Origin of the sequence: Pseudomonas sp. SJZ074 (genome assembly GCF_007828215.1) — a bacterium.
Classification (GTDB): domain Bacteria; phylum Pseudomonadota; class Gammaproteobacteria; order Pseudomonadales; family Pseudomonadaceae; genus Aquipseudomonas.
The window spans coordinates 1-56119 of the sequence record NZ_VIUE01000028.1 but is presented as its reverse complement, the minus strand read 5'-3'; the positions used below and the strand labels follow the sequence as shown (position 1 = coordinate 56119).

Genomic DNA, 56119 nt, shown 5'->3' with positions numbered 1-56119 from the left:
GGACTATCCGCTGCCACAGCGGCGTGCATCTGCTCCCAGCCCCTGGCCGTCAAGGCATCGTCGAGGCTGCCACGCAATCCGCCGCCCAGCTCGGTTTCGCCATGGCGCAGCAGGTCCAGGCGCAAGGTCATGCCGAGCGATCCGCCACGGCCGCTTCGGCAAACGTCGCCATTTGCCCGTGCAGGTCACAGGCCAGGCGCAACAGCGGCACCGCCAGCGCAGCGCCACTGCCCTCGCCCAGGCGCAGACCCAGGTCGAGCAGCGGTTCGGCACCGAGGGTTTCCAGGACGTGGCGATGCCCCGGTTCGGCACCACGATGGCCGAACAGCAGCCATGGCCGGCATTCGGGATTAAGGCGCACCGCCACCAGTGCCGCGACGCTGCAGATAAAACCGTCCACCAGCACCGCAATGCCTTGCTGCGCACAGGCCAGGTATGCACCGACCAGCGCAGCGATTTCAAACCCGCCCAGGTTGAACAGCGTCTGCAACGGATCGCTGCTCTGGGCTCGATGTAGCGTCAGGGCACGTTCAATCACTTGGGCTTTGTGACTGACACCCGCCGCGTCCAACCCCGTGCCTGGCCCGACCAGGTGAGCCACCGGGCAATCGAGCAAAGCGCAGGCCAGGGCACTGGCCGCCGTGGTGTTGCCGATCCCCATCTCGCCGCCGATAAACAACTGCGTGCCACTGGCAATCGCGCGGGCGACACTGTCGCGCCCGGCTTGCAGGGCCTGCTCGCCTTGGTCCACGGTCATCGCCGGGCCCTGGACAAAATTCGCCGTGCCGGGCCCGACACGCAGATGCCGCACACCGGGCAGATCCAGCGACGGCGTCACAGTCCCCAGGTCCACGACCTCCAACCCCGCCCCCAATTGCCGCGCCAGAACGCTGATGGCCGCGCCACCACTGACGAAGTTGAGCAGCATCTGTCCGGTGACTTCCTGGGGATAGGCCGACACGCCCTCCGCCACCACCCCATGATCGCCGGCAAAAATCGCGATCCACAGTCGGTCCAGGCTTGGCTTGACCCGCCCTTGCAGGCCCGCCAGTTGCACCGCCACCGATTCGAGCCGCCCCAGAGAGCCGGCCGGCTTGGTCAGTTGTTGCTGACGGGCCGCGGCCTGTTCCAGGGCCTGGGTATCGAGGGGCTTGCAGGGGTCCAGCCACCAGCGGTGATTCATAACACGGTACCTTTGAGGGTCAGGGGCAGGCCGGCAACGGTCAGTACAACACGCTGACAGCGCTCGGCCAGGGCTTGATGCAGCCAACCGGCTTCATCGACATAACGGCGGGTCAGCTCGCCCAGCGGCACGACACCCATTCCGGTCTCGTTGCTGACAAAAATGATTTCACCGGGCAACGCGGTCACGCAGTCCAGCAAGGCGTCGCGCTCCACACCCAGTTGTCGGGCGTCATCGAGCATCAGCAGGTTGGTCAGCCACAGGGTCAGGCAATCCACCAGCAGGCAGCGCCCGGGCGCGGCGTTGGCCCGCAATACCCGGGCCAGGGCCAGCGGCTCTTCCACCAGTGCCCACTCGGCCGGACGACGCGCGCGATGCAAGGCGACCCGCTGGTTCATCTCGCCGTCCAGGGGTTGGCTGGTGGCGATGTAAGTCACCGGTAACCGAGTGTCCGCCGCGAGTTTTTCAGCCAGGCGACTCTTGCCGGAGCGGGCGCCGCCGAGGATCAGTTGGAGCATGGTGTAATACCTTCAAATAGGCGGTGTTGCTGCCGGCCCCATCGCGAGCAGGCTCGCTCCCACATGGGCCCAGTGTTCACAATCCCCTGTGGGAGCGAGCCTGCTCGCGATAGGGCCACCCTAGATCCCACAGAGTTCACGCAACAAACCGGTATCCAGATGTTTTTCCACCAGGTCCGCCAGCCGCTCGATATCCCGCTCGCGCAAGCCGTGGTAATCCACTGCTCGCACATCCGCCAACCCGGCCCAACGCAACAAGGCGCTGCTGGACTCGGACGACTCGAACAGGCCGTGCAGGTAGGTGCCGAGAATCTGCCCGTCGAGGCTCCGGGCCCCGTCGCAGCGGCCGTCATCCAATTGCACCAAGGGCTGTTCCAGGGCCGGGCCGACAGTCACGCCGGCATGGATCTCATAGCCACTGACCTCGGCATTCTCCAGGGTCAATCGGCCTCGGACATTGCGCAACTGCTTCTCGTGCTCCAGAGTCGTTTCGAACGCCAGGAGCCCCAGCCCGGCGCTGGAGCCCGGCGTGCCTTCCAACCCCAGCGGATCGTGGACCTGTTGCCCGAGCATCTGCAACCCGCCGCAGATCCCCAGCAGCTTGCCGCCATAGCGCAGATGCCGCTGAATGGCCGCTTCCCAGCCGTGGGCCCGCAGATGGGCCAGGTCGCTGCGCACGCTTTTCGAGCCCGGCAGGATGATCAGGTCGGCTGGCGCAATGGCCTGGCCCGGACCGATGAATTGCAGGTCAACCTGCGGGTGGAGGCGCAACGGATCGAAATCGGTGTGATTGCTGATGCGTGGCAGCACCGGCACCAACACTTTGAGCACCTGCTCGGCCTTGTCGGTTTGGCGCCGATCCAGGCCGTCCTCCGCCTCCAGATGCAGGTCCGTCACGTAGGGCAACACCCCCACTACCGGCTTGCCGGTGCGGGCTTCCAGCCAGTCCAACCCCGGTTGCAGCAAGGCAATGTCGCCGCGAAAACGGTTGATGATGAAGCCCTTGACCCGCGCCTGCTCGCTGGGCGAAAGCAGCTCCAGGGTGCCCACCAGATGGGCGAATACCCCACCGCGATTGATATCGGCGATCAGCAGCACGGGGCAGTCCACCGCTTCGGCAAATCCCATGTTGGCGATGTCACCGGCCCGCAGGTTGATCTCGGCCGGCGACCCCGCGCCCTCCACCATCACCACCGGATACGCCGCGCTCAAACGCTCGTGGGAAGCCAGCACGGCCCGCATCGCGATGGCCTTGTAATCGTGATAGGCCACAGCATTCATGGTGGTGACCGCACGGCCATGGATGATGACCTGGGCCCCCGTGTCGCTGTTAGGCTTGAGCAGTACCGGGTTCATGTCGGTGTGCGGCTCGAGGCCGGCGGCCTGGGCCTGTACGGCCTGGGCGCGACCGATTTCGCCACCGTCGGTGGTCACCGCGCTGTTGAGGGCCATGTTCTGCGGCTTGAACGGCACCACACTCACGCCATGGCGCCTGACCCAGCGGCACAGCGCCGTGACCAGGGTGCTTTTACCGGCATCGGACGTGGTGCCTTGCACCATCACTGTGGTCATTGGAAGTCCTCGGCGTAGGCCACGAAAGCCTGTTCCAGGCGCAGGAATTCGGCATCGTCGGCCGGTAACCCGAAGCGCAGGCTGCTGGTGTTCGTGAATAGCCGCAGGAGAATGCCGCGATGGGCCATGAAGTCGTGAAGCATCTGAGCGTGTTCGGTGACCAGCCACTGGAACAACGCGCAACCACCCTGGGGCTTGAAGCCGTGACGGGCAAGCAGCAATGACAGGCGTTGGCTGGCAGCTTCACAGCGCTGTCGCTGACGGGTGTGGGCGGCGGTGTCGAGTAAACAGGTTTGGCCCAGGACCCGGGTCGGCCCGCTGACCGCCCACGGCCCGACCTGCTCGGCGAGCAACCTGAGCAAATGTTGCTCGGCCAGGACAAACCCCAGGCGAACCCCGGCCAGGCCAAAGAACTTGCCGAAGGAACGCAGCACGATCAGCCCGACCTGATGGGCATGGGCAGCCAGGCTCAGTTGCGGGGTGACATCCATGAAAGCCTCGTCCACCACCAGCCAGCCGCCGCGCTGGGCCAGTCGCGCGTGCCAGTCCAGCAAACGTTCGGGGCTCAGGTTCAGCCCCGTGGGATTGTTCGGGTTGACCACCACCAGCACGTCGAGGCTATCGAGGAAGAAATCCACTTCCGATTCCAGCACCTCACGCACGATGTAACCGTTGCGGCGCCAGGCTTCGGCGTGCTCGGCATAACAAGGCGACAAGACACCGACCTTGCCACTGCGACGCAGGCGCGGCAACAGCTGGATCGCCATCTGCGAACCGGCCACCGGCAGTACATGGGCCGCCCCGTAATAAGTGCAGGCTGCCTGCTCCAGTCCGTCATCGGTTTCAGGCAGGCGTGCCCAGGCCCGCAAAGGAATCGCCGGGACGTCGAACGGCCATGGCGCCAGGCCGCTGGACAGGTCGAGCCAATCCACCTCGGCAATGCCATATTGCCGGACCGCTTTGCGCAGGCGTCCGCCGTGCTCAAGCATAGAACTCAGCTCCCAGACAGAGAATCAGCAACCACAACCATACGCCGCGCTGCACCAGCTGCCAGCCGCGATCAATGGAATCGGCGCTCGCCGGCACACCCTCGCCCAGCGCTGGCCGCTGGTGCAGTTCGCCGTGATACACCGCCGCCCCCCCCAGCTCGACACCCAGCGCACCGGCACCGGCGGCCATGACCGGCCCGGCATTCGGGCTGTCCCAGGTCGGGCCCTGGCTGCGCCAGCACTTGAGCGCCAGACGGGTTTTACCGAGCAGCGCGTAGGTCAACGCCACCAGCCGCGCCGGAATGTAGTTGAGCACGTCATCGATTTTCGCCGCTGCCCAGCCAAAGCGCTCGAAGCGCTCGTTGCGATAGCCCCACATGGCGTCGAGGGTATTGCTCAAGCGATACAACACCACACCGGGCGCCCCCGCCACGGCGAACCAGAACAACGCGGCGAATACCGCGTCGCTGCCGTTCTCCAGCACCGACTCGGTGGCCGCGCGGGCGACGGCGGTTTCGTCCAGCTCACGGGTTTCGCGGCTGACCAGATAGCCGACACGCTTGCGCGCTTCGTCCAGATCGCCGCTACGCAGCGCCCGGGCCACCGGCTCGACATGTTCGCCGAGGCTGCGCAGGCCGAGGGCGCAGTACAGCGCCAGGATATCCACCAGCCATCCCACCAGTGGCGCCCAGGACAGGGCCGTGGCGAGCAGGGTCAGCGGCACTACCGCAATCACCCACGCCGTGACCCCGTGGCTGCGCCAACCGCGCCCGCCGGAATTGAAGCGTTGTTCGATGCGATCGGCAAAACGGCCGAACGCCACCAGCGGATGCCAGCGCCGCGGCTCCCCCAGCAATGCATCCAGCGCTACGGCGGCGGCACTGAGCAACGCGACACTCATGGGTTCACTCCCCAACGGTTTTCATAGAGCAGTTCATTGAGTGAACGCGGTTGTGCCCAGCCCTCCAGGGCGAGCATTGGTGCTGGATAGAACTCCTCCACCGGGCCGAGACAGAGTATCGCCAGGGGCTTGGCGCCCGCAGGCAGGCCCAGCAGATCGGCCAGGGCCTGGGGCTCGAACAGCGAAACCCAGCCCATCCCCAGCCCTTCGGCGCGGGAAGCCAGCCACAGATTCTGGATCGCACAGGACAGCGAGGCGAGGTCCATTTCCGGCAAGGTCCGGCGGCCGAAGATGTGCCGCTCGCGGTCATCCATCAACGCCGCCACCAGGACTTCGGCGCAGTCATTGATGCCCTCCACCTTGAGCTTCATGAATTCATCGCTGCGTTCGCCCAGGGCCTCGGCGGTGCGAATGCGCTCCTGTTCCACCAATTGCTGGATATCTGCGCGCAATGCGCGGTCGCTGATGCGGATGAACCGCCACGGTTGCATCAGGCCCACACTGGGCGCCTGGTGGGCGGCTTCCAGCAGGCGCCGCAGCAACTGGGGTTCAACCGTGCCGCCGATGAAATGCCGCATGTCGCGGCGCTCAGCGATGGCGCGGTAGATGGCGTCGCGTTCGGCCTTGGGAAATGCGTTGTCAGTCATGGCCTCTTCGCGAGCAAGCCCGCTCCCACAGAGAATTGTGAACACCCATCCAATGTGGGAGCGGGCTTGCTCGCCAAAGCAGCCTCAAGGTCCGGCGCCAACAACGCGGCAATCGCCCGCGGATTCGACGGAAAATAGAAATGCACATAGGAGGCCGTCATCCGCCCCTGCCGGAACACCGCCTCCGCACCACGCCCACCGTTAGGGCTATGGCCACGGGCGATCGGTTCCAGGTCAGTACTGGTCAGCGAGTGATGGTAGGTGTGTCCGCGCAGAGTGCCTTCCGGCAGCTCCACCGATTGCAGCGCCAGGGCGGCGAGGCGCTTCTGCATCTGCGCGTCACCGGCGAGCAACCCGAGCAGCTCGGCGCGATTGCCCTCGACATCGGTCAGCGAATCCAGCAGATACAACATGCCGCCGCACTCCGCCAGCAACGGCTTGCCGGCGTGGTGATGTGCCCGGATTGCCGCCAGCATCGGCGCATTCCGGGCCAAGGCCAGGTGATGCAATTCAGGATAACCGCCAGGCAGGTACAGGCTGTCCGCCTCGGGCAGTTCGTGGTCATGGATCGGTGAAAAAAAGCGCAACTGCGCGCCCATGGCGCGCAGCAGATCGAGGCTCGCGCCATAGGTGAAGGCAAACGCTTCGTCCCGGGCCACGGCGATGCGGACCCCGTCGAGCCACGGCTGCGCGGCAATCACCGCGGGGGCGGCGAATGTCACCGCCGGCGGAAGCGTCACTTCGCAACTGCCGGCCAGGGCCTCGGCCGCAGCGTCGAGGCGCAGGTCCAGGTCGTTCAGCTCGCTGGCCTGGACCAGTCCGAGATGACGACTTGGCAGCTCGATTCCGGTTTCCCGGGACAGCGCGCCGTACCAGCGCAGGCCTTCGGTGAGGCTGCCTTCAAGCAATTGCGCATGGCGCACGGTGCCGACCCGGTTGGCCAGGACGCCGGCGAAGGGCAGATCCGGCTGATAGCGCGCCAGCCCGAGGGCCAGGGCGCCGAAGGTCTGAGCCATGGCCGTGCCGTCGATCACCGCCAGCACCGGCACACCGAAATGTCGCGCCAGATCGGCGCTGGACGGCGTGCCGTCGAACAACCCCATCACCCCTTCGATCAGGATCAGGTCCGCTTCGGCTGCAGCTTCCCACAACAACCGTCGGCTTTCCTGCTCGCCGACCATCCACATGTCCAATTGATAGACCGGCGCGCCGCTGGCGCGCTCCAGGATCATCGGGTCGAGGAAATCAGGGCCGCATTTGAAAACGCGCACCTTGCGCCCCTGGTTGCGATGCAGCCGGGCCAGGGCAGCGGTGACCGTGGTCTTGCCTTGCCCCGACGCCGGGGCGGCAATCAGTACCGCCGGGCATTGGCGGTCTGGAAACGAAGGGTCACTCACAGTTCGACGCCCTTCTGTGCCTTGATACCGGCCTGGAAGGCATGCTTGATCATGCCCATTTCGGTGACGGTGTCTGCCAGCTCGATCATTTCCGGCTTGGCGCCGCGGCCGGTCACCACGACATGCTGCATGGGCGGACGCGCCTGCAGGTCGCTCAGGACCTGGTCGAGATCGAGGTAACCGTGCTTGAGCGCAATGTTCAGTTCATCGAGCACCACCAGGCCAATGGACGGATCGTTCAGCAGTTGGCGCGACACGGCCCAGGCCGTTTCGGCGGCCGCGATGTCGCGCTGTCGATCCTGGGTTTCCCAGGTAAACCCTTCGCCCATGACGTGAAAGCGCACCTGATCCGGGAAACGCCGGAAAAACAATTCCTCACCGGTGCTGTTGCGGCCCTTGATGAACTGCACCACGCCACACTGCATCCCATGCCCCATGGCTCGGGCCAGCATGCCGAACGCCGAACTGCTCTTGCCCTTGCCGTTGCCGGTCAGCACCAACAGCAAGCCGCATTCGTTCGGTGAATTGGCGATGCGCTCGTCGATCACGGCTTTCTTGCGCTGCATACGCGCCAGGTGACGCTCGTCGCGGTCGGACGCATCTGTATCAGGGGAGCCGGTCATGGGGAAGCCTCCGTTGAGAACTGGATAACGGCAGGCGGGCACGGGAAAAGACGGCAACAAGCCTGGCATCGCCCACCGTGATGCCGTTGGATGGATCAGGCCGGTCTCCGGGCTCATGAGCGGCGTAACGCCGGGCTGCGCGCCTTCCCGTGCCGACAGACACAGTGACTAGGGTTAACAACCCTGATGGCAGCTTTGACTCATTTACCGTTGCGGGGGCAGCGCCGGGTTCTCACCGGCTTCCCTGTTTCACTCTGTCGACCGGGTCACAGAGCACCTGAAACAAGTCGCGAAGGTTAGAGGGTTGGTGGTGGAGCGTCAATTAAAGCCGCCGCGGGCCCGGCAATGATTATGGGCCTGGATCAATAAAGTGACGCCAATCTTGTGTCACGCTGTGGCAAGTGATATCAAATAGGCATTACGACCCGATATCACAAAAACAAGAGGGCAGAAACATGCAAGGCATGATCATCAGCAATCCAAAGCTGGAATTCCTGCGCCCGGTGCTGGAACGCTGGTTTGACTGTATCGACCGCTACAACGCCGTGCGCGGCGATAACGATACGCCCTACTGGTTCGATGAAAAGGCCAACCTCGGCCTGCTCTCTGCCGCCGCCTGGATGGCCGAGATGGTCACGCTGCAGCACACCGCGACCCGCAAACAGAATGAAGAAGGCGAACGCAACGTCAGCGCCGATCTGTTCATTGCCGGTGCCGAGGATCGCGCTTTCATCCAGGCCACCCAACGCTGGCCGAAGGTCAAGAACCTGAACCTGACCCAACCCCTGCAAGATGTCACCAGCGATGCCAAGCGCATCAGCTATGCCACCGACCTGAAGCTGGGCTGCCTGTTCGTCGCCCCGCAGAAAGCCCAGCAAAGTGCTACCCCTGAAGAACTGCAGGACATGATCGATGACCTGCAAAAGGAAAACACCTGCGCCGTGGCCTGGTATTTCCCTTACAACTACCGCAAGTTGCGCAACGAGGCCGGTCATTACCACCCGGGCATCGCCGTGCTGTTCAAACAGGCCCACGGCTGACCGGTTGAACCATCGCCGGTATATGCTTCTCTATGAATAACTACATGCATTCATAGGGAAGCCAGCATGCTCAAGCCACCGCACCTCCTGATCGTTGCCCTCGCCGCAGGGCTTGTCGCTTGTGGCGAGTCTTCCACGCTGCAAGTCTCCGATGGCACCGGCCCATCGCCAAAACTGCCCGAACCGAACAAGACCCTGGTCCCCACCGTCAACATCGCCGAAGCCGTCGGCTGGCCCCAGGGCGCCAAGCCAACCGCGGCCGAAGGCCTGCAAGTGGTGGCGTTTGCCGAGGGGCTGGACCATCCGCGCTGGCTCTACGTGCTGCCCAATGGCGACGTGCTGGTGGCGGAAACCAACGCCCCGCCCAAGCCGGACGATGCCAAGGGCATCCGTGGCTGGGTAATGAAGAAAGTCATGGGCCGCGCGGGTGCCGGCGTCCCCAGCCCCAATCGCATCACGTTGTTGCGCGACGCCAATCACGATGGCATCGCAGAAACCCGCACGGTCTTCCTGGAAAACCTCAACTCGCCGTTCGGCATGACATTGGTGGGCAATGACCTGTACGTGGCCGACACCGATCGACTGATCCGCTTCCCCTACAAGGACGGCGATACGCAAATCAAGGCGCAGCCGACCAAGGTCGTCGACCTGCCGGGCGGCACCATCAACCACCACTGGACCAAAAACGTGATTGCCAGCCGTGACGGCAGCAAGCTCTACGTCACCACCGGTTCGAACAGCAACGTCGCGGAAAACGGCATGGAAGCAGAGGAAGGCCGCGCGGCGATCTGGGAAGTGGACCGCGCCACCGGCAATCATCGCATTTTCGCTTCGGGCCTGCGCAATCCTAACGGCCTGGCCTGGGAACCGCACAGTGGTGCGTTGTGGACAGCGGTGAACGAGCGGGATGAGATCGGCAGCGACCTGGTGCCGGACTACATCACCTCGGTCAAGGACGGCGCTTTCTATGGCTGGCCCTACAGCTACTACGGGCAGCACGTTGACGTGCGGGTCGAGCCACAGAACCCGGCGCTGGTGGCCAAGGCCATCGCACCGGACTACGCCGTCGGCCCTCACACGGCCTCATTGGGTCTGACCTTCACCGAAGGCAGCGCCCTGCCAGCGCCCTTCACCGAAGGCGCGTTCATTGGCCAGCATGGTTCCTGGAACCGTAAGCCCCACAGTGGCTACAAAGTGATTTTCGTACCGTTCAACGGCGGCAAGCCGGCGGGGAAACCGGTGGATGTATTGACCGGGTTCCTGAATGCAGATGAAAAAGCCCAGGGCCGGCCGGTGGGCGTGGTGATCGACAAGCAGGGTGGGTTGCTGGTAGCCGATGACGTGGGAAACAAAATATGGCGGGTGTCGGGTAAATAAATCTGCCGATGGCCTGCGGACAACTCTGTGGCGAGGGGATTTATCCCCTCGCCACAACATCATCCAACCAGGAACCGTATTTAAAGCTTACGACACAAGGTCAACCCATCCCCCAATGGCAGCAGCGACAAATCCACCCGCCGATCTTCCTTCAATGCGCGGTTCAATGCCTGGATGGCACGGGTGTCCTCGCTCTGGGGCTGGGCTTCCAGCACCCGGCCGCTCCACAACGTGTTGTCGAATATCACCAGCCCACCGCCACGCAGCAACCGTAGCGCGCGCTCCAGGTAAGCCGGGTAGTTGGCCTTGTCCGCATCGATGAAGATCAGGTCGAACGTGCCGCCCTGCCCTTGGCGCTCCAAAGCGTCGAGGGTTTCCAGGGCCGGTGCCAGGCGCAGGTCGATTCGCTCGGCCATCCCGGCTTCGCGCCAATACCGCAGCGCCACGGCGTTGTAGTCACCTGGAATATCGCAACAGATCAACGAACCGTCCTGCGGCAGGGCGCAGGCCATGCACAAAGCGCTGTAACCGGTGAAGGTACCGACTTCCAGCAAGCGCCGGGCGCCGGTGAGTTTTACCAGCAATGCCAGGAATTGCCCCTGCTCGGGCGCGATCTGCCAGCGCGCCATGGGCAGCGCCTGGGTCTCGTCCCGCAGACGTCGCTGCAAGGGCGTCTCCCGCAGGGAAACGTCCAGCAGGTACTGGTAAAGGGCATCATCGAGGTTGAGAGTGCGAGCGGTCATGACAACCTCCGCGGATCAGGGATAACGGGCCAAGTGCTCCGGTTGCAGCACCCGCTTGGCGCTCAGGTAGGCTTTCTGCCAATAGGCCTTGGACAAACTGTCGAGCTTGACCGTACCACCGGTGGCCGGCGCATGAACGAAGCGCCCCTCACCGACATAGATCCCGGCATGGCTGACCTGGGAGCCACCGTTGGTGGCGAAGAAAATCAGGTCACCGCTTTGCAGCGCGTCCTTGCCGACATCCGGGGCGCGCATGCCGATCATCTCGCGGGTCGAACGTGGCAGGGAAATACCGGCGGCATCACGGTACACGTAACCGATCAGGCCGCTGCAATCGAAGCCCGAATCCGGTGTATTGCCGCCCCAGCGGTAGGGTGTCCCGACCAGGCCCAACGCCCGGAAGAGCACATCTTCAGCGGCAGGCGACAAAGGTTGCGCGGGGGCAAAGACCACGGGAGCCCGCACTGGTGCGGGCGGTGGCGTACGGCTTGCGCACGCGCTGAGCAGTGCGACAAGGCAGATGAGGGCGAGGCGGGCCGACGTCGACATATGCAGAACAATCCTGATCTGGATGCGGCTTTTCTGCCGTGGACATGAAAACAATCCGCCTGCGGAATACGCAGGCGGATTGCCATCAATCAATGATCAAGGATTCTAGCGGCTATGAGGCAAACTTCAAGTAAGACTTTAAGTTTGCCTTACAAACTGTGCGCTTACTTGCGAGCGGTGACGACGGTCGGTGCCATGGCGAGGGCGCGCTTGGCTTCGATGAAGGTCTTGTTCCAGTAGCTGTCGCCCAGGCTGTCGATCCGCACGCCACCGCTGCGGCGGCTGCTGGAATGGATGAACTGGTTGTCGCCCAGGTAGATACCGGCGTGACTGACGCGACCACGACGCCCACTGGTGCTGAAGAACAGCAGGTCGCCAGGCTCCAGCTGGTTGCGAGCTACCAGCGGCGCATTCACGTTGATCATTTCACGTGTGGAGCGCGGCAGGTTCATGCCGGCCTCTTCACGGAACAGGTAGCCGATGAAACCGCTGCAATCGAAGCCGGCTTCAGAAGTGCCGCCGAAACGGTAGCGGGTACCAATCAGCGACATGCCGCGTTCCAGGATGCTGTCGGCCAGCACCGGGAGCTGATAAGGCTTGCTGCCGGCGAAGGCTGCGAGTTCTTTGTCGTCTGCCATTTCTTCCTGGAACGTCATGGAAGAAGATTGGGCGGTAACGGAGTTCTTGACCTGTGGTTGTTGCGCTTGCTGCGACACTGGAGAGTGGGCAGCGCAACCGAACAGCAGGGTAACGAGTGCGAGAGGCACGAGGGGTGCGAAGCGATTGAGCATGGGCACGACCGTGGCTGAAGTAGTAAAGATGGCGAGACTATGCCTTCTATCGACTTCATTTGCAAATTCAATCGATGAAAATGTGACTTCCCACTTTTCCGTCTACATCTAAGCGCTTAAGCCCATTTTGAAAGTCATGTGGCCTGCTGCCCAGCAGGACCGCAGGTTTTTCCATGCCTTAGAGGTTGCTGGTTACAAAGCTGTACACCCCTGTGGCGAGGGTCGCTGTGTTTACCAGCCCAAGGTTTCTTTCAGGAAAGGAATAGTCAGCTTGCGCTGGGCCTGAAGGGAAGCCTGATCGAGGCGTTCGAGCAATTCGAACAGCGCGCTCATGCTGCGGGTACCACGGGTGAGGATGAAATGCCCGACTTCGTCGGTCAGGTGCAGGCCACGGCGGGAAGCGCGCAGCTGCAAGGCACGGAGTTTGTCTTCATCGGAGAGCGGACGCATCTGGAAAATCAGCGCCAGGGTGAGACGGGACTTGAGATCCGCCAGTTTCACCGGCAGCTCCCGTGGCGACGTCGAGGCAGCGATCAGCAAGCGCCGACCGCTGTCGCGCAGCCGGTTGAACAGATGGAACAGCGCCTCTTCCCAGTCAGCCTTGCCGGCAACGGCCTGGAGATCGTCCAGGCAGACCAGTTCGTACTGTTCAAGGTTGTCGAGGATTTCCACGCCACGATCCAGCAACTCGGCCAGCGGCAGATATACCGCCGGCTCGCCCAATTGTTCGAACCGCAGGCAAGCGGCCTGCAACAGGTGCGTGCGCCCTACCCCGTCCTTGCCCCATAGATAGATCAGACTCTCGGTCCAGCCGGCGTCGGCTTCGCAAAGCCGCTCGACATAGCCGAGTGCAGCGGCATTGGCGCCTGGGTAGTAGTTGATGAAGGTGGCATCGTCACGCAGACGCACACCTAGGGGCAGCTGAATCGGTTTCATGCTGGCTGGACAGCTCCAAAGGAACCGTGAGTGGCCTCTGTGTAAAGTTGGCAAAGTCTATACCCGTGGCGCGGACCGCACAATGCGCCGCACCACGAGCAAAATCAAAGGTTTGCAGCGCCAGGACAGTGGGACGAGCATTTCCCTGGCGCCAGGACATGTCTCACACTGGCGTCGGCCTACAGCTCGGGGTCTTCAACGCCGCTGTAGATATCCGAATCCTTGTACAGATCATGTACATGACGCACCAGCACCATGATCACCGCTGCCACCGGCAGCGCCAGCAGGATCCCGGTAAAGCCGAACAACTCGCCGCCCGCCAGGATCGCGAAGATCACCGCCACCGGATGCAGGCCGATGCGATCCCCCACCAGCAACGGTGTCAGCACCATGCCCTCCAGGGCCTGGCCAACCATGAACACCGCCACGATGCCGATCATGGGGTAGAGATCGCCGCCAAACTGGAACAGCCCGGCAATCAATGCCGCGCCAATACCGATCACGAACCCCATGTACGGAACGATGGCGGCCAACCCGGCGATCATGCCGATCAAGAGCCCGAGCTCCAGCCCCACCAGCATCAACCCCGCCGCATAGATGAAGCCCAACGCCACCATCACCAGCAACTGCCCGCGCACGAAGGCACCCAGCACTTCGTGGCATTCACCAGCCAGGGTCATGATGCGCTCTTCGCGGTGCCGGGGCAGCAGGCTGCGGATCTTGGCCATCATCACGTCCCAGTCCCGCAGCAGGTAGAAGCTCACGACCGGGATCAATACCAGGTTGGCCAGCCAGCCGATCAGCGCCAGGCCCGAGGCGGTGGCCTGGCTGAGCACGACGCCAACGATGTCGGTGGTCTGGCCCATGTGGGCGCTGATGGCTGCCTTGACCTTGTCGAACTTCCAGAAGCCATCCGCCAAGCCCAGCTTCGACTGCACCCACGGCACCGCCGTGTGCTGCAACCAGTCGAGCATCTGCGGCGCCAGCTCGTACAGACGCACCAATTGCTTGGCGAGCATCGGTATCAGCACCAGCAACAGGGCGCTGACAATCAAGGTGAACAGCGCAAATACCGCCACCACACCCCAGGTTCTCGACAAACCGAGCTTTTCCAGGCGGTCCACCACCGGGTCAAACAGATAAGCCAACAGTAACGCTACCAGGAACGGCGTCAGAATCGGATGCAGCAGATAGATAAACGCGAACAGCAGGGCAACCCCGCCCAACCAGAACCAACGCCGCGTATCGCCCATGAACCACTCCCCGCTATATAAAGAAAGAAAACCTACCAGCGGAACCGCAGACTGGCCGTCGGCGCGGGCGCCGGTGCTGCTGCCGGTGCCGTTCCATCGGCAGCCGGCGGAACCACAGGCGCCGGGGTAACCGCTTCACCGGCGGGTATTTCCTGCAGCTTCGCCAGGGCCAACTGCGCCTTCAGTTGCTCCGCGCTGCCGTTGACCCGATAAATGATCCGATCACCCTCGACCCGCTGCACCTGCCCACCGAACGGCTCGAGCAAACGCCCAAGGGCGGCATAACGCTCAAGGTTCATGCCCTGCACTTCCAGCGACTGCTCGGTGGCCACACCCGGCTTGGCCACGAAGCGCGGCGCCAGGCGCTGACTCACCGCCAGCATCACCGCATCGGCCAGCGCAGCCTGGTCGGCGCCCTGGACAGTGCCCTGCTCACGCTGGTCGCCCAGCCACAGGCGCCAGGTTCCGCGCCACTGACCGCCCTCTTCCTTGGCGTGGACCGCCAGCAAGGCATCCGCCGCGTATCGCTCCGAGGCATCGTGCAACGGCGCCGGATCGCTGCCTTCCAGGTTCGGCGCGGTGGCAACGATCTGCTCGCTCAAGTCCGCCAGTGGCAAGTGCAGCGCCAGGCCCCGGTGCTGGGCGGCACGGCGCAACAGCGTGGCGCTCGCCTGACCATCGCCTACCAGGCTGGAGCCTTCGGCCGAGTCGTTGAGCCACCAGCCCAGGATCGATGGCCGGTTCACACCCCACAGCGACAGCCCGGCCGAACGCAAGGCCCGGTCGGTGCTCGTCGGATCGAAGTCAACCTTGAGGCTTTCCGGCGGGCCGGCGTCGTAGCCATATTGCAGAATGATCTGCTGCGGATCCTTGCGGATCGCCGCCAGCCCTGGGCTCTGGGGGGCCTTGGCGTCGCCGGTCAGGCGCAGCACGAGCGTATCGAGTGCGCGCAGGGTCGCCTGGTTGCGCTCATCCGGTGTCTGGCTGCTCACCGGTTCGAGCACTTGATAGAGGCCATTGAGGGTTTCAGCATGGCTCGCCAGGCTGATCAGCGACAAGCAGCCCACGGACAAGAATTTGAACAAACGCATGGAAGATTCCCGGACATAGACGACTGGAACAAGCCGTGTGAAGAAAAATCGAGCATGGCTGTGACCACAGCATCTGGCAAAACATTCACAACCCGATGGAAGTTTCGCACCGCGTAACCATAGCCGGTTACCGCTACACCTTATACAGGCGCACCGCGCAGCACCAACAGAAGAAATATCGGTTTTTTTCCTCGGATATGTCCCTGCCCGTCGGCGCGAGGATGGCCGCTGCTTCACAAGCCTGATAAAATCGCGCGCCTTCGCAGACCGGCAATGGCCGGGCACCCGGAATAACTCGTACAACGGTTATTCAATGGCCCCGGCGATCGGTCGTTACCCAGAAATCCCCCCTAAAGGCCTGGATCATGAGCAAGCAACCCTCCCTGAGCTACAAGGACGCCGGTGTAGACATCGACGCCGGTGAAGCATTGGTCGAACGCATCAAGAGCGTCGCCAAGCGCACTGCGCGCCCGGAAGTCATGGGCGGGCTGGGCGGTTTCGGCGCCCTCTGCGAGATCCCGGCCGGCTACAAGCAACCGGTGCTAGTCTCGGGCACCGACGGCGTGGGCACCAAGCTGCGCCTGGCACTGAACCTGAACAAGCACGACAGCATCGGCATCGACCTGGTGGCCATGTGCGTGAACGACCTGGTGGTCTGCGGCGCCGAGCCGCTGTTCTTCCTCGACTACTACGCCACCGGCAAGCTGAACGTCGACACCGCTGCCCAGGTCGTGACCGGCATCGGTGCCGGTTGCGAACTGTCCGGCTGCTCCCTGGTCGGCGGCGAAACCGCTGAGATGCCAGGCATGTACGAAGGTGAAGACTACGACCTGGCCGGCTTCTGCGTCGGCGTCGTGGAAAAAGCCGAAATCATCGACGGCTCGAAAGTCGCCACCGGCGATGCCCTGCTCGCCCTGCCATCCTCCGGCCCGCACTCCAACGGCTATTCGCTGATCCGCAAGATCATCGAAGTGTCCGGCGCCGACATCGAGAACATCCAGCTCGACGGCAAGCCACTGACCGACCTGCTGATGGCCCCGACCCGCATCTACGTCAAGCCGCTGCTCAAGCTGATCAAGGACACCGGCGCCGTCAAGGCCATGGCCCACATCACCGGCGGCGGCCTGCTGGACAACATCCCGCGCGTCTTGCCAAAAGGCGCCCAGGCGGTGGTCGACGTGGCGAGCTGGACCCGTCCGGCGGTGTTCGACTGGCTGCAAGAGAAAGGCAACGTCGACGAAACCGAAATGCACCGCGTGCTGAACTGCGGCGTGGGCATGGTGATCTGCGTGGCCCAGGAGCACGTCGAAACGGCCCTGAACGTACTGCGTGAAGCCGGCGAACAGCCTTGGGTCATCGGCCAGATCGCAACCGCGGCCGAAGGCGCTGCCCAGGTCGAGCTGAAAAACCTCAAGGCTCACTGATGCAGGAAAACATGCCTGCAACCTGTAACGTCGTGGTGCTGCTGTCCGGCACCGGCAGTAACTTGCAGGCGCTGATCGACAGCACGCGGACCGGTGACAGCCCGGTCCGTATCCGCGCGGTGATTTCCAATCGCGCTGATGCCTACGGCCTGCAACGTGCCAAGGACGCGGGTATCGACACCCGCGTCCTGGATCACAAGGCGTTCGAGGGCCGCGAAACCTTCGACGCCGCGCTGATCGAACAGATCGACGCCTTCAATCCCCACCTGGTGGTCCTGGCCGGTTTCATGCGCATCCTCAGCGCCGGCTTCGTACGCCACTACCAGGGCCGCCTGTTCAACATCCACCCCTCGCTGCTGCCCAAATACAAAGGGTTACACACTCACCAGCGCGTGCTGGAAGCCGGAGATACTGAGCACGGCTGCTCGGTGCACTTTGTCACCGAGGAACTCGATGGCGGACCACTGGTCGTACAGGCAGTAATACCGGTAGAGTTGCACGACACGCCGCAAAGCCTGGCACAACGGGTTCACGCCCGGGAACACCAGATCTACCCGATGGCCGTGCGTTGGTTTGCCGAAGGACGGCTCACCCTCGACGATCGTGGTGCCTCACTGGACGGCCAGTTACTCGCCGCCAGCGGCCATTTGATTCGACACTAGGAGATTTTATGCGTCGCGCCCTGCTCTTCGCCTGCGCTCTGCTTGCCCTGCCCCTGGCACAGGCTTCAGACCTTCAACCGTTCTCCGCCAGCTACACCGCCGACTGGAAACAGCTGCCCATGAGCGGCACCGCCGAGCGCAGCCTGACCAAGGAGGCCAACGGCACCTGGAAGCTGAGCTTCAAGGCGTCGATGATGATTGCCAGCCTGACGGAAGAAAGCACCCTGACCCTGGACAAGGACACGCTGCTGCCGCAGTCCTACCACTTCGAGCGCGGTGGCCTGGGCAAGGCCAAGAAGGCCGACCTGGACTTCGACTGGAGCACGAAGATGGTCACCGGCACCGATCGCGGCGACGCGGTGAAGCTGCCGCTGAACCGTGGCATGGTCGATAAATCCACTTATCAGTTGGCCCTGCAGCACGACGTCGCGGCCGGCAAGAAGAGCATGAGCTACCAGGTCGTCGATGACGGCGAAGTCGATACCTATGACTTCCGCGTGCTGGGCTCGGAAAAGGTCGATACCAAGGCCGGCCAGATCGACGCGATCAAGGTCGAGCGTGTACGCGATCCGACACAGAGCAAACGCACCACCGTACTCTGGTTCGCCAAGGACTGGGACTACCTGCTGGTTCGCCTGCAACAGGTCGAGACTGACGGCAAGGAGTACAACATCATGCTCCTGGACGGCACGGTCAACGGCAAGCCGGTGAAAGGCAGCTGATCGACGCGAACACCAAGAAGCCCCGCCAATGCGGGGCTTCTTTTTGCCCGTGATTTCATGCACAACACCAACCCCTGTGGGAGCGAGCCTGCTCGCGATAGCGGTATACCTTTCAGCGAGATGTTGGCTGACACACCGCAATCGCGAGCAGGCTCGCTCCCACAGGGTTCTGCTACTACCGGAGGATTGCTGCCACCCATGAAATTTTCTTCATGAAACAGCCCTGCGACCGAATGCCGCGCACTGCCTGATCTGCAGGGCAGCTGCACTTTTCATGAAAACTTCTTAACCGGCCAGGACATTTACTTAGCAGGCTATCCAAATCTATAACAAAGCCCTGCACACGCCTTGCTGCAGATGACAGAGATTGGAGTTTGCAAGATGACTGTGAAAGTAAATGAACGCGACGATGCCCACATGTCCCACGAAGCCATTGCCGCTGGTATCCGGATCTGGGATGTACATCAACAGGATCTGCTGGTGGGAATGTTCCACTCCGAGACGGAGGCCAACCGCTATAGAGACGAGCTGGAGTGCCAGGAACGGCAGCGCTCGGGTGAAACGGTAGAATCCTGAAGAAGAAACACTTGTGGGAGCGGGCTTGCTCGCGAAAGCGGATGATCAGTCAACATTGAGTCGGCTAACACACCGTTTTCGCGAGCAAGCCCGCTCCCACAGGATTTGCGTTTACCTTACCGTCCTGCCTACCACATCAAATCATCAGGAATCTGATACGCCGCGTACGGATCGTCGGCATCCACTTCTTCGGTCTGGGTGTTGAGCTGGACGATGCGCTTGGGGTCGCGTTCCTGGATCTTCAGCGCGGCCTCGCGCGGGATCACTTCGTAGCCGCCGGCATGGTGGACGATCGCCAGGGAGCCGCTGCTCAGCTTATTGCGCATCAAGGTGTTCACCGAGATGCGCTTGACCTTCTTGTCGTCGACGAAGTTGTAGTAATCCTCGGTAGTCAGCTTCGGCAGGCGCGACACTTCGATCAATTGCTTGATCTGCGCGGCACGGGCTTTCTGCTCGGCCTTCTCCTGCTGCTGACGGTTGAGCTCCTGGTCGCGTCGGGCCTTCTCGGCCATGGCCTCCTGGGCGGCGCGCTGCTGGGAGTCATCCAGCTCGATCTGGCCTTTGTGGGCCAGGCGCTGCTGCTTCTGCTTGTCCTTGCCGACCTGCTTGACCTGCTTTTGGTTGACCAGCCCTGCTTTGAGCAACTGGTCGCGAAGGGAAAGGCTCATGGTGCTTACTCACTTAGGCAACGGCCTCAGCCGCAGCTGGGCAAATTCTTTTCCTGACGTTTGGCTTCGCCCCACAAGGCGTCCAACTCTTCAAGGGTGCAATCTTCCATGGGACGGTGGGTGTCGCGCAATGCCTGTTCGATAAATCGGAAACGTCGCTCGAACTTGGCGTTGGCGGCGCGCAGCGCGCCTTCCGGATCGACCTTGAGGTGCCGGGCCAGGTTGACGACTGAAAACAACAGGTCACCGATCTCGTCGGTGACTGCCGCCTGATCGTTTTCCGACATGGCTTCGAGCACTTCGTCCAATTCTTCCCGGACCTTGTCGAGTACCGGCAAGGCGTCCGGCCAGTCGAAACCGACCTGCCCGGCGCGCTTCTGCAATTTGGCCGAACGGGACAGCGCCGGCAACGCGCCGGGCACATCGTCCAGCAGCGAGAGTTGCAGCGGCGCGGTGGACTTCTCGGCACGCTCCTGGGCCTTGATTTCCTCCCAGCGCTGCTTGACCTGCTCTTCGCTCAGGCGTGGCACATCCAGCGGCGCGTATAGGTCACCGGTGGGAAATACGTGGGGATGGCGACGGATCAGTTTGCGGGTGATGCTGTCGACCACACCGGCAAATTCGAAGCGGTTTTCTTCCCGGGCAAGTTGGCTGTAATACACCACCTGGAACAGCAGGTCGCCCAACTCACCCTGCACATGATCGAAGTCACCGCGCTCGATCGCATCGGCCACTTCGTAGGCTTCCTCCAGGGTATGGGGGACGATCGTCTCCCAGGTCTGCTTGATGTCCCACGGGCAACCGTACTGCGGGTCCCGCAGGCGGTTCATGAGGTGGAGCAGGTCTTCGAGGCTATACATTAAATCGTCTCATCACACAAAACCCTGTGGGAGCGGGCTTGCTCGCGAAAGCGGCGTATCAGACAACATTGATGTCGACTGACACATCGTCTTCGCGAGCAAGCCCGCTCCCACAATTAGTTATGGGATCACCCCGGCGTCCGGTTACGTCGGGTCTCGATGATGTTCGGCAACTGGGAAATCCGCCCCAGCAACCGCCCCAGCGCATCCAGCCCCGGAATCTCGATGGTCAGGGACATCAGCGCTGTGTTGTCTTCCTTGTTCGAGCGGGTGTTGACCGCCAGCACGTTGATGCGCTCGTTCAGCAGTACCTGGGACACGTCACGCAGCAGCCCGGAACGGTCGTAGGCGCGGATGACGATGTCCACCGGATAGGTGAGTACCGGCACCGGCCCCCAACTGACCTGGATGATCCGCTCGGGTTCGCGACCGGCCAATTGCAGCACCGAGGCGCAGTCCTGGCGGTGAATGCTCACGCCACGCCCCTGGGTGATGTAGCCGACGATCGCATCGCCCGGCAACGGCTGGCAGCAGCCGGCCATCTGGGTCATCAGGTTGCCCACGCCCTGGATCTGGATATCGCCGCGCTTGCCCGGCTTGTAGCCGCTGGCCTTGCGCGGGATCAGCTCCAGTTGTTCGTTGCCCCGCTCCGGCTCCACCAGTTGCTGGGCCAGGTTGACCAGTTGCGCCAGGCGCAGGTCGCCGGCCCCGAGGGCGGCGAACATGTCCTCGGCGGTCTTCATGTTGGCCTTTTCGGCCAGCTTGTCGAAATCCACCTGTGGCAGGCCCAGGCGACTAAGCTCGCGCTCGATCAGGGTCTTGCCGGCGGCGACGTTCTGGTCGCGAGCCTGCAACTTGAACCAGTGGACGATTTTCGCCCGCGCCCGGGAGGTGGTGATGTAACCCAGGTTCGGGTTCAACCAGTCGCGGCTCGGCGTGCCATGCTTGCTGGTGATGATCTCGACCTGCTCACCGGTCTGCAGGCTGTAGTTGAGCGGCACGATCCGCCCGTTGATCTTGGCGCCCCGGCAGTTGTGGCCGATCTCGGTGTGGACCCGATAGGCGAAGTCCAGCGGCGTCGCGCCCTTGGGCAGGTCGATGGCGTGTCCGTCAGGGGTGAAGATGTAGACCCGGTCCGGCTCGATATCCACCCGCAGCTGTTCCGCCAGGCCACCGATGTCACCCAGTTCCTCGTGCCATTCGAGCACCTGGCGCAGCCAGGAGATTTTCTCTTCGTAGTGGTTGGACCCGGACTTGACGTCGGTGCCCTTGTATTTCCAGTGGGCACAGACGCCCAGCTCGGCCTCCTCGTGCATGGCGTGGGTGCGGATCTGCACTTCCAGCACCTTGCCTTCCGGGCCGATCACGGCGGTGTGCAGCGAGCGATAGCCGTTTTCCTTGGGGTTGGCGATGTAGTCGTCGAACTCCTTCGGAATGTGCCGCCACAAGGTATGGACGATCCCCAGCGCGGTGTAGCAGTCGCGCATTTCCGGGACCAGTACGCGAACGGCGCGCACGTCATAAATCTGGCTGAACTCCAGGCCCTTGCGCTGCATTTTGCGCCAGATCGAATAGATGTGCTTGGCCCGGCCGCTGATGTCGGCCTCCACGCCCGTGGCCTGCAGTTCTTCGCGCAATTGGGTCATCACGTCGGTGATGAAGCGCTCGCGGTCCAGGCGCCGCTCATGCAGCAGCTTGGCGATCTGCTTGTACTGGTCCGGCTCCAGGTAGCGGAAGGACAGGTCCTCCAGCTCCCATTTGATGTGACCGATGCCCAGACGGTGGGCCAGGGGGGCATAGATGTCGAAAACTTCCCGGGCGACACGATTGCGTTTTTCGTCGTCGGCGGCTTTCACCGCGCGAATTGCGCAAGTCCGCTCGGCCAGCTTGATCAGCGCGACGCGCACGTCATCGACCATGGCCACGAGCATCTTGCGCAGGTTTTCTACCTGGCCCTGGGTACCCAGGACCATGGAGTGACGCGGGCTGAGGCTGGCACTGATGGCCGCCATGCGCAGCACGCCGTCGATCAGCTTGGCGACCACCGCGCCGAAGCGCTGGCTGACCACCGACAACTGGATCTGGCCTTCGCGCACGCCGCGGTACAGCACCGCGGCTACCAGCGAATCCTGATCGAGCTTGAGGTCGGCAAGGATCTCGGCGATCTCCAGGCCCGTCTGAAAACTCGACGTGCCTTCGGACCAGAGGTTCTTCGCCGCGTTGTGCTGCTGCTCCGCCTCACGAGCGAACTCGCAGGCTTCCTTCAAGGCTTCGCGATCCAGTGCCATGTCGATACTGACCGCGTGATCGAGCCAAGCCTCGAGATTGATACTGCCGTCGGTGTTGATCGGCTGGTGTGCTCTCACCTGTACCATCTTTACTTACCTTCCCTACGACGCAGATTCAATGCGTCAACATCGCTGACCTTCGTTGCCCGTGTTTCCGCCCAGGGCTGTGGCGGGTTGGCACGAACGGGTCAGTCGGACAAGCCATCCTGGCTCGCTTCAAATAACGCCATGGCCTCGACATGCGCCGTCTGAGGAAACATATCGAGAATCCCGGCACGTTTTAACCGGTAGCCCTGCTTGATCAATTCGACCGTGTCCCGGGCCAAAGTTGCCGGGTTGCACGATACATAAACCAACCGTTTGGCGCCCAGGGACGCCAGCTTGCGCACCACCTCGAAAGCACCGTCACGGGGTGGGTCCAAGAGTACCGCAGAAAAGCCTTCGCCGATCCATTCGGCACCCGCCAGTGGCTGGGATAAATCGGCCTGAAAAAAGGCAGTGTTATGCAAATTGTTGCTGAGGGCATTGGCCGCCGCGCGATCCACCATGGCCTGTACGCCCTCCACGGCCACTACCTCGCGCACGCACCGGGCCAACGGCAAGGCAAAGTTGCCCAGGCCGCAGAACAGATCCAGCACCCGCTCCTCGGCTCGCGGCGCCAGCCACTGTAGCGCCTGGGCGATCATCGCCTCGTTGATCCCGGCGTTCACCTGAATGAAATCCCCCGGCCGATAAGCCAGGTCCAGCTCCCAGGTGTCCAGGCGATAGCCCAGGGTCAACCCAGCGTCGACCGGTTGCGGCTCACCTTCGCCGTGCAGCCACAGTTGGGCGCCATGGAATGCGCAGAAATCCTTGAGGATCGTCAGGTCGGCTTCCGACAGCGGCGCCATGTGCCGCAGCAATACCGCCAGGGACGAGCCGGCGAACAATTCCACATGCCCCAGCGCCTGGGGTTTGCTCAAGCGGCGGAGCATGTCCGGCAAGCGGCTCATGATCGGCTGCAAAGGCTGTACCAGCACAGGGCAATCACCGATGGCGACAATCTCCTGGCTGCCGACGGCACGGAAACCAACCTCGAGCTTCCTGGCTTTCTGATCCCAGCGCACCGCCACGCGGGCCCGGCGCCGGTAAGCGAACTCCGGCCCGCTCAGCGGCGCGGCCCATTCCTCCGGCACCACAACGGCAACCCGCGACAATTGCTCGGCGAGCATGCGCTGTTTCAGGGCGAGCTGTTCGTCGTGGGGCAGATGCTGAACGCTGCAACCACCACATCGACCGGCATGGATGCAGGGCGCGGCACGGCGCAGTTCGCTGGCCTGGAATACTCGTTCGGTGCGTGCCTCGACCACCTTGCCATGGGCACCCAGCACCCGCGCCTCGACCTCTTCGCCAGCCAGGGCACCGATGACGAACCAGGTACGCCCGTCGACAAACGCGATGCCCCGACCATCGTTGGCCAGGCGCTCGATGACCAGGCGCTGTTTTTTGCCGGTCGGCACCTGTGGCGCCCGGCTTCCGCCGCTGGGCTGGAAGCGCAAGCCTCTTTCATGCTTGGCCATCAGTTGGGCGCGTCGAAAATGCCGGTGGACAGGTAGCGATCGCCGCGGTCGCAGATGATCGCGACGATCACTGCGTTTTCAACTTCCTTCGACAAGCGCAGCATGCCCGCCACGGCACCGCCGGACGATACGCCGCAGAATATGCCTTCCTCGCGGGCCAGGCGCCGGGTCACGTCCTCGGCTTCGCTCTGGGCCATGTCGATGATGCGGTCCACACGGTCGGCCTGGTAGATCTTCGGCAGATATTCCTCGGGCCAGCGGCGGATGCCGGGGATCGACGCGCCTTCCATCGGCTGCAGGCCGACGATCTGCACATTCGGGTTCTTTTCCTTCAGGTAGCGCGAAGTGCCCATGATGGTACCGGTGGTGCCCATCGAGCTGACGAAATGGGTGATGGTGCCGTCGGTCTGGCGCCAGATCTCGGGACCGGTGGTGGTGTAGTGGGCCTCGGGGTTGTCGCCGTTGGCGAATTGGTCGAGCACCTTGCCACGCCCCTCGGCCTGCATTCGCTCGGCCAGGTCACGGGCGCCTTCCATGCCCTCATCCTTGGTGACGAGGATCAACTCGGCGCCGTAAGCGGTCATCGCCGCCTTGCGCTCGGCACTGGAGTTGTCAGGCATGATCAGGATCATCTTGTAGCCCTTGATCGCCGCCGCCATCGCCAGGGCAATCCCGGTGTTGCCGGAGGTCGCCTCGATCAGGGTATCGCCGGGCTGGATCTGCCCGCGCAACTCGCCACGGGTAATCATCGACAGCGCCGGCCGGTCCTTGACCGAACCCGCCGGGTTGTTCCCTTCGAGCTTGAGCAAAAGCGTATTGCTGGTCACGCCAGGCAGGCGCTGCAAACGGACCAGCGGAGTGTTGCCGACGCAATCGGCGATGGTGGGGTATTGCACAGTCATGGCGTATTCGCAATCCGGGCTGCGGGGGCGCCTATCATACCGGCAAACCCTGCTCGGCCATATCACGCAAAGTGTGGAGGTTATGGCTTAAAGGAATAAGGTCTGCCAATGCCCTCTGTGGCGGTGGGCTTGGCATCGGCCATCAGCCACAGATTCAACCGCAACCCTCGCTCACCATTCTCCGCCCACATCCGCCCGCCCTGGCGCTGCACCGCGTTGCGCGCGATGCTCAGGCCCAGGCCAAAGCCGCCATCGCCGGGACGGGAGCCATCGAGGCGGGTGAAAGGATCGAAGATACGCCGCAGGTCCTGCTCCGCCACCCCGCCGCCTTCGTCCTCCAGCCACAGATGCCAGAAGGCGCCTTCGCGTCGGCCGTCCAGGCGCACGATGCCATCGGACGGGGAATGGCGGATGGCATTACGCAGGATATTTTCCAGGGCCTGGGCCAGGGTATTGAGGTTGCCCTGCACCCAACAGCCGGCCGCTACGGCGCAATGCAGTTGGCTGGCGGGCCAGGCACTTTCGTAGCAGGCATTTTCCGTGAGCATTTCCCACAACGCCTGGATCTGGATGGCTTCCCCAGGCAGCGGCGCACGGTCGGCGTCGAGCCAGGCCAGTTGCAAGGTGTCCTCCACCAACCGCTGCATGCCCTCGACTTCCCGGGTGACCCGCTCACGCAAGGAATCGAGCGCTTGCTCGCTTTCGCTGGCGACCTGCAAGCGACTCAGGGGTGTGCGCAATTCGTGGGACAGGTCGCGCAGCAGTTGCTGTTGCAGGATGACGGTCGACTGCAGCCGTTCGGCCATGTGATCGAACGCACGCCCCAGCTCACCCAACTCGTCGCTCCGGTCGGTGGTGCGACTGGGCAGGCGCACGTTCAACTGATCGACGCGCCAGGCATTGGCCTGCTCGCGCAGTTGATTGAGCGGCACCACCAGCAAGCGATACAGGCCGACGCACAGCAACAAGGTGAACAGACCGGGAATCACGCCATTGGTAATCACCCGCCAGAACACCCGATATCGTCCCGGCAGGAAACGCTCAGGCAATTCGATTACCAGGCTGCCAGCGGACGGATCCTCGGGAAACGGTACCCGCAGCCACGGCCGGCCTTTGCGGTGGATGGGCCAGTCGAGCCCTCGCAGGAACGTCAGGCGTTCGATTTCCTTATCCGTCAGCGGATGCTCGCTCAGGGACTGCAAGTCCGCACCGATGACGCCGACCCAACTGGCTTCCCGCTGTTGCATGCTTTGTAACCACCGATCGACACCTGCCTGGCTGCCGCCTAGCCAAGCCTGCTCGGCCTCGGCGGCATAACGCGTGAGGGTGCCTCGGGCCTCGTCCGAGAGGAACTGGTTGCGCTGCTCCATGTAGCGTCCCCAGGACCAGCTCAGCCAGATCATCAACAGACAGAACGCCACCAGCAGGCACGCCAGTTTCCAGAACAGTGAATGCCGTGGGGGCAGATCAGACCATTTCATCGACGGCACTCAAGACATACCCCTTGCCCCATACCGTGCGCACTTCCCGCGCGGTGTAACCGATGGCCTTGAGCTTGCGACGGATCTGGCTGACGTGCATGTCCAGGCTGCGGTCGTGGGGCGCATAGCCACGTTGCAGGACGTGCTGATAAAGGAAGGCCTTGCTCAGCACTTCGTCGCCGCTGCGGTGCAGGACTTCCAGCAGGCGGTACTCGCTGCGGGTCAGCCCGGCCAGCTGCCCGGCAACTTGCACGTCACAGCGTTCTTCATCGAAATCCAGCCCCTGGGCCTGATGCACCGGCAACACCGGCGCCGGACGCCGATCCAGGGCCACCCGGCGCAGGATGGCTTCGATACGCACGTGCAGCTCAGCCATGCTGAAGGGCTTGGGCAGGTAATCGTCGGCACCGAGGCGAAAACCACTGATGCGGTCGGCTTCGGCCCCCAGGGCAGACATCAGTACGACCGGGGTCGAATGGCTCTGGCGCAAACGGGTCAGCACCGCGAGCCCATCCAGGCCCGGCAGCAGGATGTCCATGAGCACTACGTCGAAAGCCTGGCGATTGGCAACGTCCAGGCCTTCTTGGCCGTTCTGGCACCAGGTCACGTCGAACCCGCTGCGGCCCAGGTGCTCGTGGACATAGGCGCCCAGTACGGGATCGTCTTCGATGGAAAGAATGCGCGGACGACCGACGGGAATGGGATTCATGACTATCTGCAAATATTTCTCAGTTGCCAAATTATTCAAGATCGCCTCCCATGAGGCAACTGCCGTGCATCGCTACACCGATACACCCGGCAGTACGGATGCACGGCGACATGAATTTTACGAAGATCGCCCGCCTGCAAATCGCTACACTGCGCAGGTATTGCGTGCCGGATGCGCGCGAAGTCGATCGGACCGCTGGATGCAGGAGACAAGTGTGCTGAAGAAACTGGGAATCAAAGGCCGCGTGCTGTTGCTGACCTTGTTGCCGACCAGCCTGATGGCGCTGGTCCTGGGCGGCTATTTCACCTGGATGCAGCAAGCGGACCTGCATGCCCAGTTGCTGCAGCGTGGCGAGATGATCGCCGAACAGCTTGCCCCGCTGGTCGCCCCGGCCATGAGTCGCCAGGACAGCGATTTGCTGGAGCGCATCGCCACCCAATCCCTCGAACAGACGGACGTGCGCGCCGTGACCTTCCTCGCCCCCGACCGCACGCCCCTGGCCCACGCCGGCCCGACCATGCTCAACCGTGCACCGGAGGGCAACAGTGCCCAACTGCTGCAACGTACCGGCAACGATGCCACGCGTTACCTGCTGCCAGTATTCGGCAAGCATCGCAACCTCGCCGGCGAACTGATTCCCGAAGAAGCCGACCGCCTGCTGGGCTGGGTCGAGCTGGAGTTGTCCCACAGCGGCATGTTGCTGCGCGGTTACCGCAGCCTGTTTGCCAGCCTGTTGCTGATTACCGCCGGCCTGGGCCTGACCGGCTTGCTGGCCCTACGCATGGGCCGCACGATCAACCGACCGCTGAGCCAGATCAAGCTGGCCGTGGCGCAGCTCAAGGATGGTCACCTGGAAACCCGCCTGCCCCCGCTGGGCAGCCAGGAGCTGGATGAGCTGGCGTCAGGCATCAACCGCATGGCCGGCACCTTGCAGAACGCCCAGGAAGAATTGCAGCACAGCATCGACCAGGCCACCGAAGACGTGCGCCAGAACCTGGAAACCATCGAGATCCAGAACATCGAGCTGGACCTGACCCGCAAGGAGGCCCTGGAGGCCAGCCGGATCAAGTCCGAATTCCTGGCGAACATGAGCCATGAAATCCGTACGCCCCTCAATGGCATCCTCGGCTTCACGCACCTGCTGCAGAAGAGCGAACTGACCCCGCGCCAGCTCGATTATCTGGGCACCATCGAAAAGTCCGCCGACAGCCTGCTGGGCATCATCAACGAGATCCTCGATTTTTCGAAGATCGAGGCCGGCAAGCTGGTGCTCGACAGCATCCCGTTCAACCTGCGGGACCTGTTGCAGGACACCCTGACCATCCTCGCCCCAGCCGCCCATGCCAAACAGTTGGAGCTGGTGAGCCTGGTCTACCGCGACACACCGTTGTCGCTGGTGGGCGATCCGCTGCGACTCAAGCAGATCCTTACCAATCTGGTGAGCAACGCCATCAAGTTCACCCGCGAGGGCACCATCGTCGCCCGGGCCATGCTCGAAGACGAACACGAAGACAGCGTGCAATTGCGCATCAGCATCCAGGACACCGGGATCGGCCTGTCGAACCAGGACGTGCGGGCACTCTTCCAGGCATTCAGCCAGGCCGACAATTCGCTGTCGCGGCAACCGGGCGGCACCGGCTTGGGCCTGGTGATTTCCAAACGTCTGGTGGAACAGATGGGCGGCGAGATCGGGGTCGACAGCACACCCGGCGAAGGCTCGGAATTCTGGATCAGCCTGCGCCTGCCCAAAACCCGTGACGACGCCGAGGACCTGCCCGGCCCACCGTTGCTGGGTCGTCATGTGGCCCTGTTGGAAAACCACGACCTGGCCCGCCAGGCCTTGCAGCATCAGCTCGAAGACTGTGGCTTGCAGGTGACGCCGTTCAATACCCTGGAAAACCTGACCAATGGCGTGACCATCGCCCACCAGACCGACCAGGCCATCGACCTGGCCGTGCTGGGCATCACCAGCAACGACATGCCGCCGGAACGCCTCAACCAGCACATCTGGGACCTGGAGCACCTTGGCTGCAAAGTTCTGGTGCTGTGCCCGACCACCGAGCAGACCCTGTACCACCTCTCAGTGCCCAACCCCCACAGCCAGTTGCAGGCCAAGCCGGCCTGTACCCGCAAGTTGCGCCGCTCGCTGTCCGACCTGGTCAACCCGCGCCCGCCGCGCAACGAACCCAACGAACCGGTGGCCAGCCGCGCGCCCAAGGTCCTGTGCGTGGACGACAACCCGGCCAACCTGCTGCTGGTGCAAACCCTGCTCGAAGACATGGGCGCCAAAGTGCTGGCAGTGGAAAGCGGCTATGCCGCGGTCCAGGCCGTGCAGAAGGAAACCTTCGACCTGGTCCTGATGGACGTGCAGATGCCCGGCATGGACGGTCGCCAGAGTACCGAGGCCATCCGCCAATGGGAAAGCGAGCGGCACTGCACGCCGCTGCCGATTGTCGCCCTCACCGCCCATGCCATGGCCAACGAAAAACGCGCCCTGCTGCAAAGCGGCATGGACGACTACCTGACCAAACCCATCAGCGAGCGGCAACTGGCCCAGGTGGTGCTCAAATGGACCGGCCTGGCCCTGCGCAATCAATCCCCGGAGCGAGGCTTCGACGCCCAGGGCGGCAGTGAGCTGCTGGTGCTCGATCCCGAAGAAGGTCTGCGCCTGGCCGCCGGCAAGGCCGACCTGGCGGCAGACATGCTGGCGATGCTGCTGGCCTCCCTGGAAGCCGACCGCGAAGCGATTCGCCAGGCCAGCGAGGCCAACGACCACAATGCCCTGGTCGAGCGGGTTCATCGCCTGCACGGCGCCACACGCTACTGCGGCGTTCCGCAATTGCGCGCCGCCTGCCAGCGCAGCGAAACCCTGCTCAAGCAACAGGATCCCAAGGCCGCGGCCGCCCTGGAAGACCTGGATCGCGCCATCGATCGCCTGGCCAGCGAGGCACGCATCAGCGCCTGATCCAGGACAACAGGCACACGGGTGATGGCAGCTAGACTGACACCCTTCAAAGTGCCAGGAGGCCGCCATGCGCGTGATTCTTTTCAGCAGCCAGACCTACGATCGAGACAGCTTCACCAAGGCCCCGCGGCCCGCCGACGTTGAACTGCAATTCCAGCCGGCCCGCTTGAACCTGGACACCGTGGCCCTGGCCGAGCGGCACGAGGTGGTGTGCGCATTCATCAACGATGACCTGAGCGCCCCAGTGTTGGAACGGTTGGCAAACGGTGGAACCCGGTTGATCGCCCTACGCTCGGCCGGCTACAACCATGTCGACCTGCCCGCCGCCAGGCGCCTGGGATTGAGTATCGTCCGGGTGCCGGCCTACTCGCCCCATGCAGTGGCCGAACATGCGGTGGCGCTGATCATGGCGCTCAATCGCTGCCTGCACCGTGCCTACAACCGCACCCGCGACGGCAACTTCAGCCTCCATGGTCTGACCGGATTCGACCTGGTGGGCAAGACGGTCGGGGTGGTCGGTACTGGACAGATCGGCGCGACATTCGCGCGGATCATGGCCGGCTTCGGCTGCCACTTGCTGGCTTACGACCCCTATCCCAACCCTCAGGTCGAAACCCTGGGAGCCCGTTACTTGCCCCTGGCCGATCTGCTGGCGCAAGCACAGATCATCAGCCTGCACTGCCCGCTGAACGAGCAAAGCCGGCACCTGATCAACGCCGACTCGCTGGCGACCATGCAACCCGGCGCCATGCTGATCAACACCGGGCGCGGCGGCCTGGTGGATACACCGGCCCTGATCGAAGCGCTGAAAAGCGGTCAGTTGGGCTATCTGGGGTTGGACGTCTATGAGGAAGAGGCCCAGCTGTTTTTCAAGGATCGCTCCGACCAGCCCTTGCAGGACGACGTGCTGGCACGGCTGCTGACCTTCCCCAACGTGGTGGTCACCGCGCACCAGGCGTTCCTGACCCATGAAGCGCTGGACGCAATCGCCACGACCACCCTGGACAACATCGCGGCCTGGGCGAACGGCACGCCGCAAAACCTGGTGAACGACTAAGCCAACCCAGCACGCCCCCCTGTGGGAGCGAGCCTGCTCGCGATAGCGCCAGATCAGCCGGCATCGATGTCAACTGACAGACCGCTATCGCGAGCAGGCTCGCTCCCACAAAGGGAAAGAGGACTTCGTCGCATCCGGACCACCCCCCACCATACCCCGTGCTAGCATGTCGCGCCTATTTTGGAGGACCCATGGCCGAGCACGATTTCCGCTACACCCTGATGAACCCGCAGCACACCTTGACCGAAGTCCGCGCATTGGCGCCGGGCCGCTATCAGGTCACCGGCAACGGCGGTTCGATCCAGGCCAATGACGTACTGCTGGTCACGCTGAAGGGCAGCAAGGATTTGTCCATGCGCCTGACCGTGGACACGGTTCGCCACCTGCTCAAGCCCATGGGTCAATGGACCGCCATGACCACCGGCCCGGTGTTCGGCGAATTGGCGATCCATACTTGGAAGGTCAATTGCGACAGTTGCGCCAAGGTGCTGAGCTTCGAATTTGCCGTTGATGCCAAGCTCGGCATCAAGGGGCAGAAGCCGGCCGCCAGCGCACGCATCGCCGAGCTGGGCTGGTCCACCGTGGGTGAAAAGCACCTGTGCCCGACATGCAGGGACGCCGCCTGATGAAACGTCTGGTCCTGTCCGCGCTGATCGGCATGAGCCTGCTGGGTTGTGCCGCCGAACCTGTACAGTTGCAACAGAACCGCAGCTACATCCTGGAGTGGATCGGTGAACGACCATTGATGGATTACAGCCACTTGACCATCACCCTTGGTGAGGACGGCCGCGCCTACGGCAATGCCGGCTGCAATCACTGGTTCGCCCCCTATACCCTGGAAGGCCACCGCTTGAGCTTCGGCAAGATCGGCAGCACCCGCAAACTCTGCGGGCCGGCCGTGATGGAGCAGGAGTCGCGGTTCTTGCAGGCGCTGGAAAAGGTCCAGCGCTGGGACATCTCGCCCATCGAGCAGATACGTTTCTGGCCGGCCCAGGGCAAGCCGCTGCGGTGGTGGCTGGAGGAAGGCTGAGCTTCCAAGCGGAAATCTTGAGCCTGGCCAGGGCCTGTGGCGAGGGGATTTATCCCCTCGCCACACCACCCCTCACAACCTCTCCATCACAAATTGCTATTTAAGCGCCCGCAACGCCTCAAGCTTCGCCATCACCCCCGCCGCCGTCTGCTCACCCAGCAATTGCTCACGCACCTTGCCCTCGTTGTCGATGATGTAGGTCACCGGCAACCCCTCACTGCGTGGCAGGTCGAAGATCTCGGCCGGGTCCTGGGCCAGCACGGTGAACCGGATACCCATCTTGTCGCTGGCGCTCTTGAGCTCCTCGCCTTGCACCTGATCGAAATTGACCCCGAACACACCGACGTTGCGTCCCTTGAGCCGTTCGGCCAAGGCATTGAACTCCGGGATCTCGGTGCGGCACGGGGCGCACCATTCGGCCCAGTAGTTGATGACCAGCCATTGTTTGTCCAGCCGTTGCGAGGCGATCGCCTGGCCGTTCTGGTCGACACCGTAGTCGTTTCCGCAACCGGCGAGCAACAGGATCCCCATGAATGCCAGTGCCGCCGTCAATCGCCTTGCCATGTGCCAATCCTTAGTCTGAATGTGAACGCTGCCACGACCCATCGTGGCACAGTAGAATAGCCGCCACCTTACGCAAGATGCGACCCGCTCATGACCGATCTGACGCTTTATCACAATCCGCGCTGCTCAAAATCCCGCGGTGCGCTGGAACTGTTGGAGGCCCGGGGCCTGGTGCCCACCGTGGTCCGTTACCTGGAAACCCCGCTCGATGCAGCGCAGCTTGAACGGCTGCTGGGCAAACTCGGAATCACGGCCCGGCAACTGCTGCGCACCGGCGAGGACGAACACACCAGCCTGAACCTGGCCGACGAAAGCCTGAGCCAGGCGCAATTGATCGCCGCCATTGCCGCCCACCCGAAACTGATGGAACGGCCGATTCTCGAAACCGCCGACAAAGCCGTGATCGGTCGTCCACCGGAGAAGATCCTGGAGATCCTACCGTGAGCACACCGTACATCCTGGTGTTGTATTACAGCCGCAGTGGCTCCACCAACGAAATGGCCCGGCAAATCGCCCGTGGCATCGAACAGGCCGGGCTGGAAGCCAGGTTGCGCACGGTGCCGGCAATTTCCACCGAATGCGAAGCGGTGGCCCCGGACATTCCCGAACAAGGTCCGCTGTACGCCACCCTCGATGACCTGAAGCACTGTGCCGGCCTGGCCCTGGGCAGCCCGACCCGTTTCGGCAACATGGCCGCGCCGCTCAAATACTTTCTCGACGGCACCAGCAACCTGTGGCTGACCGGTGCCCTGGTGGGCAAGCCGGCTGGGGTGTTCACCTCCACCGCGAGCCTGCACGGCGGCCAGGAAACCACCCTGTTGTCGATGATGCTGCCGCTGTTGCACCACGGCATGCTGATCACCGGCTTGCCCTACAGCGAGTCGGCGCTGATCGACACCGAGGGCGGCGGTACGCCCTACGGGCCGAGCCACCACGCCGGGAGTGACGGTAAAAGCGGCTTGAACGAGCATGAAGTCGCCCTGTGCCGGGCGTTGGGTTCACGCCTGGCGAAAACCGCACAATTACTGGAGAGCGGCCGTGGCTAAAAAGCCGAAGATCCTCCCCTCCATCCAGTGGCTGGAGCCGCGCGTGCGCATTGCCCGCATTCTCAGCCTGTTGTGCTTTTTCGGCCTGGTGGGGGTGCTCAGCGTCTATTACCTGCTGATCGCCGACCTGCACGGCGCGCGTCCCTGGGTAATCCTGCTGATCGAATTGGTACCACTGTTGATATTGGCACCCAGCATGCTCACCGGCAGTGCTCGCGGCCATTCATGGATGTGCTTCGTGGTGAACCTGTATTTCATCAAAGGCGCATTGGCGGCCTATGACCCGAACCGGCAACTGTTCGGCGTACTGGAAATGCTCGCGAGCGTGGCGGTGTTCTGCTCGGCGTTGCTGTATGTGCGCTGGCGGTTTCAGTTGAACCGGCGTCTTGCGGGGGAAGGCGAAATTTCTGTCGCCTGATAGATCGTTTTCGCGAGCAAGCCCGCTCCCACAGGGGATTTTCGGCGTTCACAAATCCAGTGTGGGAGCGAGCCTGCTCGCAATAGGTGCGACGCGGTTTCAATGATTCACTGTGTAGGCCAGCATCCTCGAAATCTGGCTCATCGGCCGGCCGCCACTTTCTTCATGCCACTGGTTGAAGGCACTCTGCACCGTCGCCAGGTCCCGCAGGCTGGTGGGGACTTTGTCGATGATGTCCTGGGCGTTGAGCGCCGCCACAACGTCGTTGCTGGTCACGAAGGTGTCCTTGCCCATCATCCGTAAAAAATACGGAGCCGACAGGCCGCCCAGTTGATGGCCATGTTTTCTCAGGTAGGTCCACAGGCCAACGATGTCGTTCACCGACCAGTCGGCGATCAGCGCGCCGAAGCTGCCTTTTTCATGGGCCGCGTCCAGTACCAGTTGCGCGTTGCGGGGCACGCTCTTGAGCTTGCCCAAGTGTCGGATGATCCGCGCATCCTGCATCAACCGCTCCAGGTGCTCGGCACTCATCAAGACGACTTTTTCCGGATCGAACTTGAAGAACACTTCTTCGAACGCCGGCCACTTGGCATCTACCAGGCTGTGCTTGAGCCCGGCGCGAAAGATCCGCAGCGACATGGTCGAGAGGTAGCGGTCGTCGCCGATCTTGCGCAGTTGCGCCGGGGTCTTGGGAACAGGCAGATGGGCTTCCAGTTCAGCCGCCGAACCGAAGCGGTTCAGACAGTACTCATGCAGCCACTTATAATCGCGCATTCCCGCTCCTGGGGGTCCGGTCAGAGGTTCACGACATTGACGAAGCGCGAAGCAGCGCTTTCGTCGATACGCAGGTTGGTGAAATCGAACAGGTTGCGATCCGCCAGTTGCGACGGAACGACGTTCTGCAAACCGCGGAAGATACTCTCGGTGCGGCCTGGCGTCTTGCGCTCCCACTCCTGGAGCATCTCCTTGACCACCTGGCGCTGCAGGTTCTCCTGGGAACCGCACAGGTTGCAGGGGATGATCGGGAATTGCTTGAGATCCGAATAGGCCTGGATGTCCTTCTCGCTGCAATAGGCCAGCGGACGAATCACCACGTTGCGCCCATCATCGGCGCGTAGCTTGGGCGGCATGGCCTTGAGCGAACCGTTGAAGAACATGTTCAGGAAGAACGTCTCGACGATGTCGTCGCGGTGGTGCCCCAGGGCCATCTTGGTCGCGCCGATCTCGTCGGCGAATGTGTAGAGCGTGCCGCGACGCAGGCGTGAACACAGTGAACAGGTGGTCTTGCCTTCGGGAATCAGCTCCTTGACCACCGAATAGGTGTCTTTCTCGACGATGTGGTACTCCACGCCCAGCGACTCGAGGTACGCCGGCAGCACATCCTCGGGGAATCCCGGCTGTTTCTGGTCCATGTTCACCGCGACGATGTCGAACTTGATCGGCGCCACCTTCTGCAGATGCATCAGCACATCGAGCATGGTGTAGCTGTCCTTGCCACCGGACAGGCAGACCATGACCTTGTCGCCGTCTTCAATCATGTTGAAATCGGCAACCGCCTCACCGGCCAGGCGGCGCAGGCGCTTTTGCAGTTTGTTCTGGTTGACCGTAAGAGTGCCCATGACGCGAAATCCGTGAGGTGTGACGAAGGGCCGGCATTTTACGCAAAAACAGGCCGGCGGCGAAGGGGCTGGCACACCACTGCTGTGGCGAGGGGATTTATCCCCTCGCCACAGGGTTATCCACCGGTTTCAAGACTGTGGACACAGACCTATCGGCGATTAACCCGCCAACCTACAGCGCGATTTGCTCTAAGTCCCCCATCCCCCTGGGGATAACTCCTTTCTATACTGCGTCATAAGGTCGCACACATATTCAGACCTTTACTTACTTGGCCATTTGGCCCGTAGGCGCTCCGTTGGGGGGCGATGGCAATAACAAAGGAGTGACTGACTATGATCCATCATGTCGTGGGGCTCTTTACCCACCCTGATCAAGAATGGAAAGACATCCGTGGCGATCAGGAGGAAAGCATCAGCCACATGTACCTCACGCACACGCTGATCCTGGCGGCGATTCCCGCTGTGTCGGCGTTTATCGGCACGACGCAGGTAGGTTGGGTCATCGGCAACCGTGCTCCCGTAATGCTCACCCAGGAAAGCGCGCTGTGGATGACCATCATGTCCTACCTGGCCATGCTGGGCGGGGTCGCGGTGATGGGCGCGTTTATCCACTGGATGGCCCGCACCTACGATGCCAACCCGAGCCTGGCCCGTTGCGTGGCGTTCGCTACCTACACTGCCACGCCCCTGTTCATCGGCGGCCTGGCGGCGCTCTATCCACACATGTGGCTGGGAATGATCGTGGGTACGGCGGCGATCTGCTACACGGTTTACCTGCTTTACGTGGGCTTGCCGACCTTCATGAACATTCCCCAGGACGAAGGCTTCCTGTTTTCCAGTTCGGTACTCGCCGTCGGCCTGGTGGTGCTGGTTGCCATCATGGCGTTCACAGTGATTGTCTGGGGGTTGGGCGTCGGCCCGGTCTATACCAACTGAAAAACCAAGGCTCTCCTATAAAAACAGGATCTGCCGACACAGGCCGCCGCAAGGCGGCCTTCCTGTGTCCGACTGAGGAAACGACCGCTGGGCACCTGAGCGATTCGCAACGGCCGATGCTTGCGGCATACTCGGGTTTCTGGAGACCCGTAAAGCATGCTCGAGCAACTCAATACCCGCGTCGAAGAGTGTTACCAACAAGCCGAATCCTTTTTCAAACGTCCTTTCAAACGCCCGGTGGTCAGCTTCAAATTGCGCGGCCAGAAAGCCGGTGTGGCGCATTTGCATGAAAACCTGCTGCGCTTCAATCCGCAGCTATACCGGGAAAATGCCGAAGACTTCCTCAAGCAGACCGTCGCCCACGAAGTCGCGCACCTGATTGCCCACCAGTTGTTTGGCGAACGCATCCAGCCCCATGGCGAAGAGTGGCAACTGATCATGCGCGGCGTGTACGAACTGCCGCCCAACCGTTGCCACACCTACGAAATCAAACGCCGCAGCGTTACCCGCTACATCTACAGATGCCCCTGCGAAGGCAGCGATTTCCCGTTCTCGGCCCAACGCCATAGCCTGGTGCGCCAGGGGCGGCGCTACCTGTGCCGCAGTTGTCGCGGGACGTTGGTGTTCAGTGGGGAGACGCGGGTCGAATAGCAGCTTCGGGGTGCCGGGGCTTGCCCCTTCGCGAGCAAGCCCGCTCCCACACTGGATACTCGACGGCAAAGAATCCGTGTTGGGAACAGATCCTCCTGTGGGAGCGGGCTTGCTCGCGAAGGGGCTCTAGAGAACGCTACAAAACCACCCCGCTCCTGCGCAATTCGGCAATCCGCTGCGCACTGAACCCCAACTCCCCCAATACCTGATCCGTATGCGCCCCCAGCCCCACGCCAATATGGCGAAGTTCGGGCAGCCCCTCTGAGAACCGTAACGGACAGGCCATTTGCGCCTGGCTCGAACCATCCCCCCGGGGCACCTGTTTCACCAGCTCCCGAGCCTGCAAATGCGGATGCCGGACAGCTTCCTCCAGGCTCAGCACCGGTTCGACGCAGGCATCGATGCCGGCAAACAAATCGCATAGCTCGGCAAAATCATGCTTCTCGAACTCGGTTTGCAATGCCTGCTTCAGGGCCTGTTGCTGCTCAGGCTTGGGCGACAGCCCCTGGCCAGCCAGGTCCGGCCGGCCCAGAGCCTCACACAACGCTTGCATGAAAACCGGCTCCAGGCTGCCCACCGACATCCAGCGACCATCCCGGGTGCGGTAATAGTCATAGAAACTGCCGCCATTGAGCAGGTGCTTTTCCCAGCCGGGTTCAACCCCACTGGCCAGGTAACCGGCGCCTGCCAGTGCATTAAGGCTGAATACGCAATCGGCCATGCTCACATCCAGGTATTGGCCCTGCCCGCTCTGCTGGCGGGCAATCACCGCCGCCAACAATCCGATCACGCCGTGCAGCGACCCGCCGGCGATATCCGCTGCCTGGATGCCCAGCGGCAACGGACCGCTGTCAGCACGGCCGGTATGGCTGGCCAACCCTGTCAGGGCCAGATAGTTGATGTCGTGTCCGGCGCGGTCCCTGTAGGGGCCGGTCTGGCCGTAGCCGGTAATCGACACGTAGATGAGCCGGGGATTAATCGCCTTCAACGCCTCATAGCCCAGCCCCAATCGCTCCATCACCCCGGGACGGAACTGTTCCAACAGAATGTCGTACTCCCCCAGCAGCCGCTTGATCACCTCCAGCGCTTGCGGTTGCTTGAGGTCCAGGGCCAGGCTGCGCTTGTTGCGATTGAGGTAGGCATGGCTGGCGGAAACACCCCGGTCATGGGGCGGCAGGACGCGTAGCAGATCCGGACGGGTCGGGGATTCTATGCGCAGCACCTCGGCCCCCATGTCGGCCAGCAGCAGCGAGGCGAACGGACCGGGTAGCAGGGTCGAGAAATCCAGAACCTTGAGCGATGCCAATGGACCTTGCATGGAGGGTCTCCGCGAGATGATGAGCAAAGACTAGGCAGACGCTGGCAGCACGGCAATTACCGCAGGTGTGGTTTGGGATGACCGATGCGCTCAGGCGTTCATCCGTGGCGAGCTGGCATGAAAAAACCCGCCGAAGCGGGTTTTTTCCATAGGCAGCCTGAAGATTACTTCACAGCACCTGGAGCAGAGGTTTCAGCCGCTGCGATCTGCGCCGCCGCGATCTGCTCGTCGTCTTCACGGACATCGGAGATGCCGCGACCGCCGGAAGCCAGTTCGGTCTGCAACTGGTCTTCATTCAGTTCCTTGACCCACTTGGCAACCACGATGGTGGCGACAGCGTTGCCCACCAGGTTGGTCAGGGCCCGGGCTTCGGACATGAAGCGGTCGATACCCAGGATCAGTGCCAGACCGGCCACCGGCAGGGTGCCCACGGCCGACAGGGTGGCCGCCAGTACGATGAAGCCGCTACCGGTCACGCCGGCAGCACCTTTGGACGACAGCAGCAGCACCAGCAGCAGGGTGATCTGGTGAGTGATGTCCATCGGGGTGTCAGTGGCCTGGGCGATGAACACCGCGGCCATGGTCAGGTAAATCGAAGTACCGTCGAGGTTGAACGAGTAGCCTGTTGGAATGACCAGGCCCACGACCGACTTCTTGGCACCCAGGCGTTCCATCTTGATCAGCATGCGTGGCAGGGCCGATTCCGACGAGGAAGTACCCAGTACGATCAGCAGTTCTTCACGGATGTAGCGCACCAGCTTGATGACGCTGAAGCCGTGGGCGCGGCAGATGGCGCCCAGCACCACCAGCACGAACACGATGCAGGTGATGTAGAAGCAGATCATCAGTTGACCCAGTTGCACCAGCGAACCGACACCGTAGGCGCCGATGGTGAAGGCCATGGCACCGAAGGCACCGATGGGGGCCAGCTTCATGATCATGTTGATGATGATGAACATCACGTGAGCGAAGCGATCGATGAAGTCCAGCACCGGCTTGCCGTAGGCACCCAGGCGATGCAGGGCGAAGCCGAAGAGCACCGAGAACATCAGCACTTGCAGGATATCGCCGTTGGCGAATGCGCCGACGATGGTGGTCGGGATCACGTTGAGGATGAAGGCGATGATGCTCTGGTCTTTACCGGCCGAGATGAAACCGGCGATCTTGCTGGTGTCCAGGGTCGACACGTCGATGTGCATGCCGTTACCCGGTTGAACGACGTTGACCACGACCAGGCCGATCAGCAGGGCGATGGTGGAGACGATTTCGAAGTACAGCAGCGCGTAGCCACCGGTCTTGCCGACCGACTTCATGTTCTGCATGCCGCCGATACCGCTGACCACGGTGCAGAAGATGATGGGGGCAATGACCATTTTGATCAGTTTGATGAACCCGTCACCGAACGGCTTGAGAGCCACACCGGTCTGCGGATAGAAGTGGCCGAGCAAAATACCGATGGCAATGGCAACGATCACCTGGAAATACAGGGATTTGTACAAGGGCTGACGAGTCGTCATGGCAAACCTTCCTCAAGCGTCCCGTGTGACAACATCCACCTGTCGTCCACGACACCTCAACTTTGCGAACCCTCCTGCACTGGAGGGATTTGTTTTGTCGGCTGCACAGGGGCAGACCTACGTAGTGCATCGCAAAGCCCGTGCCATTTTCCAGAAAAGCCCTACAGCCGCTATAGCAGACAGGTTCTGTGATTAATCACCGATTAAACGACAGCGTATAAGATGGCGGATTTCCGCCAACAGATGGATTCCAGTTCCGGGATTTGGCGGATATCCGCCTTGTCGCGATGGATCGTCCTGCTACCATCGCTCGCTTATTAAACGGATTGATGCCATGCGCCAACGCACGATCGCCAGTCACTTCGCCCGCGCAGCCCTGGGCGGCGCACGTCGCCAGGGATTCGACTATCTTCCCCTGTTGCAACAGCTGGGCATCAGCCCTGAGCTGTTGGACGAGCCGCGCGCGCGCATCGCGCCGGAGCAGTTTGCCCACCTGTTGCAATCGCTGTGGCTGGCGCTGGGTGATGAATACCTTGGATTTGGCAGAGCCCCGAGCAAACCCGGGACGTTCGCCATGATGTGCCATACGCTGATCCATTGCCGGACCCTGGGCAAGGCGCTCCAGCGTGGCCTGTTGTTCTATCGCCTGTTCCCCGGTGCTCCGGACCTGACACTGGTGGCCGAAGGTGAACGGGTGCACCTGGTGCTGGACGATTCGGCCCTGTGGGACCCGGATCATTTCCTCGCCGAGAGCCTGCTGGTGGTATGGCATCGCCTCGCCAGTTGGCTGATCGGTCAGCGAATCACCCTGGAGCAGGCAAACTTCAGCTATGCCAGGCCCGCCCATGGCGCCGAGTACGATTTGCTGTTCCCCTGTCCGCTGGCGTTCGAGGCGCAACACAGCGGCCTGTTGTTCCACAGCCGCTACCTGGACATGCCGTTGCTTCAGGACGAACGAACGCTCAAGCGGTTTCTCGAGCACTCCCCCGCCGATCTGCTCTCGCGCCCGGACGATGGCCACAGCCTGAGCAGCCAACTGCGTCGGTTGCTCGGCCGCGATACCGCACACTGGCCGGACCTGGAGGCAGCCGCCGATCATCTGCACCTCAGTCCCCAGACCCTGCGCCGTCATCTGCGGGAGGAAGGCACCAGCTTCCAGGAACTCAAGGATCACCTGCGGCGGGATATCGCCATCTACCACCTGGGACGCGCGGAACTGTCGTTGCAGCAGATTGCCGAGCAGTTGGGATTCTCGGAGCCGTCGGCGTTTCACCGGGCGTTCAAGAAGTGGACGGGACTGACGCCGGGGGCTTACCGGGAGCAGGAGCACTGAGGCGCGGTGTTTTGTGATGTACGGGCCGCCGCCATCGCGAGCAGGCTCGCTCCCACAGGGTTTTGTGATCGGCACACATCCCATGTAGGCGAGCCTGCTCGCGATGGCGTCAGTGGCCCCACCCCGGTCAAACCACCGGAAAAAGCACCCGGAACGCCGCACCGCCCAGCTCCGAGTCGCCCAAGGTCAAACGCGCACCGTAGCTCTCGATGATGTCTTTGACCACCGCCAGTCCAATCCCCTGTCCCGGATGCTGGCGGTCCAGCCGTTCACCGCGCTGGAGAATCCGCGCACGCTGGTCCGGCGGTACGCCCGGCCCGTCATCCTCGACGCACAGCTCGGTCCCGCCAAGGGTCTGGTGCACGCTGACGCGCACTTCGCCCAGGCACAGCCGATAGGCATTCTCCAGCAGGTTACCGAGCATCTCCAGCAAGGCACCCTGCTCGATCGGTACCTGGCAGTGCTCCGGCAGGTCGAAGCGGACGTTGACCCGCTTGTCGCGATAGACCTTGTCCAGGGTGTCGCACAGGCTTTGCAGCACCGGCCGCAAGCGCACCTGGTGGCGCACCAGCCCGCTCTTGCGCAGGCTGGCGCGCTGCAACTGGTAGCCGATCTGCTGGCTCATGCGCTCGATCTGGGTTTGCAGCACCCAGGCCTGCCCACGATCTTCGGGGCGCCGGGCCATGTCTTCGCTGACCCCCTGCAACACCGCCAACGGCGTCTTCAGGCTGTGGGCCAGGTCGTCGAGGGAGTCGCGATAACGGCTGCGCTGTTCCCGCTCGCTGTACAACAGTCGGTTGAGGGAGCCGGTCAGGCGCAGCAGTTCCCGGGGATGTTCGGTGCTGAGGCTCTCCCGGGTGCCGCCTTCGATTTCATCCAGTTCCTGGCTCAGGCGGCGCAACGCCCGCAGCCCCCAGGTCAGACCGATCCACAACAGCGCCAGCAACACCGCCAGCGCCGCTCCGAACCCCATGTAGAGTTTGTCCCGCAGGCCCTGCAGGGTGACTTCGTAATCGCGCACCGGTTGCAAGGTAACAACGCTGAACGCCGCATCCTGGCCGGCGAGCAACTTGATCTCGACGTCATAGACAAAGAACTCCTCGCCGTTCTGCTCGCGGATGCGGGCAAACTCGTTGCCCTGGCCGTCATAGCGAGGCGTGTAGTTGATGTTTTCTTCCCGGGTCGCCTTCGACCGCCAGACCAGTCGCCCATCGCGATCATAGATGTAGCCCAGCAGACGGGCGTCAGCGAGATTGAAGCGCTCGTCGGGCAACTGTGCCGGCATCTTCAGGCGATTGTTTTCCACCCGGGCGGCGGAAATCAGCGTGGTCACATCCGAGGCCAAGCGTTGCTGGATGGACTCCTGCAATGCCAGGCTGAACGCGCCTTGCATGGCGGGCAGCAGCGCCAGCATGAACAACACCGCCAGGATCGTGGCTGCCAGCATCAGCCGCAGCCGCAGGGAACGAATCACTGGCAGCGCTCGTTGAACAGGTAGCCCAGGCCACGCACGGTGTCGATCGGCTTGAAGCCGGAGGGACCTTCGAGTTTACGGCGCAGGCGCCCGACCAGGACTTCGATGACATTGGGGTCGCGCTCGTCGTCATCGGGATAGAGCTGTTCCATCAACCGGTCTTTGGCCACCACCTGCTGGTGATGGCGCATGAGGTACTCGAGGATGCGGTATTCGTAGGCCGTCAGCGCCAGCGGTTCCTCGTCGAGGGAGGCTTGCTTGCGATTGAGGTCCAACAGCAACGGGCCGGCGACGATGGTCGACTGGGTAAAACCGCTGGAGCGGCGCAACAGGGCATTCAGCCGCGCCTCCAGTTCCTCGAACTGGAACGGCTTGACCACATAGTCATCGGCCCCGGCGGCCAGACCTTCGACCTTGTCCTGCCAATTGCCGCGGGCAGTGAGGATCAGGATCGGAAAGGTCTTGTCCTGGGCACGCAGCCGACGGATCAGCTCAAGGCCGCTGATCCCGGGCAAGCCAAGGTCGATCACCGCCAGGTCATGATTGAATTCCGCGACCTGGTACAGGGCCTCTTCGGCATTGGCGACGGCTTGGACCACATGGCCGCTGTCGGTGAGACGGGTTTGCAGGTGATGACGCAACAACGCTTCGTCTTCGACGACCAGTAACTTCATGGAGCCTCTCTCCAGGCAAATCAGACAATCCGGTGCTGTGCAGCGCAACGAAAGCCGCCGGATCGTCTCGGGCCGATCCGGCGGGATACGCTCCCCCTCGCCCGCTTAGAACGTGTAGTTGGCGGACAGGTAGGTCTGGGCGCTGCTGGTCAGGTCCAGCGAGCCCACCTTGTCGCCGCCGTGGGGGCTCATTTCGGTGCTGGCGTTGCTGCGCAGGTAACGGTAACCCAGTTCCACCGAGGTATTCTGCGAAATTTGTTGCAGCACGCCGCCCTGCAGGCCCGCCGTGAAACCGATGTCGCTGTCGCGACTGAAACCTGGGGAGTCCTGGGTCACCTTGGTCAGGCCCGCCGTCGCACCGCCGAACAGTTTGGTGCTGCCAGTGACCGGGTAGAACAGGTCGTAGCTGCCCAGCAGGTTTTCCTGGCGCAACTTGATGCCGTTATGGGTTCCCGAAACGTTGTCGTAGGTCGCGTAGTAGCGGCCCTGGTCGTTCTGCTTGCCCAGGCGCAAGCCATAGGTGGTGTCCTTGCCAATCACGCCGTCGGCGTTCGGATTGTTCAGCGCCTGGTCCAGGGCATTGGATTTCTTGACCTTGTCGCTGGTCTGGCCGAGGGTCAGGCTGGCGAAGTTGTCATCGGCGTGGGCCATGGCGCTGGCACCCAGCACAGTAAAAGCCAGCAGCAGTTTTTTCATGTGTGTCATGTTCAGGTTCCTTTGAAACGTGGGTGGTGTGTGAAGTCGTGATCACGTTAACCAGCGGTCCCTGAACACCCCTTGAACGTTCTCTGAACCTGCGCTGAACGAATCGGCTAGAGTGTCTTGTCTCATGCAAACCATTTCTTTCAGGGAGATTCCCCATGCGCAGGTTGCTTGCTGTTGTACTTCTGGCCTTGAGCGGCGCGGGCCACGCCGCCGTCCAGACCCAGGAGATACCTTACACCAGTGCCGACGGCACGAAGCTGATCGGCTATTACGCCTACGACGATGCGATCAAGGGGCCGCGCCCGGGCGTGGTGGTGGTGCATGAATGGTGGGGGCTGAACGACTACGCCAAGCGCCGCGCCCGCGACCTCGCCGGCCTGGGCTACAGCGCCCTGGCCATCGACATGTACGGAGATGGCAAGAATACCGAGCACCCCACGGACGCCATGGCCTTCATGCAGGCGGCACTCAAGGACGGCAAGGCCGCCAGCGCGCGATTCCAGGCCGGGCTCGACCTGTTGAAGAAACAGCCCCAGACCGATCCGGACAAACTCGCCGCCATCGGCTACTGCTTCGGCGGCAAAGTGGTGCTGGATGCCGCTCGCCAGGGCGTTCCGCTGGCCGGTGTGGTGAGTTTCCACGGCGCCCTGGTGACCAACACCCCGGCCACCCCCGGCAGCGTCAAGGCGAAGATCCTGGTCGAGCACGGCGCGCTGGACAGCATGGTCACCGAGGATAACGTCACCGCATTCAAAAGCGAGATGGACAAGGCCGGCGCCGACTACAAGTTCGTCAGCCTGGAAGGCGCCAAGCACGGCTTCAGCAACCCCGATGCCGACCGCCTGAGCCACGGCGAACATGGCGGGCCGGACATCGGCTACAACAAGGCGGCCGATGAGCAGTCGTGGGCGGATATGCAGAAGTTCTTCAAGAAGATCTTTGGTTGAACACTCCCCCTGTGGCGAGGGGATTTATCCCCTCGCCACAAAAGCCCCTTCTTCCCAGCAGAATTTCAGTCCGACCGCTCACATCACTACCCAGCATCAAACCAACCCGGCAAAATGCCCGGCATGAACCGACTCCCTGCCCTGCCCGCCTGCTGCTCGCCTCTGGATGAAGATTGGCTGTTGCCCGACGTCCTGCCCGACACAATCCTGCTGAGCACCCGTTTCGATCCACTGTTGTTTGTCGGTGAAGACTTCCCGAACAGTGCCATCGAGCCGCCCGCCAGCATCCAGCGTTCGGTGGCCAAGCGTCAGGCCGAATTCCTCGCCGGACGGATCTGCGCCCGCGCAGCCCTTTATCAGTTGAACGGCCAGCATTGCGTTCCGGCGATCGGCGACGACCGTGCCCCCCTCTGGCCGGCCCATGTCAGCGGGTCGATCACCCACAGCACCGGCCGGGCAGCCGCCATCGTCGCCCTCAAGGACCATTGGCAAGGGCTGGGGATGGACCTGGAGAACCTGCTCGACCCGGAGCGCGCCGAGCGGCTGGCGAGTGAAATCCTCACCCCACCGGAACTGCAACGCATGGCCACCACCCGGCGAGATGACCGGGCCTTGCTGGTGACGTTGACCTTTTCGGTGAAGGAAAGCCTGTTCAAGGCGCTGTACCCGATCGTCGGGCAGCGCTTCTATTTCGAGCATGCCGAGGTGCTGGAATGGGCCCGCGACGGGCAGGTACGACTGCGCTTGCTGACGGACCTGTCCGCCGAATGGCGCCATGGCAGTGAATTGCAGGCGCGGTTCGGGGTGAAGGATGGTCAGTTGTTGAGTCTGGTGGGTATCAAGGCCTGAAATTTGTAGTGTTTGTGTTGGCCCCTTCGCGAGCAAGCCCGCTCCCACAGGCATACGCATTCCAAATGTGGGAGCGGGCTTGCTCGCGAAGACAGCCGATCAGGCGCCGCACCTCTCAACCCCTGTCCTGATGCCTCGGCCAGCTCAAACTGAAACACGCCCCACCCAGGCTCTTGCTCTTGGCGATCAACGCCCGGCCGCCATGCCAGTAAATGATCCGCCGCACGATCGACAGCCCCAACCCATGGCCGCCCGAAGCACGGGCACGGCTGTCGTCCAGGCGCAGGAAGGGTTTGAACACCCGCTCCCAGGCCGCCTCCGGCACACCGGGCCCGTCATCCTCGACATCCACCCGGCAACGCAGTTGCCCCACCTGGTAGCTGACGGTCACCCGGGACCTGGCATGGCGCATGGCATTGCTCACCAGGTTCTGCAAGGCGCGATGCAGAAAGCGTGGCTCGGCCTCGACCCAGGCACCGTCGCAATCGGCGGCAGACAAGCACAGGCCACGTTCGACCGTGACCCCGACGCGCAACGGGCCCAGCTCGTCGATCACCTGATTGACCAGCGCATCCAGGTCCACCCGCTGGAAATTCAGCGCCGGTGAGCCTTGCTCCAGTCGCGCATAGGTCAGCATCTCGTCTACCAACCGATCCAGGTCTTCGATGTCATGGTCCATGCCCGCCAGGTATTTTTCCCGCGCTTGAGCAGTGGCAGCGCTGCCAAGCATTTCCAGGCCGAAGCGCAGGCGCGCCACCGGGGTACGCAATTCGTGGGAAACCGCCCGCACCAGCTCACGCTGGATCGCCAACAGTTGTTGCAGATGCTCGGCCATGCCGTTGAACGCGGCGGCCAGTCGCCCGACCGAGTCGGCACCGCGGGCCGGCACGCGGGTTTCCAGGCTGCCCTGGGCGATCTGGGTAGCGGCGGCCTCCAGGCCACTCAGGCGCCGTTCCAACTGACGCACCAACAGATAGACGATCAACCCGATCAGGCTCAAGCCCAACGCCGCGATCAGTACCAGCCACTCGGGCGGGTAAGGGTTCATCTGGTACAGCGGACCGATTTCCAATACCCACGGCGTGCCCACCATCCCGGCGAACACCCGGATCGAATCGCCGCCCTTGCCCAAGGCCATCACCGTATCGCCCTCGGACACGCGACGACGTTGGTCTTCATCCATGTCCGCCTGCTCGGCGGTCATCAATCGCAGATCGAAACCGAAACCTTTTTCTTCCATGATCTGCGCAAGCCGCCGGGGTTGCTCGCCCACCGGGTAGCGCACCAGCTCGTCGGCCAGCAGGTAAATGGTCGCCCGGGCCAATTGCTCGCTGATCTGCTGGACTTCCCCCACCAACATCAGTTGCTCGCCATCGCTGACCAGTCGATAGACCTTCGCCGCATGGGGCCCGGTCTGTTCGACCAGTGCCTGGCCACGCAGCACGCGGGTGCGCTGTCCCAGGTCCAGGTCGGTCTGGGCAAAGGTCTGCAACGCCAGGGGAATGCCCAACAGCCGCTCCCACAGCAGTAGCGCCCGGCGACGCTCGGTGTCGTTCATCGGCCGCAGATTCTCGGCCATCAGGGAAAACGTGCCGTGGGCCAGGCGCTCGCGGTACTGCTCGCTGCGGGTCTGGTTGAGCAGGTGCAGGGCCAGCACTCCGAGTACCGCCACCAGCACCAGCGCCGCGCACATGCCGCCATAGATGCGCAGGAAGATCGAGTTCACGGTGCCGGGTCTACACAGGCTTCAGGCACGAACAGGTAGCCTTTGCTGCGGATGGTCTTGATCAGCCGTGGATGGTCCGGGTCGTCGCCGATCTTGGGCCGTATGCGCGAGATGCGCACGTCGATGGAACGGTCCTGGCCGTCATAACCGATGCCGCGCAAGGCGGTGAAGATTTCCTCCCGGGACAGGATGCGCCCGGCGTTGGACACCAGCAGCCACAGGAGGTCGAACTCGGCGCTGGTCAGTTCGATCCCGCTGCCCTTAAGCCAGGCCTCGCGCAGGGCGTCGTCCACCACCAGCGGGCCGAATTGCAGGCGCCGCGGCTTCTGAGGGTTCGGCTCCACCGGCTCGCTGCGCCGCAACAACGCCTGGATGCGCGCCAGCAGTACCCGCGGGCGCACCGGCTTGCAGACGTAATCGTCGGCACCCAGATCCAGGCCCTGGATCTGGTCGGCGTCGTCGGTGCGGGCCGTGAGCATCAGGATCGGCCCATCGTACTGCGCGCGGACCTTGCGGCAGATGTTCAGGCCGTCTTCGCCGGGCAGCATCAGGTCGAGGATCACCAGGTCTGGCTGCTCGGCGACGATCCGCGCCGCCGCCACCGCGCCATCTCCTTCGATGGCGACACGCAGCCCGTTGCTTTCCAGGTATTCCCGGGTCAGCTCGGCCAGACGCTGGTCATCCTCGACGATCAATACCTGCCAGGCTTCGTGTTCCACTTGGGGCCTCGTGTTGCTGTGAATATAGAATGAAGGAACGACGCACTCGCCTGTGGCGAGGGAGCTTGCTCCCTCGCCACAAATGCCCGCTCGCTCTTTTGTCATGTCAAAAGAAGATAACCCTGTCCCACACACCAGCCGATTGTATAAACGGCGCCTCGATGGAAAACAAGCGGACAAATGCGTTCGGTCGGGCGGAATTTATGTGGTAACGTCCGCGCCCGCAAAAACCGGCAGGCTGTTTTCGACGCATCGAAAACGATGAAAAAACCCCCGCTCCAGCAAGGTCGCGGCCTACAGCGCAGTTCCCTATTTCGCACACAAATTACGCACAGGTTTATCCACAGGTAGTACGTTGCATTCGTCCCCCAAAACGCATTATCTTGTAGCCCGCTGCAAAAAAAACCCTACATGTAGGGTTTTAAGCCAAAAACCAACCACAAGTCGGACTGAGAATTCAAGCGCTTTTCGTGCCTCTTTCCACTTGAACAGCGTGTTGTCCCAAGACCAGACCGCCCCTGCGGATGGCCACTGTTTCAAGGGTCGAAAACGACCGAAACGGTACGGGTGTTGCAGTCCATTGTTGCCACCCTGCAAATCCGGTTTCGAGCCAGGCTCGCAACCCATGAACTTCGGATGGAAGCAGCCCCACGGGCCTGCTTCCTACTGTCCCGAAGTTGTTATACCCGGCGCCAGTCGGTTGTAGTGCTTCAGGACGGAACGGTGGGCACCGTGATGGTGCCCAAACAAACATAGAGAACGTGGAGACACCCATGCACACCGACACAACTCGCGAGAACCCGCAGGGCACCGCGCCGCTGGCCGCCGATTCGACCCCGGATCTGGCCGCCACCGCGCCTGGTCAACTGCGCGTGATCAAGCGTAACGGCACTGTCGTTCCTTACACCGATGACAAGATCACCGTCGCCATCACCAAAGCGTTCCTCGCAGTTGAAGGTGGCACCGCAGCCGCTTCGTCGCGCATCCACGACACCGTGGCCCGCCTGACCGAACAGGTCACCGCGACCTTCAAGCGTCGCATGCCGTCGGGTGGCACCATCCACATCGAAGAGATCCAGGACCAGGTCGAACTGGCCCTGATGCGTGCCGGCGAGCAAAAGGTAGCGCGTGACTACGTGATCTACCGCGACTCCCGCGCCAAGGAGCGCGCTACCCGCAACCCGGCCGACGCACCGGTCCAGGCCCACCCGTCGATCCGCATCGCCCGCGCCGATGGCAGCCTGGCGCCGCTGGACATGGGCCGCCTGAACACCATCGTCACCGAAGCCTGCGAAGGCCTGGAAGAAGTCGATGGCGACCTGATCCAACGCGAAACCCTGAAGAACCTCTATGACGGCGTCGCGCTCAAGGACGTCAACACTGCCCTGGTGATGACCGCGCGGACCCTGGTAGAGCGCGAGCCGAACTACTCCTTCGTCACCGCCCGCCTGCTGATGGATACCCTGCGTGCCGAAGGCCTGGGCTTCCTGGAAGTCGCCGAGAGCGCGACCCACCACGAAATGGCCGACCTGTACGCCAAGGCCCTGCCGGCCTATGTCGCCAAGGGTATCGAATTCGAATTGCTGAACCCGGTCCTGGCCTCTTTTGACCTGGAAAAACTCGGCAAGGCGATCAACCACGAGCGTGACCAGCAGTTCACCTACCTGGGTCTGCAAACCCTGTACGACCGTTACTTCATCCACAAGGACGGTATCCGTTTCGAACTGCCGCAGATCTTCTTCATGCGCGTAGCCATGGGCCTGGCCATCGAAGAGAAGCAGAAAGAAGACCGTGCCATTGAGTTCTACAACCTGCTGTCATCCTTCGACTACATGGCGTCGACCCCGACCCTGTTCAACGCCGGTACCCTGCGTCCACAGTTGTCGAGCTGCTACCTGACCACCGTGCCGGACGACCTGTCGGGCATCTACGGCGCGATCCACGACAACGCCATGCTGTCGAAATTCGCCGGCGGCCTGGGCAACGACTGGACGCCGGTTCGTGCGCTGGGCTCGTACATCAAGGGCACCAACGGTAAATCCCAGGGCGTCGTACCGTTCCTCAAAGTGGTCAACGACACTGCTGTGGCGGTCAACCAGGGCGGCAAGCGCAAGGGCGCTGTCTGTGCCTACCTGGAAACCTGGCACATGGACATTGAAGAGTTCATCGAGCTGCGCAAGAACACCGGTGACGATCGTCGTCGTACCCACGACATGAACACCGCCAACTGGATCCCCGACCTGTTCATGAAGCGCGTCTTCGACGACGGCAAATGGACCCTGTTCTCGCCATCCGAAGTACCAGACCTGCATGACCTGACCGGCAAGGCCTTCGAAGAGCGCTACGAGTACTACGAAGCCCTGACCGAGTACAACAAGATCAAGCTGTTCAAGGTCGTCCAGGCCAAGGACCTGTGGCGCAAGATGCTCTCGATGCTGTTCGAGACCGGCCACCCATGGCTGACCTTCAAGGACCCGTGCAACCTGCGCAGCCCGCAGCAACACGTAGGCGTGGTCCACAGCTCGAACCTGTGCACCGAGATCACCCTGAACACCAACAAGGACGAGATCGCCGTCTGCAACCTGGGCTCGATCAACCTGCCGAACCACATCGTCGACGGCAAGCTGGACACCGCCAAGCTGCAACGCACCGTGAACACCGCCGTGCGCATGCTCGACAACGTGATCGACATCAACTACTACTCGGTGCCACAGGCGAAGAACTCCAACTTCAAGCACCGTCCGGTCGGCCTCGGCATCATGGGCTTCCAGGACGCGCTGTACCTGCAGCACATCCCGTACGGCTCCGACGCTGCGGTCGAGTTCGCCGACAAGTCCATGGAGGCGGTCAGCTACTACGCGATCCAGGCCTCCTGTGACCTGGCCGACGAGCGTGGCGCCTACGAGACATTCCAGGGCTCGCTGTGGTCCAAGGGCATCCTGCCGCTGGACTCGCAACAGATCCTGATCGCGTCCCGTGGCGAAAAGTACATCGACGTCGACCTGACCGAGTCCCTGGACTGGGCACCGGTTCGCGCCCGTGTACAGAAAGGTATCCGCAACTCCAACATCATGGCCATCGCACCGACCGCCACCATCGCCAACATCACCGGCGTGTCGCAGTCGATCGAACCGACCTACCAGAACCTGTACGTGAAATCGAACCTGTCGGGCGAATTCACCGTGATCAACCCGTACCTGGTCCGCGACCTCAAGGCCCGCGGCCTGTGGGACTCGGTCATGATCAACGACCTGAAGTACTACGACGGTTCGGTGCAGCAGATCGAGCGCATCCCGCAGGAGCTCAAAGAGCTCTACGCGACCGCGTTCGAAGTGGACACCCGTTGGATCGTCGACGCCGCCAGCCGTCGCCAGAAGTGGATCGACCAGGCTCAGTCGCTGAACCTGTACATCGCCGGCGCCTCGGGCAAGAAGCTGGACGTGACCTACCGCATGGCCTGGTACCGTGGTCTGAAAACCACCTACTACCTCCGTGCCCTGGCCGCCACCAGCACCGAGAAGTCGACCATCAACACCGGTAAGCTGAACGCTGTGTCCAGCGGCGGCAACCACGGCGACGACTCGGTCCTGGCCGCTCCAGCAGGCCCGGCGCCAGTGCCAAAAGCCTGCGCGATCGACGAGCCGGATTGCGAAGCTTGCCAATAAGCTGAGCGGGTGGGCGCTGCAAGGCGCCTACTTATAAAGAAAGCCCCCGATAGATCGCTGGTCTATCGGGGGTTTTCTTTTGTCTGGAGGAAAGTAGCGCCGGGACAAACCTCATCGTCGGATCGCCGCCCAAAAAGAAGCCCCTCTTGTGAGGGGCTCCTTGTGCAGCATTCAAGCAACCATCGAGCATCAAGCCATCTGAATAATGGTCTGCATGATGGTGCTCTGGGTGGAGATGGTCTTGGCGTTTGCCTGGTAGTTGCTCTGAGCCTTGATCAGCTCGACCAGTTCGTTGGTCAGGTTGACGTTGGATTCTTCCAAGGCGTTGGAAACGATCGAACCCAGGGTACCGGTGGTCGGGGCATCGTAGGCAGGGATGCCCGAGTCAAAGGTTTCCTTCCAGCTGGTGCCACCTACCGGTTGCAAGCCTTGTTCGTTGGTGAAGCTGGCCAGGGCCAGTTGACCGATCGGCTTGGTCTGGTTGTTGCTGAAGTTGGCCAGCAATACGCCGCTGCCGTCGATGGTCAGGTTGGTGATCTGGCCGGTGGCATAACCGTTCTGGACCGGGAGCGAACGAGCGGTGTCGGCGTTGAACTGGCTGGTATTAGCCATGGAAATCGTGATGGTTGGCGCACTCGCGGCGCCGTTGGCGGTCCATGTGCCATTGGTCACGGTGCCCGGCACCCAACCAGTCAAAACCAGATCGCTATTGATAGTCGCCGGAGGCGTGCTGACCTGAAGCAGCTTGCCGCTCGAATCGAATGTCATAGTCGACGGGACCGGCGCGGTCACACCGGTCGTGGTCGGCGCGGAGCCATCGAGGTTACGACCATCGATCAAGGTATAGACATTCCAGGTGTTGCCGGCAGTCTTGACCATGAATTGATCCATGGAATGCTGGTTGCCCTGGGTGTCATAGATCGGGGTAGTGAACTGCTTGGTAAACGTGGACGTGTCGGTCGGATCGAACGCCGCGGTGATCGGCGTCGCCTTCGAATTCAGGTTGATCGTCGATGAGACCAGGCTGGTCGCCTGTGGCGGCAGGTTGGAGGTATCGATACGCAGATCAGTCAGGATCCCGTTCTGGATCTTTCCGTTGGCATCCACGCCATAGCCTTGCAGCTTCGAAGTGCCATCACTGTTGGTGATATAGCCTGCCTTGTCGGTCTTGAACGTACCGGCACGGGTGTAGCTCAGGGAACCGTCGTTGCTCAGGACGAAGAAGCCCTGGCCCTGGATACCCATGTCCAGCACGTTACCGGTGTTGTTGACGTCGCCCTGGCCGAACTGCTGGGAAACGTTGGACAGGCGCACGCCGTTACCAACGGTCTTGCTGCCCGAACCCAGCTTGGTAGCCGAGTAGACGTCTTCGAATTCCGCGCGGGACGATTTGAAGCCGGTGGTTGCCACGTTGGCGATGTTGTTACCGGTGACGTCCAGCTGTTTGTTGGCAGCATAGAGACCGCTAAGGCCGATGTTGAAAGACATATTCCACTCCTTTGCCGGGTTAGTCGGCTCTACATACCAATAGTTTGTACTTTGGACAGGGCGATGCTGCCCAGCCCGGCGAGGTTGAGCATCAGCTCTCCCCCTGTCTGGCTGATCGTCACGCTGCTGACGGTCGCCGGCAGGTTGGTGATCAGCGACGTGGCCTTGCCGTCGATGGTGGTCGAAGCCGCGAAGGTATAAGTACCCGCCTCGACCGTGGTGCCCGCGTCGTTCTTGCCATCCCAGATAAAGGCAGAGTTACCGGCCTTCTGGCTGCCCAGGTCGATGGTGCGAACCGTCTTGCCGTCCTTGTCGACGATCTTGACCGCGACGGACGATACCGCCGAGGGCACCACCACCGTGCCGTTGAGGCTCTTGGAGGTGTCGACCACCGCCTTGTCGCCAGGGGCAATGACCGAACGCCCTACCAGCGACGAGGCCTGCAAGGCCTGGGACGAGTTGTAGTTGCTGGCCAGCCCGCTCACGGTATCGTTGAGGGTGGTGATGCCTTCCAGGCTGCTGAATTGTGCCAACTGGGCAACGAACTCACCGTTGTCCTGTGGCGACAGCGGGTCCTGGTTTTTCAGCTGGGTAACGAGCAGTTGCAGGAACGCATCCTTGCCCAGCTCCTTTTTACCGGTCGCAGCCCCTGTCATCGAAGACAGGCTGTCGGAGGTGTTATTGGTCTTGATCGAGGAGTTGGCCAGAATCTCGTTGAGGCTCAAACCGCTGGTGGTGTTGGTAACGCTCATGTGACTCGCCCCTTATCACTGACCCAGGGTCAGGACCTTCTGCATCATGGTTTTGGCGGTGTTCATCATTTCGGCGTTGGTCTGGAACGAACGACTGGCGGAAATCATGTCGGCCATTTCTTCGACGACGTTGACGTTCGGGTAATAGACATAACCCTTGGCGTCGGCAGCCGGATGGTTCGGCTCATAGCGCGCTTCGAGGTTGCTCTGGTCCTCGACGACGCCAAGCACCTGCACGCCCTGCCCGGCCGCGTCCTGCTCCTGGAACAGCGAGCCGCTGCCATTCGCCTGGCCGCCCTGGAACATGGTGGCGAACACCGGGTGACGGGCGCGGTAGGTCTGGTCGATGCTCGACGAAACGGTCTCGGCGTTGGCGATGTTACTGGCGACAGTGTTCAGGCGAGTGGTCTGGGCACTCATGGCACTGCCGGCGATGTTGAATACGCTCGCAATCGACATGGCTTATTCTCCGCGCAGGGCCGAGATCAGCCCTTTGAATTTGCTGTTGAGCAGGGTGAAGCTGGCCTGGAAGTTCACGGAGTTTTCCGCGTAGTTGGACTGTTCCAGTTGAGCGTCCACGGTGTTCTGGTCGATCGAAGGTTGCATCGGCGTGCGATACATCAGCGACTCGTCACCATTGCCCAGGCCTTCGGCCTCGATATGACGGCTGTTGGTCATGTTCAGGGCGAAAGAGCCGTTCTTGGTCTTCTCGTTCTGCTCGGCGAGCACTTTGGAGAAGTCCAGATCCCGGGCCTTGTAGTTCGGGGTATCGGCGTTGGCGATGTTGTTGGCCAGGACTTCGGCACGCTGGGCGCGGAAGCTCAGGGCCTGTTCGTGGATACCGAGCGCTTTATCGAAGCTGATGCTCATGTCGGAAACCTTTGGGTGACCAGAATGTACGTGCGATGGATATAGCAAGCGTCGTGCCACTTTGAGAAAGCCCGTAAACCGGGGCTTTGCGGGCATCGGCAAGGCGGCAATGCCAGAAAAGCGGCAACCGCTTTCCGCTTACCTGCCGCTTTTCTGCCGCTCTCAGCGTCAACGGCGGTTAATTGTGGGAGCGGGCTTGCTCGCGAAAGCGGTGTATCAGTCGACATCAATGTCTCTATGAGATCGCCTTCGCGAGCAAGCCCGCTTGTGTCTTGCTCTGCGATTAAACTGATGGTGAGAGCGGTGAGTGGCAAGCTGAATGCCTGGAGTGCTTA

General features: G+C 62.3%; 55 protein-coding genes and 1 riboswitch (1 of these 56 cut by a window edge). Of the genes, 19 read left to right on the top strand and 36 right to left on the bottom strand.

Going from position 1 to position 56119, the window contains the following annotated elements; translation table 11 throughout:
• The 9 genes from cobC to cobO all read right to left on the bottom strand — a co-directional run.
• Positions 1–131: the 5' portion of an alpha-ribazole phosphatase family protein gene (gene cobC, locus FBX99_RS23580; protein ID WP_144930927.1), read on the bottom strand. Its footprint begins 445 nt before the window's first position; 131 of the gene's 576 nt are visible here — the first part of the coding sequence; it begins with the start codon at positions 129–131; its stop codon lies off the left edge, out of view.
• Entirely contained in the window at positions 128–1183 is a 1056-nt protein-coding gene (cobT, locus tag FBX99_RS23575) for a nicotinate-nucleotide--dimethylbenzimidazole phosphoribosyltransferase (RefSeq protein ID WP_145133094.1), read from the bottom strand. Before cobT ends, cobC begins: the two co-directional genes overlap by 4 nt.
• Positions 1180–1701 carry a bifunctional adenosylcobinamide kinase/adenosylcobinamide-phosphate guanylyltransferase gene (cobU, locus tag FBX99_RS23570; protein WP_145133092.1) on the bottom strand — a complete coding sequence of 174 codons (522 nt, stop codon included), beginning with the start codon at positions 1699–1701 and terminating at the stop codon, positions 1180–1182. The genes cobT and cobU overlap by 4 nt, the downstream gene beginning before the upstream one ends.
• 120 nt (positions 1702–1821) lie before the next feature.
• Entirely contained in the window at positions 1822–3273 is a 1452-nt protein-coding gene (locus FBX99_RS23565) for a cobyric acid synthase (RefSeq protein ID WP_145133090.1), read from the bottom strand.
• Positions 3270–4262 carry a threonine-phosphate decarboxylase CobD gene (gene cobD, locus FBX99_RS23560; protein ID WP_144930934.1) on the bottom strand — a complete coding sequence of 331 codons (993 nt, stop codon included), beginning with the start codon at positions 4260–4262 and terminating at the stop codon, positions 3270–3272. The genes FBX99_RS23565 and cobD overlap by 4 nt, the downstream gene beginning before the upstream one ends.
• Positions 4255–5163, bottom strand: a complete 909-nt coding sequence (gene cbiB / locus FBX99_RS23555) for an adenosylcobinamide-phosphate synthase CbiB (RefSeq protein ID WP_145133088.1) — start codon at positions 5161–5163, stop codon at positions 4255–4257. The genes cobD and cbiB overlap by 8 nt, the downstream gene beginning before the upstream one ends.
• Positions 5160–5810: a 5,6-dimethylbenzimidazole synthase gene (gene bluB / locus FBX99_RS23550; protein WP_144930938.1), complete on the bottom strand. Its 651-nt coding sequence runs from the start codon at positions 5808–5810 to the stop codon at positions 5160–5162. Before bluB ends, cbiB begins: the two co-directional genes overlap by 4 nt.
• Positions 5807–7207 (bottom strand): cobyrinate a,c-diamide synthase, encoded by a 1401-nt coding sequence (locus FBX99_RS23545; RefSeq protein ID WP_144930940.1) that lies wholly within the window; start codon positions 7205–7207, stop codon positions 5807–5809. The genes bluB and FBX99_RS23545 overlap by 4 nt, the downstream gene beginning before the upstream one ends.
• Positions 7204–7830, bottom strand: a complete 627-nt coding sequence (cobO, locus tag FBX99_RS23540) for a cob(I)yrinic acid a,c-diamide adenosyltransferase (RefSeq protein ID WP_144930942.1) — start codon at positions 7828–7830, stop codon at positions 7204–7206. The genes FBX99_RS23545 and cobO overlap by 4 nt, the downstream gene beginning before the upstream one ends.
• An 80-nt stretch (positions 7831–7910) precedes the next feature.
• Positions 7911–8126: riboswitch (cobalamin riboswitch) on the bottom strand.
• A 159-nt stretch (positions 8127–8285) separates the two neighbouring features.
• On the opposite strand from cobO, the gene FBX99_RS23535 reads away from it, so the two are divergent.
• Complete coding sequence (locus tag FBX99_RS23535; RefSeq protein ID WP_144930944.1) at positions 8286–8870, top strand: hypothetical protein; 585 nt, start codon at positions 8286–8288, stop codon at positions 8868–8870.
• Positions 8871–8936: 66 nt separating this feature from the next.
• Entirely contained in the window at positions 8937–10247 is a 1311-nt protein-coding gene (locus FBX99_RS23530) for a sorbosone dehydrogenase family protein (protein WP_144930946.1), read from the top strand.
• 80 nt (positions 10248–10327) lie between these two features.
• On the opposite strand, the gene FBX99_RS23525 is transcribed toward FBX99_RS23530, so the two are convergent.
• The 6 genes from FBX99_RS23525 to FBX99_RS23500 all read right to left on the bottom strand — a co-directional run bounded on the left by FBX99_RS23525 (position 10328) and on the right by FBX99_RS23500 (position 15610).
• Entirely contained in the window at positions 10328–10990 is a 663-nt protein-coding gene (locus tag FBX99_RS23525; RefSeq protein ID WP_144930948.1) for a class I SAM-dependent methyltransferase, read from the bottom strand.
• Positions 10991–11005: 15 nt separating this feature from the next.
• Positions 11006–11539, bottom strand: coding sequence for a C40 family peptidase (locus FBX99_RS23520; protein ID WP_144930950.1), 534 nt, complete (start codon positions 11537–11539; stop codon positions 11006–11008).
• 164 nt (positions 11540–11703) lie between these two features.
• Complete coding sequence (locus FBX99_RS23515; protein WP_144930952.1) at positions 11704–12330, bottom strand: C40 family peptidase; 627 nt, start codon at positions 12328–12330, stop codon at positions 11704–11706.
• Between the two features lie 231 nt (positions 12331–12561).
• Positions 12562–13266, bottom strand: coding sequence for a DnaA regulatory inactivator Hda (gene hda, locus FBX99_RS23510; protein WP_003178999.1), 705 nt, complete (start codon positions 13264–13266; stop codon positions 12562–12564).
• Between the two features lie 179 nt (positions 13267–13445).
• Positions 13446–14519, bottom strand: a complete 1074-nt coding sequence (locus FBX99_RS23505) for an AI-2E family transporter (protein ID WP_144930954.1) — start codon at positions 14517–14519, stop codon at positions 13446–13448.
• A gap of 32 nt (positions 14520–14551) precedes the next feature.
• A complete protein-coding gene (locus FBX99_RS23500; RefSeq protein WP_144930956.1) occupies positions 14552–15610 on the bottom strand; it encodes a DUF2066 domain-containing protein in 1059 nt (352 codons plus the stop codon).
• Positions 15611–15975: 365 nt separating this feature from the next.
• Here FBX99_RS23500 and purM point away from each other — a divergent pair, with 365 nt between their 5' ends.
• From purM to FBX99_RS23480, 4 genes are all read left to right on the top strand, one after another.
• Entirely contained in the window at positions 15976–17034 is a 1059-nt protein-coding gene (gene purM, locus FBX99_RS23495) for a phosphoribosylformylglycinamidine cyclo-ligase (protein ID WP_047700498.1), read from the top strand.
• 11 nt (positions 17035–17045) lie between these two features.
• Positions 17046–17696: a phosphoribosylglycinamide formyltransferase gene (purN, locus tag FBX99_RS23490; RefSeq protein ID WP_145133086.1), complete on the top strand. Its 651-nt coding sequence runs from the start codon at positions 17046–17048 to the stop codon at positions 17694–17696.
• A gap of 8 nt (positions 17697–17704) precedes the next feature.
• Positions 17705–18418, top strand: coding sequence for a DUF3108 domain-containing protein (locus tag FBX99_RS23485; protein ID WP_041020213.1), 714 nt, complete (start codon positions 17705–17707; stop codon positions 18416–18418).
• A 381-nt stretch (positions 18419–18799) separates the two neighbouring features.
• Positions 18800–18994, top strand: coding sequence for a hypothetical protein (locus FBX99_RS23480; RefSeq protein WP_144930252.1), 195 nt, complete (start codon positions 18800–18802; stop codon positions 18992–18994).
• Positions 18995–19122: 128 nt separating this feature from the next.
• Here the strand turns inward: FBX99_RS23480 and FBX99_RS23475 are convergent, their stop codons facing one another.
• The 7 genes from FBX99_RS23475 to FBX99_RS23445 form a co-directional block, all read right to left on the bottom strand.
• Positions 19123–19662, bottom strand: a complete 540-nt coding sequence (locus FBX99_RS23475; protein WP_024779739.1) for a DUF2058 domain-containing protein — start codon at positions 19660–19662, stop codon at positions 19123–19125.
• A gap of 26 nt (positions 19663–19688) precedes the next feature.
• The gene (mazG, locus tag FBX99_RS23470; RefSeq protein ID WP_144930253.1) at positions 19689–20522 is read right to left on the bottom strand and encodes a nucleoside triphosphate pyrophosphohydrolase; all 834 of its coding nucleotides are present in this window, start codon (positions 20520–20522) and stop codon (positions 19689–19691) included.
• A 128-nt stretch (positions 20523–20650) separates the two neighbouring features.
• Positions 20651–22897 (bottom strand): GTP diphosphokinase, encoded by a 2247-nt coding sequence (gene relA, locus FBX99_RS23465; RefSeq protein ID WP_144930254.1) that lies wholly within the window; start codon positions 22895–22897, stop codon positions 20651–20653.
• Between the two features lie 101 nt (positions 22898–22998).
• Complete coding sequence (gene rlmD, locus FBX99_RS23460) at positions 22999–24369, bottom strand: 23S rRNA (uracil(1939)-C(5))-methyltransferase RlmD (protein ID WP_145133085.1); 1371 nt, start codon at positions 24367–24369, stop codon at positions 22999–23001.
• Complete coding sequence (gene cysM / locus FBX99_RS23455) at positions 24369–25271, bottom strand: cysteine synthase CysM (protein ID WP_144930256.1); 903 nt, start codon at positions 25269–25271, stop codon at positions 24369–24371. Before cysM ends, rlmD begins: the two co-directional genes overlap by 1 nt.
• A gap of 80 nt (positions 25272–25351) precedes the next feature.
• Entirely contained in the window at positions 25352–26752 is a 1401-nt protein-coding gene (locus tag FBX99_RS23450; protein WP_144930257.1) for a sensor histidine kinase, read from the bottom strand.
• Entirely contained in the window at positions 26739–27461 is a 723-nt protein-coding gene (locus FBX99_RS23445; RefSeq protein ID WP_144930258.1) for a response regulator transcription factor, read from the bottom strand. The genes FBX99_RS23450 and FBX99_RS23445 overlap by 14 nt, the downstream gene beginning before the upstream one ends.
• Before the next feature lie 214 nt (positions 27462–27675).
• Here FBX99_RS23445 and FBX99_RS23440 point away from each other — a divergent pair, with 214 nt between their 5' ends.
• The 4 genes from FBX99_RS23440 (at position 27676) to FBX99_RS23425 (ending at position 32513) form a co-directional block, all read left to right on the top strand.
• A complete protein-coding gene (locus FBX99_RS23440; protein WP_145133083.1) occupies positions 27676–30426 on the top strand; it encodes a response regulator in 2751 nt (916 codons plus the stop codon).
• Positions 30427–30493: 67 nt separating this feature from the next.
• The gene (locus FBX99_RS23435; RefSeq protein WP_144930260.1) at positions 30494–31483 is read left to right on the top strand and encodes a 2-hydroxyacid dehydrogenase; all 990 of its coding nucleotides are present in this window, start codon (positions 30494–30496) and stop codon (positions 31481–31483) included.
• Positions 31484–31674: 191 nt separating this feature from the next.
• The gene (locus FBX99_RS23430) at positions 31675–32109 is read left to right on the top strand and encodes a hypothetical protein (protein WP_144930261.1); all 435 of its coding nucleotides are present in this window, start codon (positions 31675–31677) and stop codon (positions 32107–32109) included.
• Positions 32109–32513, top strand: a complete 405-nt coding sequence (locus FBX99_RS23425; RefSeq protein ID WP_144930262.1) for an META domain-containing protein — start codon at positions 32109–32111, stop codon at positions 32511–32513. Before FBX99_RS23430 ends, FBX99_RS23425 begins: the two co-directional genes overlap by 1 nt.
• Positions 32514–32609: 96 nt before the next feature.
• On the opposite strand, the gene FBX99_RS23420 is transcribed toward FBX99_RS23425, so the two are convergent.
• Positions 32610–33077, bottom strand: coding sequence for a TlpA disulfide reductase family protein (locus tag FBX99_RS23420; RefSeq protein WP_144930263.1), 468 nt, complete (start codon positions 33075–33077; stop codon positions 32610–32612).
• 90 nt (positions 33078–33167) lie between these two features.
• Here FBX99_RS23420 and arsC point away from each other — a divergent pair, with 90 nt between their 5' ends.
• Genes arsC through FBX99_RS23405 form a run of 3 tightly spaced genes read left to right on the top strand, consistent with a single transcriptional unit; the run spans position 33168 to position 34541 of the window.
• On the top strand, positions 33168–33521 hold the full coding sequence (gene arsC, locus FBX99_RS23415; RefSeq protein WP_145133081.1) for an arsenate reductase (glutaredoxin): 354 nt from the start codon (positions 33168–33170) through the stop codon (positions 33519–33521).
• A complete protein-coding gene (gene wrbA, locus FBX99_RS23410) occupies positions 33518–34123 on the top strand; it encodes an NAD(P)H:quinone oxidoreductase (RefSeq protein ID WP_144930265.1) in 606 nt (201 codons plus the stop codon). Before arsC ends, wrbA begins: the two co-directional genes overlap by 4 nt.
• Entirely contained in the window at positions 34116–34541 is a 426-nt protein-coding gene (locus tag FBX99_RS23405; RefSeq protein WP_144930266.1) for a DUF2069 domain-containing protein, read from the top strand. The genes wrbA and FBX99_RS23405 overlap by 8 nt, the downstream gene beginning before the upstream one ends.
• Positions 34542–34640: 99 nt before the next feature.
• Here the strand turns inward: FBX99_RS23405 and FBX99_RS23400 are convergent, their stop codons facing one another.
• Both FBX99_RS23400 and ttcA read right to left on the bottom strand, forming a co-directional pair.
• Positions 34641–35315: a DNA-3-methyladenine glycosylase I gene (locus tag FBX99_RS23400; RefSeq protein ID WP_145133079.1), complete on the bottom strand. Its 675-nt coding sequence runs from the start codon at positions 35313–35315 to the stop codon at positions 34641–34643.
• Between the two features lie 20 nt (positions 35316–35335).
• Positions 35336–36160: a tRNA 2-thiocytidine(32) synthetase TtcA gene (gene ttcA / locus FBX99_RS23395; protein ID WP_041020228.1), complete on the bottom strand. Its 825-nt coding sequence runs from the start codon at positions 36158–36160 to the stop codon at positions 35336–35338.
• A gap of 333 nt (positions 36161–36493) precedes the next feature.
• On the opposite strand from ttcA, the gene FBX99_RS23390 reads away from it, so the two are divergent.
• Positions 36494–37096, top strand: a complete 603-nt coding sequence (locus FBX99_RS23390; RefSeq protein ID WP_024779754.1) for a Yip1 family protein — start codon at positions 36494–36496, stop codon at positions 37094–37096.
• A gap of 156 nt (positions 37097–37252) precedes the next feature.
• Complete coding sequence (locus FBX99_RS23385) at positions 37253–37747, top strand: SprT family zinc-dependent metalloprotease (protein WP_144930268.1); 495 nt, start codon at positions 37253–37255, stop codon at positions 37745–37747.
• Positions 37748–37883: 136 nt separating this feature from the next.
• Here the strand turns inward: FBX99_RS23385 and FBX99_RS23380 are convergent, their stop codons facing one another.
• Complete coding sequence (locus FBX99_RS23380) at positions 37884–39065, bottom strand: CaiB/BaiF CoA-transferase family protein (protein ID WP_145133076.1); 1182 nt, start codon at positions 39063–39065, stop codon at positions 37884–37886.
• Positions 39066–39229: 164 nt separating this feature from the next.
• Entirely contained in the window at positions 39230–40582 is a 1353-nt protein-coding gene (locus tag FBX99_RS23375; RefSeq protein ID WP_144930270.1) for a dicarboxylate/amino acid:cation symporter, read from the bottom strand.
• Between the two features lie 334 nt (positions 40583–40916).
• Between FBX99_RS23375 and FBX99_RS23370 the strand changes: the two genes are divergently transcribed.
• The gene (locus FBX99_RS23370) at positions 40917–41915 is read left to right on the top strand and encodes an AraC family transcriptional regulator (protein WP_145133075.1); all 999 of its coding nucleotides are present in this window, start codon (positions 40917–40919) and stop codon (positions 41913–41915) included.
• Between the two features lie 127 nt (positions 41916–42042).
• On the opposite strand, the gene FBX99_RS23365 is transcribed toward FBX99_RS23370, so the two are convergent.
• From FBX99_RS23365 to FBX99_RS23355, 3 genes are all read right to left on the bottom strand, one after another.
• Entirely contained in the window at positions 42043–43389 is a 1347-nt protein-coding gene (locus tag FBX99_RS23365) for an ATP-binding protein (protein WP_144930272.1), read from the bottom strand.
• Positions 43386–44063: a response regulator gene (locus FBX99_RS23360; protein WP_144930273.1), complete on the bottom strand. Its 678-nt coding sequence runs from the start codon at positions 44061–44063 to the stop codon at positions 43386–43388. Before FBX99_RS23360 ends, FBX99_RS23365 begins: the two co-directional genes overlap by 4 nt.
• 105 nt (positions 44064–44168) lie before the next feature.
• Positions 44169–44768 (bottom strand): outer membrane beta-barrel protein, encoded by a 600-nt coding sequence (locus tag FBX99_RS23355; protein ID WP_144930274.1) that lies wholly within the window; start codon positions 44766–44768, stop codon positions 44169–44171.
• A 155-nt stretch (positions 44769–44923) separates the two neighbouring features.
• On the opposite strand from FBX99_RS23355, the gene FBX99_RS23350 reads away from it, so the two are divergent.
• Entirely contained in the window at positions 44924–45715 is a 792-nt protein-coding gene (locus tag FBX99_RS23350) for a dienelactone hydrolase family protein (RefSeq protein ID WP_145133073.1), read from the top strand.
• A 123-nt stretch (positions 45716–45838) separates the two neighbouring features.
• The gene (locus tag FBX99_RS23345) at positions 45839–46564 is read left to right on the top strand and encodes a 4'-phosphopantetheinyl transferase (protein WP_144930276.1); all 726 of its coding nucleotides are present in this window, start codon (positions 45839–45841) and stop codon (positions 46562–46564) included.
• A 115-nt stretch (positions 46565–46679) separates the two neighbouring features.
• Here the strand turns inward: FBX99_RS23345 and FBX99_RS23340 are convergent, their stop codons facing one another.
• Together FBX99_RS23340 and FBX99_RS23335 are read right to left on the bottom strand one after the other, a co-directional pair.
• Positions 46680–48290, bottom strand: coding sequence for an ATP-binding protein (locus tag FBX99_RS23340; RefSeq protein WP_144930277.1), 1611 nt, complete (start codon positions 48288–48290; stop codon positions 46680–46682).
• Positions 48287–49009, bottom strand: coding sequence for a response regulator (locus tag FBX99_RS23335; protein ID WP_144930278.1), 723 nt, complete (start codon positions 49007–49009; stop codon positions 48287–48289). Before FBX99_RS23335 ends, FBX99_RS23340 begins: the two co-directional genes overlap by 4 nt.
• 773 nt (positions 49010–49782) lie before the next feature.
• Here FBX99_RS23335 and FBX99_RS23330 point away from each other — a divergent pair.
• Complete coding sequence (locus tag FBX99_RS23330) at positions 49783–52674, top strand: ribonucleoside-diphosphate reductase subunit alpha (protein WP_145133070.1); 2892 nt, start codon at positions 49783–49785, stop codon at positions 52672–52674.
• A gap of 189 nt (positions 52675–52863) precedes the next feature.
• Here the strand turns inward: FBX99_RS23330 and flgE are convergent, their stop codons facing one another.
• From flgE to flgB, 4 genes are read right to left on the bottom strand one after another with little or no spacing between them, the layout of a single operon-like run.
• Complete coding sequence (gene flgE, locus FBX99_RS23325) at positions 52864–54162, bottom strand: flagellar hook protein FlgE (RefSeq protein ID WP_145133068.1); 1299 nt, start codon at positions 54160–54162, stop codon at positions 52864–52866.
• Between the two features lie 29 nt (positions 54163–54191).
• Complete coding sequence (gene flgD / locus FBX99_RS23320) at positions 54192–54914, bottom strand: flagellar hook assembly protein FlgD (RefSeq protein ID WP_144930281.1); 723 nt, start codon at positions 54912–54914, stop codon at positions 54192–54194.
• A gap of 15 nt (positions 54915–54929) precedes the next feature.
• Complete coding sequence (gene flgC, locus FBX99_RS23315; protein WP_144930282.1) at positions 54930–55373, bottom strand: flagellar basal body rod protein FlgC; 444 nt, start codon at positions 55371–55373, stop codon at positions 54930–54932.
• 3 nt (positions 55374–55376) lie between these two features.
• Complete coding sequence (gene flgB / locus FBX99_RS23310) at positions 55377–55784, bottom strand: flagellar basal body rod protein FlgB (RefSeq protein ID WP_024779770.1); 408 nt, start codon at positions 55782–55784, stop codon at positions 55377–55379.
• Positions 55785–56119 lie beyond the last annotated feature (335 nt).

Excerpts from the sequence above, each read along its gene's own strand:
- cobT (WP_145133094.1), bottom strand. The coding sequence starts at position 1,183 with ATGAATCACCGCTGGTGGCTGGACCCCTGCAAGCCCCTCGATACCCAG.
- cobU (WP_145133092.1), bottom strand. The coding sequence starts at position 1,701 with ATGCTCCAACTGATCCTCGGCGGCGCCCGCTCCGGCAAGAGTCGCCTG.
- FBX99_RS23565 (WP_145133090.1), bottom strand. The coding sequence starts at position 3,273 with ATGACCACAGTGATGGTGCAAGGCACCACGTCCGATGCCGGTAAAAGC.
- cobD (WP_144930934.1), bottom strand. The coding sequence starts at position 4,262 with ATGCTTGAGCACGGCGGACGCCTGCGCAAAGCGGTCCGGCAATATGGC.
- cbiB (WP_145133088.1), bottom strand. The coding sequence starts at position 5,163 with ATGAGTGTCGCGTTGCTCAGTGCCGCCGCCGTAGCGCTGGATGCATTG.
- bluB (WP_144930938.1), bottom strand. The coding sequence starts at position 5,810 with ATGACTGACAACGCATTTCCCAAGGCCGAACGCGACGCCATCTACCGC.
- cobO (WP_144930942.1), bottom strand. The coding sequence starts at position 7,830 with ATGACCGGCTCCCCTGATACAGATGCGTCCGACCGCGACGAGCGTCAC.
- FBX99_RS23535 (WP_144930944.1), top strand. The coding sequence starts at position 8,286 with ATGCAAGGCATGATCATCAGCAATCCAAAGCTGGAATTCCTGCGCCCG.
- FBX99_RS23530 (WP_144930946.1), top strand. The coding sequence starts at position 8,937 with ATGCTCAAGCCACCGCACCTCCTGATCGTTGCCCTCGCCGCAGGGCTT.
- FBX99_RS23525 (WP_144930948.1), bottom strand. The coding sequence starts at position 10,990 with ATGACCGCTCGCACTCTCAACCTCGATGATGCCCTTTACCAGTACCTG.
- FBX99_RS23520 (WP_144930950.1), bottom strand. The coding sequence starts at position 11,539 with ATGTCGACGTCGGCCCGCCTCGCCCTCATCTGCCTTGTCGCACTGCTC.
- FBX99_RS23515 (WP_144930952.1), bottom strand. The coding sequence starts at position 12,330 with ATGCTCAATCGCTTCGCACCCCTCGTGCCTCTCGCACTCGTTACCCTG.
- hda (WP_003178999.1), bottom strand. The coding sequence starts at position 13,266 with ATGAAACCGATTCAGCTGCCCCTAGGTGTGCGTCTGCGTGACGATGCC.
- FBX99_RS23505 (WP_144930954.1), bottom strand. The coding sequence starts at position 14,519 with ATGGGCGATACGCGGCGTTGGTTCTGGTTGGGCGGGGTTGCCCTGCTG.
- FBX99_RS23500 (WP_144930956.1), bottom strand. The coding sequence starts at position 15,610 with ATGCGTTTGTTCAAATTCTTGTCCGTGGGCTGCTTGTCGCTGATCAGC.
- purM (WP_047700498.1), top strand. The coding sequence starts at position 15,976 with ATGAGCAAGCAACCCTCCCTGAGCTACAAGGACGCCGGTGTAGACATC.
- purN (WP_145133086.1), top strand. The coding sequence starts at position 17,046 with ATGCCTGCAACCTGTAACGTCGTGGTGCTGCTGTCCGGCACCGGCAGT.
- FBX99_RS23485 (WP_041020213.1), top strand. The coding sequence starts at position 17,705 with ATGCGTCGCGCCCTGCTCTTCGCCTGCGCTCTGCTTGCCCTGCCCCTG.
- FBX99_RS23480 (WP_144930252.1), top strand. The coding sequence starts at position 18,800 with ATGACTGTGAAAGTAAATGAACGCGACGATGCCCACATGTCCCACGAA.
- FBX99_RS23475 (WP_024779739.1), bottom strand. The coding sequence starts at position 19,662 with ATGAGCCTTTCCCTTCGCGACCAGTTGCTCAAAGCAGGGCTGGTCAAC.
- mazG (WP_144930253.1), bottom strand. The coding sequence starts at position 20,522 with ATGTATAGCCTCGAAGACCTGCTCCACCTCATGAACCGCCTGCGGGAC.
- relA (WP_144930254.1), bottom strand. The coding sequence starts at position 22,897 with ATGGTACAGGTGAGAGCACACCAGCCGATCAACACCGACGGCAGTATC.
- rlmD (WP_145133085.1), bottom strand. The coding sequence starts at position 24,369 with ATGGCCAAGCATGAAAGAGGCTTGCGCTTCCAGCCCAGCGGCGGAAGC.
- cysM (WP_144930256.1), bottom strand. The coding sequence starts at position 25,271 with ATGACTGTGCAATACCCCACCATCGCCGATTGCGTCGGCAACACTCCG.
- FBX99_RS23450 (WP_144930257.1), bottom strand. The coding sequence starts at position 26,752 with ATGAAATGGTCTGATCTGCCCCCACGGCATTCACTGTTCTGGAAACTG.
- FBX99_RS23445 (WP_144930258.1), bottom strand. The coding sequence starts at position 27,461 with ATGAATCCCATTCCCGTCGGTCGTCCGCGCATTCTTTCCATCGAAGAC.
- FBX99_RS23435 (WP_144930260.1), top strand. The coding sequence starts at position 30,494 with ATGCGCGTGATTCTTTTCAGCAGCCAGACCTACGATCGAGACAGCTTC.
- FBX99_RS23430 (WP_144930261.1), top strand. The coding sequence starts at position 31,675 with ATGGCCGAGCACGATTTCCGCTACACCCTGATGAACCCGCAGCACACC.
- FBX99_RS23425 (WP_144930262.1), top strand. The coding sequence starts at position 32,109 with ATGAAACGTCTGGTCCTGTCCGCGCTGATCGGCATGAGCCTGCTGGGT.
- FBX99_RS23420 (WP_144930263.1), bottom strand. The coding sequence starts at position 33,077 with ATGGCAAGGCGATTGACGGCGGCACTGGCATTCATGGGGATCCTGTTG.
- arsC (WP_145133081.1), top strand. The coding sequence starts at position 33,168 with ATGACCGATCTGACGCTTTATCACAATCCGCGCTGCTCAAAATCCCGC.
- FBX99_RS23400 (WP_145133079.1), bottom strand. The coding sequence starts at position 35,315 with ATGCGCGATTATAAGTGGCTGCATGAGTACTGTCTGAACCGCTTCGGT.
- ttcA (WP_041020228.1), bottom strand. The coding sequence starts at position 36,160 with ATGGGCACTCTTACGGTCAACCAGAACAAACTGCAAAAGCGCCTGCGC.
- FBX99_RS23390 (WP_024779754.1), top strand. The coding sequence starts at position 36,494 with ATGATCCATCATGTCGTGGGGCTCTTTACCCACCCTGATCAAGAATGG.
- FBX99_RS23385 (WP_144930268.1), top strand. The coding sequence starts at position 37,253 with ATGCTCGAGCAACTCAATACCCGCGTCGAAGAGTGTTACCAACAAGCC.
- FBX99_RS23380 (WP_145133076.1), bottom strand. The coding sequence starts at position 39,065 with ATGCAAGGTCCATTGGCATCGCTCAAGGTTCTGGATTTCTCGACCCTG.
- FBX99_RS23375 (WP_144930270.1), bottom strand. The coding sequence starts at position 40,582 with ATGACGACTCGTCAGCCCTTGTACAAATCCCTGTATTTCCAGGTGATC.
- FBX99_RS23370 (WP_145133075.1), top strand. The coding sequence starts at position 40,917 with ATGCGCCAACGCACGATCGCCAGTCACTTCGCCCGCGCAGCCCTGGGC.
- FBX99_RS23360 (WP_144930273.1), bottom strand. The coding sequence starts at position 44,063 with ATGAAGTTACTGGTCGTCGAAGACGAAGCGTTGTTGCGTCATCACCTG.
- FBX99_RS23355 (WP_144930274.1), bottom strand. The coding sequence starts at position 44,768 with ATGACACACATGAAAAAACTGCTGCTGGCTTTTACTGTGCTGGGTGCC.
- FBX99_RS23350 (WP_145133073.1), top strand. The coding sequence starts at position 44,924 with ATGCGCAGGTTGCTTGCTGTTGTACTTCTGGCCTTGAGCGGCGCGGGC.
- FBX99_RS23345 (WP_144930276.1), top strand. The coding sequence starts at position 45,839 with ATGAACCGACTCCCTGCCCTGCCCGCCTGCTGCTCGCCTCTGGATGAA.
- FBX99_RS23330 (WP_145133070.1), top strand. The coding sequence starts at position 49,783 with ATGCACACCGACACAACTCGCGAGAACCCGCAGGGCACCGCGCCGCTG.
- flgE (WP_145133068.1), bottom strand. The coding sequence starts at position 54,162 with ATGTCTTTCAACATCGGCCTTAGCGGTCTCTATGCTGCCAACAAACAG.
- flgD (WP_144930281.1), bottom strand. The coding sequence starts at position 54,914 with ATGAGCGTTACCAACACCACCAGCGGTTTGAGCCTCAACGAGATTCTG.
- flgC (WP_144930282.1), bottom strand. The coding sequence starts at position 55,373 with ATGTCGATTGCGAGCGTATTCAACATCGCCGGCAGTGCCATGAGTGCC.
- flgB (WP_024779770.1), bottom strand. The coding sequence starts at position 55,784 with ATGAGCATCAGCTTCGATAAAGCGCTCGGTATCCACGAACAGGCCCTG.